Annotated in this window: 50 protein-coding genes and 5 pseudogenes (1 of these 55 cut by a window edge); 37 read left to right on the forward strand and 18 right to left on the reverse strand. The window is 63.0% G+C overall.

The features are described from left to right. On the forward strand, window positions 1–5 hold the 3' end of the coding sequence (locus ACK2SD_RS12640; RefSeq protein WP_412459889.1) for a hydroxymethylglutaryl-CoA lyase. It extends 919 nt beyond the left edge of the window; the window shows 5 of its 924 coding nt (coding positions 920–924); the start codon falls outside the window, past its left edge; it ends in the stop codon at window positions 3–5. Between the two features lie 33 nt (window positions 6–38). Beyond that, window positions 39–851, forward strand: coding sequence for a cupin domain-containing protein (locus ACK2SD_RS12645; RefSeq protein ID WP_412459890.1), 813 nt, complete (start codon window positions 39–41; stop codon window positions 849–851). Between the two features lie 132 nt (window positions 852–983). Here the strand turns inward: ACK2SD_RS12645 and ACK2SD_RS12650 are convergent, their stop codons facing one another. The 4 genes from ACK2SD_RS12650 to ACK2SD_RS12665 are packed head-to-tail and all read right to left on the reverse strand — an operon-like array spanning window position 984 to window position 4,939. Beyond that, window positions 984–1,826, reverse strand: a complete 843-nt coding sequence (locus ACK2SD_RS12650; RefSeq protein WP_412459891.1) for an ABC transporter permease — start codon at window positions 1,824–1,826, stop codon at window positions 984–986. Then, window positions 1,826–2,746 (reverse strand): ABC transporter permease, encoded by a 921-nt coding sequence (locus ACK2SD_RS12655; protein WP_412459892.1) that lies wholly within the window; start codon window positions 2,744–2,746, stop codon window positions 1,826–1,828. The genes ACK2SD_RS12650 and ACK2SD_RS12655 overlap by 1 nt, the downstream gene beginning before the upstream one ends. A 44-nt stretch (window positions 2,747–2,790) precedes the next feature. Beyond that, window positions 2,791–3,861 carry an ABC transporter ATP-binding protein gene (locus ACK2SD_RS12660; protein WP_412459893.1) on the reverse strand — a complete coding sequence of 357 codons (1,071 nt, stop codon included), beginning with the start codon at window positions 3,859–3,861 and terminating at the stop codon, window positions 2,791–2,793. Between the two features lie 25 nt (window positions 3,862–3,886). Continuing rightward, window positions 3,887–4,939, reverse strand: a complete 1,053-nt coding sequence (locus tag ACK2SD_RS12665) for an ABC transporter substrate-binding protein (RefSeq protein ID WP_412459894.1) — start codon at window positions 4,937–4,939, stop codon at window positions 3,887–3,889. 251 nt (window positions 4,940–5,190) lie between these two features. Here ACK2SD_RS12665 and ACK2SD_RS12670 point away from each other — a divergent pair, with 251 nt between their 5' ends. The 7 genes from ACK2SD_RS12670 (at window position 5,191) to ACK2SD_RS12700 (ending at window position 12,522) form a co-directional block, all read left to right on the forward strand. After that, window positions 5,191–6,570 carry an aspartate aminotransferase family protein gene (locus ACK2SD_RS12670; RefSeq protein WP_412459895.1) on the forward strand — a complete coding sequence of 460 codons (1,380 nt, stop codon included), beginning with the start codon at window positions 5,191–5,193 and terminating at the stop codon, window positions 6,568–6,570. Window positions 6,571–6,632: 62 nt separating this feature from the next. Then, entirely contained in the window at window positions 6,633–7,166 is a 534-nt protein-coding gene (locus ACK2SD_RS12675) for a MarR family winged helix-turn-helix transcriptional regulator (protein WP_412459896.1), read from the forward strand. A gap of 3 nt (window positions 7,167–7,169) precedes the next feature. Beyond that, window positions 7,170–8,135, forward strand: a complete 966-nt coding sequence (locus tag ACK2SD_RS12680; protein WP_412459897.1) for an NAD(P)H-dependent flavin oxidoreductase — start codon at window positions 7,170–7,172, stop codon at window positions 8,133–8,135. A gap of 13 nt (window positions 8,136–8,148) precedes the next feature. Further along, on the forward strand, window positions 8,149–8,892 hold the full coding sequence (locus tag ACK2SD_RS12685; RefSeq protein ID WP_412459898.1) for an enoyl-CoA hydratase/isomerase family protein: 744 nt from the start codon (window positions 8,149–8,151) through the stop codon (window positions 8,890–8,892). Continuing rightward, on the forward strand, window positions 8,889–10,130 hold the full coding sequence (locus tag ACK2SD_RS12690) for a CaiB/BaiF CoA transferase family protein (protein WP_412459899.1): 1,242 nt from the start codon (window positions 8,889–8,891) through the stop codon (window positions 10,128–10,130). The genes ACK2SD_RS12685 and ACK2SD_RS12690 overlap by 4 nt, the downstream gene beginning before the upstream one ends. 2 nt (window positions 10,131–10,132) lie before the next feature. After that, complete coding sequence (locus ACK2SD_RS12695) at window positions 10,133–10,882, forward strand: enoyl-CoA hydratase/isomerase family protein (protein ID WP_412459900.1); 750 nt, start codon at window positions 10,133–10,135, stop codon at window positions 10,880–10,882. An 11-nt stretch (window positions 10,883–10,893) separates the two neighbouring features. Then, window positions 10,894–12,522, forward strand: coding sequence for an AMP-binding protein (locus ACK2SD_RS12700; RefSeq protein ID WP_412459901.1), 1,629 nt, complete (start codon window positions 10,894–10,896; stop codon window positions 12,520–12,522). An 85-nt stretch (window positions 12,523–12,607) separates the two neighbouring features. Here the strand turns inward: ACK2SD_RS12700 and ACK2SD_RS12705 are convergent, their stop codons facing one another. Next, window positions 12,608–13,435: a helix-turn-helix transcriptional regulator gene (locus tag ACK2SD_RS12705; RefSeq protein ID WP_412459902.1), complete on the reverse strand. Its 828-nt coding sequence runs from the start codon at window positions 13,433–13,435 to the stop codon at window positions 12,608–12,610. 123 nt (window positions 13,436–13,558) lie between these two features. Here ACK2SD_RS12705 and ACK2SD_RS12710 point away from each other — a divergent pair, with 123 nt between their 5' ends. The 18 genes and pseudogenes from ACK2SD_RS12710 to ACK2SD_RS12795 all read left to right on the forward strand — a co-directional run bounded on the left by ACK2SD_RS12710 (window position 13,559) and on the right by ACK2SD_RS12795 (window position 31,837). Then, window positions 13,559–14,509: a PDR/VanB family oxidoreductase gene (locus ACK2SD_RS12710; protein ID WP_412459903.1), complete on the forward strand. Its 951-nt coding sequence runs from the start codon at window positions 13,559–13,561 to the stop codon at window positions 14,507–14,509. Between the two features lie 33 nt (window positions 14,510–14,542). Then, complete coding sequence (locus ACK2SD_RS12715) at window positions 14,543–15,652, forward strand: Rieske 2Fe-2S domain-containing protein (RefSeq protein ID WP_412459904.1); 1,110 nt, start codon at window positions 14,543–14,545, stop codon at window positions 15,650–15,652. 50 nt (window positions 15,653–15,702) lie between these two features. Beyond that, on the forward strand, window positions 15,703–16,947 hold the full coding sequence (locus ACK2SD_RS12720; protein ID WP_412459905.1) for an OprD family porin: 1,245 nt from the start codon (window positions 15,703–15,705) through the stop codon (window positions 16,945–16,947). Between the two features lie 41 nt (window positions 16,948–16,988). Then, the gene (locus ACK2SD_RS12725; protein WP_412459906.1) at window positions 16,989–18,290 is read left to right on the forward strand and encodes an MFS transporter; all 1,302 of its coding nucleotides are present in this window, start codon (window positions 16,989–16,991) and stop codon (window positions 18,288–18,290) included. A 280-nt stretch (window positions 18,291–18,570) separates the two neighbouring features. Further along, window positions 18,571–18,891 (forward strand): transposase, encoded by a 321-nt coding sequence (locus ACK2SD_RS12730; protein WP_412459907.1) that lies wholly within the window; start codon window positions 18,571–18,573, stop codon window positions 18,889–18,891. Between the two features lie 67 nt (window positions 18,892–18,958). Next, a pseudogene (locus tag ACK2SD_RS12735) lies at window positions 18,959–19,351 on the forward strand (hypothetical protein); the annotation flags it as partial. Between the two features lie 10 nt (window positions 19,352–19,361). Further along, a pseudogene (locus ACK2SD_RS12740) lies at window positions 19,362–21,755 on the forward strand (hypothetical protein). Window positions 21,756–21,846: 91 nt separating this feature from the next. Continuing rightward, window positions 21,847–22,906, forward strand: a pseudogene (locus tag ACK2SD_RS12745) (hypothetical protein). A 595-nt stretch (window positions 22,907–23,501) separates the two neighbouring features. Then, window positions 23,502–24,413: a methyl-accepting chemotaxis protein gene (locus tag ACK2SD_RS12750; protein WP_412462312.1), complete on the forward strand. Its 912-nt coding sequence runs from the start codon at window positions 23,502–23,504 to the stop codon at window positions 24,411–24,413. 10 nt (window positions 24,414–24,423) lie between these two features. Continuing rightward, window positions 24,424–24,792 carry a response regulator gene (locus tag ACK2SD_RS12755; RefSeq protein WP_029612024.1) on the forward strand — a complete coding sequence of 123 codons (369 nt, stop codon included), beginning with the start codon at window positions 24,424–24,426 and terminating at the stop codon, window positions 24,790–24,792. A 23-nt stretch (window positions 24,793–24,815) separates the two neighbouring features. Further along, on the forward strand, window positions 24,816–25,100 hold the full coding sequence (locus ACK2SD_RS12760; protein WP_412459908.1) for a lipid asymmetry maintenance protein MlaB: 285 nt from the start codon (window positions 24,816–24,818) through the stop codon (window positions 25,098–25,100). Window positions 25,101–25,142: 42 nt separating this feature from the next. Beyond that, window positions 25,143–25,866 (forward strand): annotated as a pseudogene (locus tag ACK2SD_RS12765) (Hpt domain-containing protein); the annotation flags it as partial. 185 nt (window positions 25,867–26,051) lie between these two features. Continuing rightward, window positions 26,052–27,182 (forward strand): annotated as a pseudogene (locus tag ACK2SD_RS12770) (chemotaxis protein CheA); the annotation flags it as partial. Between the two features lie 30 nt (window positions 27,183–27,212). After that, window positions 27,213–28,868, forward strand: a complete 1,656-nt coding sequence (locus ACK2SD_RS12775; protein WP_412459909.1) for a methyl-accepting chemotaxis protein — start codon at window positions 27,213–27,215, stop codon at window positions 28,866–28,868. A gap of 35 nt (window positions 28,869–28,903) precedes the next feature. Beyond that, window positions 28,904–29,443, forward strand: coding sequence for a chemotaxis protein CheW (locus ACK2SD_RS12780; RefSeq protein WP_412459910.1), 540 nt, complete (start codon window positions 28,904–28,906; stop codon window positions 29,441–29,443). A 9-nt stretch (window positions 29,444–29,452) separates the two neighbouring features. Beyond that, window positions 29,453–30,262 carry a CheR family methyltransferase gene (locus ACK2SD_RS12785; protein ID WP_304484215.1) on the forward strand — a complete coding sequence of 270 codons (810 nt, stop codon included), beginning with the start codon at window positions 29,453–29,455 and terminating at the stop codon, window positions 30,260–30,262. After that, window positions 30,259–30,792, forward strand: coding sequence for a chemoreceptor glutamine deamidase CheD (gene cheD, locus ACK2SD_RS12790; RefSeq protein WP_029612029.1), 534 nt, complete (start codon window positions 30,259–30,261; stop codon window positions 30,790–30,792). The genes ACK2SD_RS12785 and cheD overlap by 4 nt, the downstream gene beginning before the upstream one ends. Then, on the forward strand, window positions 30,755–31,837 hold the full coding sequence (locus tag ACK2SD_RS12795; protein ID WP_412459911.1) for a protein-glutamate methylesterase/protein-glutamine glutaminase: 1,083 nt from the start codon (window positions 30,755–30,757) through the stop codon (window positions 31,835–31,837). Before cheD ends, ACK2SD_RS12795 begins: the two co-directional genes overlap by 38 nt. Before the next feature lie 41 nt (window positions 31,838–31,878). On the opposite strand, the gene ACK2SD_RS12800 is transcribed toward ACK2SD_RS12795, so the two are convergent. Both ACK2SD_RS12800 and ACK2SD_RS12805 read right to left on the reverse strand, forming a co-directional pair. Then, window positions 31,879–32,835: an aliphatic sulfonate ABC transporter substrate-binding protein gene (locus ACK2SD_RS12800; protein WP_412459912.1), complete on the reverse strand. Its 957-nt coding sequence runs from the start codon at window positions 32,833–32,835 to the stop codon at window positions 31,879–31,881. Window positions 32,836–32,851: 16 nt separating this feature from the next. Then, window positions 32,852–33,817, reverse strand: a complete 966-nt coding sequence (locus ACK2SD_RS12805) for an ABC transporter substrate-binding protein (RefSeq protein WP_116888308.1) — start codon at window positions 33,815–33,817, stop codon at window positions 32,852–32,854. Between the two features lie 200 nt (window positions 33,818–34,017). Between ACK2SD_RS12805 and ACK2SD_RS12810 the strand changes: the two genes are divergently transcribed. The 8 genes from ACK2SD_RS12810 to ACK2SD_RS12845 all read left to right on the forward strand — a co-directional run bounded on the left by ACK2SD_RS12810 (window position 34,018) and on the right by ACK2SD_RS12845 (window position 43,363). After that, window positions 34,018–34,911: a LysR family transcriptional regulator gene (locus tag ACK2SD_RS12810; RefSeq protein ID WP_412459913.1), complete on the forward strand. Its 894-nt coding sequence runs from the start codon at window positions 34,018–34,020 to the stop codon at window positions 34,909–34,911. 136 nt (window positions 34,912–35,047) lie between these two features. Continuing rightward, entirely contained in the window at window positions 35,048–36,181 is a 1,134-nt protein-coding gene (locus tag ACK2SD_RS12815) for an acyl-CoA dehydrogenase family protein (protein WP_412459914.1), read from the forward strand. Window positions 36,182–36,238: 57 nt separating this feature from the next. Beyond that, a complete protein-coding gene (locus ACK2SD_RS12820; protein WP_412459915.1) occupies window positions 36,239–37,033 on the forward strand; it encodes a class II aldolase/adducin family protein in 795 nt (264 codons plus the stop codon). Between the two features lie 50 nt (window positions 37,034–37,083). Then, window positions 37,084–38,703: an ABC transporter substrate-binding protein gene (locus ACK2SD_RS12825; RefSeq protein WP_412459916.1), complete on the forward strand. Its 1,620-nt coding sequence runs from the start codon at window positions 37,084–37,086 to the stop codon at window positions 38,701–38,703. Next, the gene (locus ACK2SD_RS12830) at window positions 38,700–39,650 is read left to right on the forward strand and encodes an ABC transporter permease (RefSeq protein WP_412459917.1); all 951 of its coding nucleotides are present in this window, start codon (window positions 38,700–38,702) and stop codon (window positions 39,648–39,650) included. The genes ACK2SD_RS12825 and ACK2SD_RS12830 overlap by 4 nt, the downstream gene beginning before the upstream one ends. 1 nt (window position 39,651) lies before the next feature. After that, window positions 39,652–40,566 carry an ABC transporter permease gene (locus tag ACK2SD_RS12835; RefSeq protein WP_412459918.1) on the forward strand — a complete coding sequence of 305 codons (915 nt, stop codon included), beginning with the start codon at window positions 39,652–39,654 and terminating at the stop codon, window positions 40,564–40,566. Next, window positions 40,563–42,182, forward strand: coding sequence for a dipeptide ABC transporter ATP-binding protein (locus ACK2SD_RS12840; RefSeq protein ID WP_412459919.1), 1,620 nt, complete (start codon window positions 40,563–40,565; stop codon window positions 42,180–42,182). Before ACK2SD_RS12835 ends, ACK2SD_RS12840 begins: the two co-directional genes overlap by 4 nt. Before the next feature lie 80 nt (window positions 42,183–42,262). Beyond that, window positions 42,263–43,363, forward strand: coding sequence for an LLM class flavin-dependent oxidoreductase (locus ACK2SD_RS12845; protein WP_412459920.1), 1,101 nt, complete (start codon window positions 42,263–42,265; stop codon window positions 43,361–43,363). 72 nt (window positions 43,364–43,435) lie between these two features. Here ACK2SD_RS12845 and ACK2SD_RS12850 read toward each other — a convergent pair whose 3' ends face one another. Together ACK2SD_RS12850 and ACK2SD_RS12855 are read right to left on the reverse strand one after the other, a co-directional pair. Then, entirely contained in the window at window positions 43,436–44,755 is a 1,320-nt protein-coding gene (locus ACK2SD_RS12850; protein WP_412459921.1) for an LLM class flavin-dependent oxidoreductase, read from the reverse strand. An 11-nt stretch (window positions 44,756–44,766) separates the two neighbouring features. Further along, the gene (locus ACK2SD_RS12855; protein ID WP_412459922.1) at window positions 44,767–45,720 is read right to left on the reverse strand and encodes an ABC transporter substrate-binding protein; all 954 of its coding nucleotides are present in this window, start codon (window positions 45,718–45,720) and stop codon (window positions 44,767–44,769) included. Window positions 45,721–46,018: 298 nt separating this feature from the next. Here ACK2SD_RS12855 and ACK2SD_RS12860 point away from each other — a divergent pair, with 298 nt between their 5' ends. Both ACK2SD_RS12860 and ACK2SD_RS12865 read left to right on the forward strand, forming a co-directional pair. Continuing rightward, window positions 46,019–46,627 carry a cysteine dioxygenase gene (locus ACK2SD_RS12860; protein ID WP_116888302.1) on the forward strand — a complete coding sequence of 203 codons (609 nt, stop codon included), beginning with the start codon at window positions 46,019–46,021 and terminating at the stop codon, window positions 46,625–46,627. Further along, entirely contained in the window at window positions 46,624–48,207 is a 1,584-nt protein-coding gene (locus ACK2SD_RS12865) for a rhodanese-related sulfurtransferase (RefSeq protein ID WP_412459923.1), read from the forward strand. Before ACK2SD_RS12860 ends, ACK2SD_RS12865 begins: the two co-directional genes overlap by 4 nt. Window positions 48,208–48,252: 45 nt before the next feature. Here the strand turns inward: ACK2SD_RS12865 and ACK2SD_RS12870 are convergent, their stop codons facing one another. The 9 genes from ACK2SD_RS12870 to ACK2SD_RS12910 all read right to left on the reverse strand — a co-directional run bounded on the left by ACK2SD_RS12870 (window position 48,253) and on the right by ACK2SD_RS12910 (window position 56,142). Then, the gene (locus ACK2SD_RS12870) at window positions 48,253–49,437 is read right to left on the reverse strand and encodes a DUF2252 family protein (protein ID WP_304484250.1); all 1,185 of its coding nucleotides are present in this window, start codon (window positions 49,435–49,437) and stop codon (window positions 48,253–48,255) included. A 62-nt stretch (window positions 49,438–49,499) separates the two neighbouring features. Then, window positions 49,500–49,850 carry a hypothetical protein gene (locus tag ACK2SD_RS12875; RefSeq protein ID WP_412459924.1) on the reverse strand — a complete coding sequence of 117 codons (351 nt, stop codon included), beginning with the start codon at window positions 49,848–49,850 and terminating at the stop codon, window positions 49,500–49,502. Beyond that, entirely contained in the window at window positions 49,847–51,229 is a 1,383-nt protein-coding gene (locus tag ACK2SD_RS12880) for a sensor histidine kinase (RefSeq protein ID WP_412459925.1), read from the reverse strand. Before ACK2SD_RS12880 ends, ACK2SD_RS12875 begins: the two co-directional genes overlap by 4 nt. Then, window positions 51,226–51,888 carry a response regulator gene (locus tag ACK2SD_RS12885; RefSeq protein WP_412459926.1) on the reverse strand — a complete coding sequence of 221 codons (663 nt, stop codon included), beginning with the start codon at window positions 51,886–51,888 and terminating at the stop codon, window positions 51,226–51,228. Before ACK2SD_RS12885 ends, ACK2SD_RS12880 begins: the two co-directional genes overlap by 4 nt. Before the next feature lie 3 nt (window positions 51,889–51,891). Next, window positions 51,892–52,533 carry a tetratricopeptide repeat protein gene (locus ACK2SD_RS12890; RefSeq protein ID WP_295482057.1) on the reverse strand — a complete coding sequence of 214 codons (642 nt, stop codon included), beginning with the start codon at window positions 52,531–52,533 and terminating at the stop codon, window positions 51,892–51,894. Then, on the reverse strand, window positions 52,530–53,336 hold the full coding sequence (locus ACK2SD_RS12895) for an SDR family oxidoreductase (protein WP_412459927.1): 807 nt from the start codon (window positions 53,334–53,336) through the stop codon (window positions 52,530–52,532). The genes ACK2SD_RS12890 and ACK2SD_RS12895 overlap by 4 nt, the downstream gene beginning before the upstream one ends. After that, window positions 53,323–54,003 carry a TenA family transcriptional regulator gene (locus ACK2SD_RS12900; protein ID WP_039577794.1) on the reverse strand — a complete coding sequence of 227 codons (681 nt, stop codon included), beginning with the start codon at window positions 54,001–54,003 and terminating at the stop codon, window positions 53,323–53,325. Before ACK2SD_RS12900 ends, ACK2SD_RS12895 begins: the two co-directional genes overlap by 14 nt. Window positions 54,004–54,011: 8 nt before the next feature. Then, window positions 54,012–55,475, reverse strand: a complete 1,464-nt coding sequence (locus ACK2SD_RS12905; RefSeq protein ID WP_412459928.1) for an AMP-binding protein — start codon at window positions 55,473–55,475, stop codon at window positions 54,012–54,014. Then, a complete protein-coding gene (locus tag ACK2SD_RS12910; RefSeq protein ID WP_412459929.1) occupies window positions 55,465–56,142 on the reverse strand; it encodes a thermostable hemolysin in 678 nt (225 codons plus the stop codon). Before ACK2SD_RS12910 ends, ACK2SD_RS12905 begins: the two co-directional genes overlap by 11 nt. Window positions 56,143–56,180 lie beyond the last annotated feature (38 nt).

A 56,180-nucleotide genomic window follows, 5' to 3' on the forward strand; every position in this document is an offset into this window, starting at 1 on the left:
GCTGATCGCCTCACAACAACCACAACAGAGGAAGCAGCATGATCGGTAACTTCGCAAAAGCCACACCGCTAGCACTCATGTTCGGATTACTCGCAGGCGTAAACCAGGCACAAGCCGATGAACGCCTGTTGCTGGTCCATCGCAGCGAACTGTTGGGCAGCGCGCCCACGCAGGCACTTACGGGCCAGCAGATCCACGACATGCACCTGACCGCACTGTCGCGTACAAGCCTCGTGCGGCTTGACGGGGCCTCCCAAGCACTGTCCCACGCCGATGGCGAACGCACTTTGATCGTCCTGGAAGGGAATGTGACCTTCAGCTTCGCTGGCCAGCAGAAAACTCTGGGGGCCGGTGACTATGTCGCCATTCCGGCAGGCTTGGGTTATCAGATGACGCCCGCCAGTGGCGGACAAGCGTTGCTGCTGGGCTTCGACGTGCCACTGATCAACATGGCTGCCAGCCAGCAGGCCGACCTGAAGGGCCCTGCACAGGCAACAGTACCGGTGATCAAGTTGCAGCAAACCGTGATGGCCAGCGCGACAAGCTGGGATGATCCCAGCGATCGGGGCTGGACGTTGGCGAAGACCGCAGACAAGCGCGTCAACCTGGTCGAAATGCGCTCGGCGCTCAAGAACCATAGCCACCCTGACGCAGACCACTCATTGATCCTGCTAAAAGGTAGCGCTCGCGTGGTCACGCCCAGCGAGGATCGCGTGCTGAACCCGGGCGACTATGTATCCATCCCGCGCAACGTCGCCCACAAGTACTATGTCGAAGGCAATCTGCCTGCCTTGTTCATCAGCTTCGACGCCCCCGCCTACGACCCTGCCAGGACCGTCTATTTCGAGTAATCCACTCACCCGAGTAGTGCCCCGCCATGCCGTGCCACGACCGCGGTGTGGCGGGTTTTCTTATTCCGCTTCTTTGCGACACATAAAAAACCCCCGGAAATTGCTTTCCGGGGTTTGCTCTCGCGACGTTGCTTAGCCTTCTGACGATACTCGCTGGCGGCGCTTCTCCATACCTTTGATGTACTGCATCAACACCAGCAGCACAATTGACAGGAGTATCATCAGCGTCGAGACCGCAGCCACCGTCGGGTCGATCTGGTCGCGAATGTTGGCGAACATCCGGCGAGTCAAAGTCGAGCTGTCGCCGCCGACGATGAACAGCGCGATGACCACCTCATCGAAGGATGCGATGAAGGCGAACAACGCCCCCGAGATGATCGACAGCCGAATCTGCGGCAATGTCACCGTAAGGAACGCCCACGCTCGCGAGGCTCCAAGGCTGCGGGCAGCCATTTCCTGGTTCATGTCGAAGCCCTGCAATCCATTGCCCACGGCGATCAGCACGAATGGAATGGCGAGCACACTGTGAGCCAGCACCAACCCGATCACCGTGTTGTTAAGGCCGGTTCGGGAGTAGACGAAGAACACGCCAACGGCGACCAGAATGATCGGCACCAGCATCGGCAGCATCATCAAGCCGTTGGCTAACTTCGCCATCCCGCCGCGCGCCTGCGACAGACCGTAGGCCGCCATGGTGCCCAGTACCGTGGCGACCAACGTGGAGATGATCGCAACCTTGAACGACACCCAGGTCGCCAGCATCCATTCAGGCGAGGTGAGGTAGGCTTCGTACCAGCGCAAGCTCCATTCCCGAGGCGGGAACTCAAGGTACTGCGAGGCCGAAAACGACATGGGAATCACGATCAGGCACGGCACGATCAGGAACAACAGGATCCATGCAGCCAGGCCATACAGCCAGAGGCGATGCAGGTGCGTGATCTGGGTCGGCGTCACCGCCTGGTTGAGCTTAAGCATCAGCCGTTCCTCCGCGGGTCGTTGAGGCCGAAGAGCCGTCTCAACGTCAACAGGATCAGTACCGTCACCACCAGCAAGGCAACACCCAGCGCACTGGCCGCCCCCCAGTTACCGTACAGGGCGATGGTGTCGCTGATCTTCATCGACCACATCGCCACCCGACCACCGCCGAGCAAGGCTGGGGTCAGATAGAAGCCAAGGCAGAGTACGAATACCAGGGTGATGCCCGAGGCCAACCCTTGCAGTGACAGTGGCAAGAACACTTGCCGCCAAGCCTGGGACGGTGTTGCGCCGCAGTTTGCAGCGGCCGATAGCAACAGCGGATCGATGTTCTTCATCTTGTCGTAGAGCGGCAGGACGAGGAACGGCAGCATCACGTGGACCATGCCCACCACCGTCCCGAAGAAGTTGTGCACGAGCGCCAACGGCTCGTGAATCAAACCGATGTCCAATAGCCATGTATTGATGATGCCTTGACGCTGCAGCAGCACCAACCAGGCATAGGTACGTACGAGGATAGAGGTCCAGAACGGCAGCAACACGAAGGCCATGCAGATCTGGCTGGCCCGCTCCGGCAGTTGCGAAAGCAGGTACGCCAAGGGGTACCCCAGCAGCACGCAAACTGCCGTGACGCAGAACGCTACCTGAAAGGTAATGCTGAAGCTGCTCATGTAAACCGGCCGCAGCAGCCGCTCGTAGTTGGCTAACGTCAGGGCGCCGGAGTTATCGAACGCCGACATCCAGAACAACCACGCCAGCGGAACCGCTAGCACCGCGAAGACCAGCAGGAAACCCGGTAGCGTCAGCGAGAGCAAGCTCCAGCGCTCCTTGCACTCAGCTCTGGCCAGGATCGTTTCCATGGCCGGACCAGAAGCCCCGTCGGTGCCCATGGGCATACGCACGGTACTTGTCATTTTCATGTTCGAACCTCGTTGAAGCGCATGAGGGAGGTCGTCTTTCGAAGTCATGCCGACTCCGCCACCAACAACGTGTCTTCGGCATGCAGCCACAGATCTACCGTTGTGCCTGGTACGGGTACTGGCACGTCGCGGAAGCCTTTCTGGTGACGGGCAACGAGCTCCGTGCCGTCTGGAAGCACAAGGCCGACGTGGTAGCTGTCACCCTGATAGACCACATCCCGCGCGGTGCCCTGGATACGGTTCATGGCGGTGCCATCGATACCAGCCTGCCATTGCAGACGCTCCGGGCGAACCATCAGCCAGCGTTTGCGCGGATGGCGCACCGCCGTATCCTTGGGCAATTTCAACCCACGGCCTTGCAGCAGCACTGCACCGTCGCCCTCTTCCACTTCGAGGAAACAGCTTTCGCCGATGAATCCGGCGACGAAGCGATCGCTGGGTCGCTCATAGAGAGCGTCGGGCGTATCGAGTTGGGCCAACCGCCCCTTGTTCAAGACCGCAATGCGGTGCGACAGGGTCAGGGCTTCTTTCTGATCGTGGGTGACATAGATTGTGGTCATGCCCAGGCGCGCGTGCAGGCGCTTGAGCTCCAGTTGCATGTGCTCGCGCAGGTTCTTGTCCAACGCCGAAAGCGGTTCGTCCATCAGCAGGATCTTCGGTTCGAAGACCATGGCCCGTGCCAGCGCCACGCGCTGGCGTTGCCCACCGGACAACTGATGGATCCCGCGCTCGCCAAGATGGTCCATCTGCACCATCTCAAGCGCAGCCTTCACCCGCCGGGCACATTCGGCACCGGTCACTTTGCGCAAGCGCAACGGGTAGGCGACATTGTCGGCCACGCTCATGTGCGGGAACAGGGCATAGTTCTGGAACACCATGCCTACGTCACGCTTGTGCGGTGGCCGGGTGAGGAACTCCACGCCATCGACCTTGATACTGCCCGAGTCAGGCCGGATGAACCCGGCAAGCACGTTCAGCAGCGTAGTCTTCCCGGAACCCGAAGGCCCTAGCAGGGTGAGAAACTCGCCCGCCTTTACATCCAGGGACACATGATCGATAGCGGTGAATGACCCGTAGCCTTTGTAGACATCACGAATCGCGATATTGCCTTGCATGATTCAGACCTCCGACAATCCAGTACTATTTAGCGATCAGCTCTTTGTAATCTTCCTGAACCTCAGGAAGATGCTTGCCCCACCAGCTCGGGTCCATCATCGTTTGCTTGGCCCGGTTATCCGGTGACATGTTCGACTGTTCGAGCACCTGCGCCGGGAAATTGCCCTTCGTGAAGGCCTGGTCATTGGTCGGGCCGTAATAACCCATCATGGTCGGAATACGCGCCTGGATATCGGCGGAAACGGTGCTGGCGATGAGCTTCTGCGCCGCCGCCACGTTTTTCGCGCCCTTGAGGATGGCCATGCAGCCGTAGCCCAAAAGGCCGTCTTCATAGGTATAGGCGACCGGCGCCTTGTCTTTCACCACCGAATCGACACGGCTGCTCCAGATGGCGATCAGGTCCACTTCACCGTCCTTGATCAATTGCGAAGACTGCGCACCGGAGGTCCACCAGACGGCGACACTGGGCTTGATCTTCTCAAGCGACGCCAAGCCGCGCTCGATGTCCAGCGGGTAGAGCTTGTCGCGAGGCACACCATCGGCGAGCAGCGCCACTTCGAGCATTTCATCCGGCGCTACCGACAGCGCCCGACGGCCCGGGAATTTTTTGGTGTCCCAGAACTCCTGCCAGTTCTTCGGGACTTCCTTGAACTTGTCGGTGCGCCAGCCCATCACCACCGAATAGCTGTTGGTAGCTACCCAGTCCTTGCCGCGCGCCACGCTGGGAATGCCATCGGCGTTGATCACCGAATAATCCAACGGCTCGAACAACCCCTGTTCGGAGAGCGCTGCGCAGTCGTTAGCGCCTATGTGGATCGCATCCCAGGCGGGTTTACCCGACTGCACCTGCAGCCGGACCGAGGGTTGGCCATCGTGGGACTCGGTACGCAGGGTTACCCCCGCCTGCTCGGCGGCGGGTTTCCAGAGCGTCTGGATCAGGGCGTCCTGAAGGTTGCCGCCATAACCTGTGACGGTCACGGTCGGGGTGTCTGCGGCCATCCCCGGCGCAGCCAAGCCGGCGATCGCCAAGCTCAGGAGCAGCCGCAGCGCCTTGGTTGAGGGGAAGTTATCGATCATTTTCCGGCTCCTATTTTTAACGCCGTTAGCGGCGCGGGCTTTGTTCTTAGGCAGCGGTAAATCTCAAAGCTACAACCTGACCAGACAGCGTGTGGGTCTTGGATGCCCGCTTTCACCTGCCATCCCGAGATGCCAATGGCCATCGAGATGGTTGACAAAATGAACCACATGATTCACATTGTCAACCATGTTGGATAACCAGGGTCTCCCTGAAATCAACCCGAAAGCAGGTCCGAACTGGAGCCAGTGTCATGTCAAATTCGTTACACGCAGCTGATATCGCTTTCCATATCCATAGCCAGACCAACCTCTCCGTGCACGAACAGGTTGGGCCAACCGTGATGGTGCGCGGTGAAGGCATCTACACCTGGGACGACAAGGGCAAGCGCTACCTCGATGCCATGTCCGGCATGTGGAGCGCAGCGCTGGGCTACAGTGAAGAGCGCTTGACCCAGGCCGCCCTGCGCCAGATGCAAGAGCTGCCTTACCACCAGAACTTTGCACATCGCTCCACCGAGCCTGCGATCCAGTTGGCCGAACGTCTGATCCAGCTGGCCCCGGTACCGATGTCCAAGGTCCTGTTCGCCTGCTCCGGGTCCGAAGCCAACGACACGGCGATCAAACTGGCCTGGTACTACTGGAGTGCAGTTGGCCAACCGCAAAGACGCAAGATCATCAGCCGTAACCGCGCTTACCATGGCACCACCGTGGCCAGCGCCAGCCTCACCGGCTTGCCGCACCTGCATCAGGACTTCGGCTTGCCGCTGCCAGGTTTCCTCCACGTGACCTGCCCGCACTACTACCGCGAAGGCTTGCCGGGCGAGAGCGAAGAAGCGTTTTCCACCCGACTGGCAGATGAACTGGAAGCCATGATCCTGCGCGAAGGCGCAGAAACCATCGCGGCCTTCTTTGCCGAGCCTCTGATGGGCACCGGTGGGGTTATCACGCCACCCGCGGGCTACTTCGAGAAGATTCAAAAGGTGCTCAAGCGCCACAGCATTCTGCTGGTTGCCGACGAAGTGATCTGTGGTTTCGGCCGCACGGGGAACTGGTGGGGCTCGCAAACCTACGGCCTGAAACCGGACATGCTCACCTGCGCCAAGGCATTGTCGGCTTCGTACCTGCCAATCTCGGCGCTGATGATTTCCGAGAGCATCTACCAGGCCATGCGCAGCCAAAGCGAGAAAATTGGCGTATTCGGCCACGGCTACACCTATGGCGGGCACCCGGTACCGGCAGCGGTGGCGCTCGAATGCCTGAACATCTACCTGGAGCGCAGGCTGCCTGAACATGCGCAACACGTTGGCGCACGCCTGGGCGCCGGTCTGCGCAAGCTGGCTGATCACCCGCTGGTAGGTGAAGTACGTGGCGAGGGCCTGATGTGGGGTGTGGAGTTGGTAGCCGACAAGGCCAACAAGACCGCGTTTCCACGTGAATGGAAGGTTGGCCTGGCGGTATCGCAGCAGACCGAAGCCAACGGAGTCACCGCACGTTCGCTGAACGACTCTGTAGTATTCGCGCCGCCATTGATCATTACCGAGGCCGAAGTTGATCTGGTGCTGGAAGCTTTCAGCAAGGGCCTGGACGCCACTTTGGACAAATTGGTCGCGCAATCGCGATTCAATCGTTGAGCCTGGCCGGCCCCTCCAGAACAATGAGGCACTGATGACAGCTTTCCTTCATAGGTGACCCCATGAAAAAACACGTTACTGCTGCGAAAACCGATCTCGACCAGTCCACCGACATGCGCGATCTGTTTTCCGTGCAACTGCAACGCCTGGCGGGGCTTTCCAGCCGCATCGCAGCGCTGGTGATCCCCCAGCACTTTTCGATCACCGTGCTCGAATGGCGGACTCTGGCGATTCTCGATTACCTCGGTGAGGCCCCTCTTGTCCGGGTAGCCAAACACGCCGGGGTACTCAAGAGCCAGATGAGCCGGCTGGTGACCAACCTGAGCAAACGCGAGCTGATCGAACGCCAGCCCAATCCGGAAGACGGGCGCAGCGCATTGCTGTGCCTGAGCCCCTCCGGCAAGGAACTTGTGCGACGCATCCTCGAAGACTCGCAAGCCCGTAACGAAGCCATGCTCGACGGCCTGTCGGACCAGGAGCGCGAGCAACTCAAGGCACTGATGAAGCGGGTTTACGCCAACAGCCTGAGCTACTTCAGCGAGCTGAAGAAGCACATCCCATACGACCAGCTTGAAGATGAAGACATTGAGGATTGACCAATGCCAATCGATACCCGTCTGACCCGTTTGCTGGGTATCTCTTATCCAATTGTCCAGGCCGGCATGAGCTGGGCATCGAGTTGTGCAGCATTGCCCGCTGCAGTTTCCAATGCCGGAGGGCTGGGCGTGATCGCCGCCGGCCCAATGCGCCTGGCTGACTTGCGCCAGACCCTCCACGAAATCAGGGAACTCACCGACAAGCCATTTGCAGTGAACATGCCCCTGTACCGCAAGGGCGCCGATGAAATTCTCGACTTGCTGGTGGCCGAGCGCGTTCCCGTGATCATCGCCAGCCAGGGATCGCCCAAGCAACACCTGGCACGCTTCAAGGACTATGGCGCCACCTGGTTGCATGTGGTCGCCTTCGTCGAACACGCAATCAAGGCCAGCGCCTGCGGCGTGGATGGCCTGGTGGTCGTCGGCACCGAGGCTGGCGGCCATCCGCCGGCGAACGAGGTCAGCACGCTGGTCAATGTGCGCCGGGTACTTCAGGAAGTTTCCATCCCAGTGGTAGCGGGTGGTGGGGTCGCCGATGGTCATGGCATCGCCGCACTGCTGGCCCTCGGCGCCGATGCGGTGCAACTGGGGACACGCTTCATGCTCAGCGAAGAGGCCAACCTGCACCCGGCCTACAAACAGAAAGTGCTGGAAGCGCGCATCGACGACACCGTGCTGGTGGGACGCGGAAAGCTGCCTGTGCGCAGCCTGCGCAATGCCTTCACCGAACGGGTCGCCGCAGCCGAACGCGAACACCTGCACGAACGCGATCCAGCCGCATACGAAGCACTGCTGGCCTCGGCCAGCCTCAAGCAGGCGTCATTCGACGGCGATGTAGGGAACGGCAAGGTGGAGGCCGGGCAGTGCGCAGGCCTGATCCACGAGCTGCTACCGGCCAGCGCCATCATGCAGTCGCTGATAGAAGAACTTGAACACGCGCTGAGCCGCCTGCGCGCCATGCAATCCTGAGGGGACCCGCACCATGACCGAAGCTTCCGTCGTACTGACCCACACCGCTGACGGCGTCCAGACCATCACCCTGAACCGTCCCGACAAACTCAATGCCCTGAACTTCGCCCTCACTGAAGGCCTGGTAGCAGCACTGAAAGCCGCCGATGCCGATGACAGCGTGCGTGCGGTCATCGTCACCGGAGCCGGCCGCGGCTTTTGTGCCGGCGCCGACACACGCGAATTCGCCGTCCTTACACCCGACAATCAGGCGCTGGTAGACCGTCGTGCCGCGTTGACTACTGAACTGCAGGGTCTGGTCAAGCAGATGGGCAAGCCAGTCATCGCGGCCGTCAATGGCTATGCCATGGGCGGTGGCAGTGGCCTGGCGATTTCCTGTGACCTGACCCTGGCGGGTGAGTCGGCCCGTTTCGGCTACCCAGAAGTCAAGCACGGTATCGTCGCAGCCATCGTCATGGCCGGACTGGTGGAGCATGTCGGACGCAAAGCGGCTTTCGAACTGGTAGCAACCGGGCGCACCGTAGCAGCGGCCGAAGCCGTGCAACTTGGTCTGGCAAACCGTGTGGTCGCCGATGACGCGCTGCTCGACGAAGCGCGCGCATTGGCAGCGGCCTTGGCAGCCCATCCAGTGGTCGCCATGAGTGCGACCAAGCGTATCTTCCACCAGGTGGCAGAGCTGCCCTTCAGCGAGGGCCTGCAATTGGGCCGTCAACTGAACGCGCGCATGCGTGCCTTCCGCCAGGAGCAGCCCGTATGAAACCGCTCGCCGGCATTACCGTGATTGAGCTGGCCCGGGTTCTGGCCTGCCCGTTCGCCGGGATGATCCTGGCCGAACTGGGGGCCCGCGTCATCAAGGTGGAGCAGCCTAACAGTGGCGACGAAACCCGCGGCTATGAGCCCTTCGTCGGCCAGGACCAGCTGGCCCGCGACCACATGGACGAAGATGACCTGGCAGCGGCCCTCGGTCATGAGCGTAGCGCCTACTTTTACGCCTTCAACCGCAGCAAAGAGTCGATCACGGTCAACCTTCGCAGCGCTGAAGGCCAACAAGTGGTACGCGAACTGGTCAGCAACGCAGATGTAGTGCTGGAGAATTTCCCAGTCGGTACGCTCAAGCGCTACGGCCTCGATTGGCCGAGCCTGAAGGCCATCAACTCGCGGCTGATCTATGTGTCCTGTACAGGCTTCGGCCAGACCGGCCCGTACGCGAAGAAAAAAGGCTATGACACGGTTTTCCAAGCGATGAGCGGCATCATGAGCCTGACCGGCGAAAAAGACGGTGGCCCAGTCAAGCCCGGCATCCCGGTCTCGGACATGAGTTCTGGTTTGTGGATTGCCTTGGGCGTCGTTTCGATGCTGCAAGGCCGATCGCGCGAGGGTGAAGGTTCATACCTCGACTTCTCCATGCTCGATGGACAAATCAGCCTGTTGGCCCTCGCCGCAGCACGCTATTTCGCTCTCGATGAAGTTCCGGAGCGCCTCGGCACCGAGCATCCAGGGCGGGTGCCTTCTGCGAGTTTCCGTTGCGCAGATGGCGGCTACGTGCATATCACCGGCGCCGACCAGCATTGGAAACCGCTATGTCAGTTGCTTGGCCTCGACGCGATGGCACATGACCCGCGCCTACAGGCCAACAGTGGCCGGGTGATGCACCGCGACGAAGTCATGGCTGCGCTCAGTGATGCCACTCAACGCCTGACTCGCGACGAGCTCTGTGCTGCCTGCGACGCCGCTGGCGTGCCCGCTGGGCCGCTCAAGCACCTGGACGAGGTGGTAGACGACCCACACTTGAATGCCCGCGGCGTGTTTGGTGCATTCGACCACCCAGAGGGAGGTCGCTTCCCGGCGATCCGCCTGCCGTTCCAATTCGACGGGCTTGATAGCCCTGCACCTGGCCGCCCGCCTCTCCTGGGCGAACACACCGATGAGGTCCTATCTGAGCTGGGCTATGACAGCCAGCGTATTCAGGCCCTGCGTACAGAAGGAGCGATTTGACGATGCACGCCCTGCAGCTGGACAGCGTGACGCTGTCTCTCGAAAACCATGTTGCAACCCTCACCCTGAACCGCCCCCAGGCGCGCAATGCCTTGAATACACAGTTGTGCCAGGACCTGCACACTGCGATCCGAGAAGTCCGCGCCCGCGACGATGTCCACGTGCTGCTCATCCGCGCCAACGGTCCAGTGTTCTGCGCCGGTGCCGATCTGAAAGAACGCAAGGAAATGAATGAAGACCAGATCCGCGCTCGGCGCATCAAGGCTTTCGCGGTGTATGCCGCCATCGAGGAACTACCGATGCCGGTAGTGGCCGTCGTCGAAGGCCCTGCGGTGGGCTCAGGCTGCGAAATCGCCAGCGCGTGCGACTTCATCGTGGCCAGCGAGTCTGCAAGCTTCCGCTACCCGGAAGCACGGTGGGGCACCGTGGGTGCCACACAGCGCCTGCCACGCATCGTCGGTCGTCGCATTGCCAAAGAGCTGATGTTCACCGGGCGTGAAGTCCCTGCTCATGAAGCGCTGGCCATCGGCCTGGTCAACCAAGTCAGGCCGGTGGAAGCGTTCGAGGCGTTCGTGCAGGAGTTGGCCGCCAGCATTGCCGAAGCCCCAGCCGCAGCCATGCGCAGTGCCAAGCGAACCATCGATCGTGGCGTGGATGACAGCCGCTTTGGCGCCTTGGCTCACGAAATCCTGGCGATCGAAGAAAACCTTGCCCAAGGTACCTGGCGTGCCGGCATGAGCTCGTTTTCCTGAGGACAGATCAAATGACTGCATACGTTTCCCCGCTCCCCGGTCCACTTTGGTCCGTCCTCAGCGACATCGCCAGCCGCTATCCGGAACACGATGCACTGGTGGCCGACGATGGTCGCATCAGCTATCGAGAGCTGCAGTCGCAGGTGGAAGTCACCGCCCGATCCATGCTCGCACTCGGCCTGCAACGCGGTGATCACATCGGCGTACTGATGGGTAACTCCGTCCAGTGGGCGGTGATCTGGTACGCGGCAGCGTCCATCGGCTTGGTGTGCGTACCCTTCAACACGCGCTTTCGGACCGAAGAGCTGGCTTACGGCCTGAACCATGAGGACGTGCGCGCGATGTTCTGCGTTGATCGCTTCCTCGGCAAAATCGACTTCATGGCCATGCTCCGCGAGCTGGAGCCTGCCCTCGACCAGGCGCTACCTGGCAGCGCCCTGCCTATGTTGCGTCACGTCGTGGTGTTCGGCGAACAGGTGCCTGCTGGGGCACTCGCCGCAGAAGGCTTCTTCGATCAGGGCAACAGAATTGCCATGGCCGAGCTGGACGTCGCCCGCGCGGAGGTCGCAGCCGACGATACTCTGCTTATTCAATTCACCTCCGGTACGACTGCTTTCCCCAAAGGCGTGATGCTTAGCCACGCCTCGATGCTGGGCGTCGCTAAATCGGTGGCCGAACGCATGGGTGTGCAGGCCGACGACCGCTACTTCAGCCCGCGTCCGTTCTACCATGTCGCCGGCAGCACCATGTCGCTGCTGGTAGCGCTGGTGAATGGCGCGACCTTGGTCACCGCCGCCACCTTCGACCCGGCTCAGGCCCTGGCAATCATTAGCCGTGAGCGCTGCACTCTCACCTCCGGCAACGACACCATGTTCCTGATGATGCTCGCTGACCCAACCTTCGCCAGCACCACACTTTACCTGCGTGGTGGCTGGGCCGCTGCGAGCCCGCAAATTCTCGCGGATGTGGTGGAGAAAATGGGCGCGGCGCAGATCTGCAATGCCTACGGCCTCTCGGAAGCATCACCCAACATCGTTATTTCCGATTACCGCGAGCCTTTGGAGTACCGCCTAGACGGCTCGATGAAACCACATGCCGGCCTACGTGTAGAAATCCGCGACCCTGCCACCGGGCAAGCGCTGCCGGCTGGCCAGCCGGGAGAAATCTGCGCCAGCGGTTGGAGCCTGATGAAGGGCTACTACAAGCTGCCAGAGCAGACGGCGTCCGCCCTGCGTAAAGGCTGGCTGCACACCGGCGACATCGGCGTACTCTCGGAAGATGGACGTCTGCGCTTCGTCGGTCGTGTAAAAGACATGTTCCGCGTAGGCGGCGAAAACGTCTCACCACTGGAAGTAGAGCAAGTTTTGCTCAAGCACCCGGCGGTGGAGTTGGCACAGGTCATCGGTGTACCAGACGCTCGGCTCGGTGAGGTTCCTGCGGCATACGTCACGCTTCGTCAAGGTGAACAGGCTGGCGTCGATGAGCTGATCGGCTTCTGCAAGGAACGCTGTGCCAACTTCAAGGTACCGCGCTTCCTGGCAATCGTGGAGGACTTCGAAAGCATTGGCATGACTGGCTCCAACAAGGTACAAAAGAACCGTCTGCGTGAACATGCACTCAAGCGGTTCGGCCTCGCCTGAGGTTTCATCCTGGCCCTGCGAGCCGGTAAACGGTCACCGACTTGCAGGGCCCGGCAAGAACCTGAAACTATAAGCGACGATCCGCCTATCCACTGCGGGAGAACATCGCAAACAACTGGCTGCGAAAGTGAATTCCAAGGCGCTCGAACGCACGATTACGATACGTCTTGACCGTGCTTTCCTTGATGTTTAGATCGGCAGCGATTCCAGCATGTGTCATCCCTCGGAGCAACCGACTGCAGATATTCAATTCCTGGGCAGTCAAATCTGGAAAACGCTCCAGCAATTGCTGCTCATGCGTATCGCTGCGGTGCAAGCTGCCCAGCGCCAGATGCCCGCGCAGCAGTTGTAGCAACGCAGGGCTGAGCGCTTCGCAAAGCTGCAGTTCACGATCGCTGAAAAAACCTTGGTCATGGTGACGATAGAGATTAAAAAGCACAGGACGCTGCAGTTCGTCGAGATACAGGGTAGAGACTCGCTCGATCATGTTGTTGGTTCTATAGATCGCTTCACGATACGGAACGAAACGAATGTCTTGCGCCAACAAGTGCCCGATCTTGCCCGGCGCCGCGCGCAATGGCTCATACAGCGGGTCATGTTGATAGTAATGATCGATATAGGCCTGACCACACCGCAACACCAGGTTCTTATCAGCATGGCGCGTACCCGCTGCTAACAACTGCGGCCGCACACCGTCCATGCGTAATACGGAGAAGTGCTGACAAGCCGCCCATTGGCCTAGGCAATCGAGCAATGCCCCGGGAAAAGCGCTGGTACCTAACAAACAAGCCAGATCGCTGAAGTGACGCATATCAGGCGGCAAGACCGAAGGCTGCGGTGTGCTCAAGCTAATCATAGATAAGAATGGGTTATTTATTGTTGTTTTCTGACCCTGCACACGCTGCACGGCCATATAGTTAACTTGTTAATCATCAGTTTGTACCTGAATCCAGGTTTTGTCCACCTCTGGGTGGACAGCGTCGGGTTGCCAGCCGTCTTAAGCTCCGACCAACAACGATAAAAACTGGAACTGCCCATGGATCTTCATCCCTTGAACCTGCGTGTGACCTGCCTCGCCGCCGAAGCCAAGGACATCGTGCTGATCGAACTGCGAGCCCTCGACAATCGAACTTTGCCACCGTTCACCGCCGGTGCGCATCTTGAGGTCGTGGTACCTGGCGACATGCCCCGCCACTATTCACTGCTCAACGCGCCCGGTGACCAAGACCGCTACCTGATCGCGGTGGGTCTCGCGCCCGAGAGTCGCGGTGGATCGAGCTACCTGCATCAGCAATTGCGTGTGGGCGATACTTTGACGTGCAGCCTGCCGCGTAATCATTTCCCGCTGGACGAGAGCCTGTCGCGTTACTGCCTGGTGGCCGGCGGTATCGGGATCACCCCGATCCTGGCGATGCTGCGCTGGTGCCAAGCCAACGACAAGGACTGGCGTCTGGTTTACAGCGCCCGCAACCGCCAGCGCGCCGCGTTCTACGAAACCCTCAGCGCACTGGACACGAAGCGGGTGCTGATGCATTTCGACGACGAGGCCGGCGGCCATCTCGATAGCGCTGGCCTGCTCGGCTCGCTGCGTGACGGCGAACATGTGTACGCCTGCGGGCCAGCTCCAATGCTGGATGCCTTGCAAGCGGCAGCCGGGCCACGTGCCGAACGCCTGCACGTCGAGCGCTTCAACGCCGCTCCGGCCGGCAACACCAGTGACACCGGCTTCACCGTGCATCTGCAACGCAGTAACCGCAGCCTCTGGGTGGGTGCCGAGCAAAGCATCCTCGAAGCCCTTGAGGCCCACGACGTCCAACTGCCCTTTTCGTGCCGCGCAGGCATCTGCGGCAGTTGTGAAACCACCCTCTGCGACGGGGTTGCAGACCACCGCGACCTCATCCTCTCGGACGCCGACAGGGCCGAAGGCCGTAGCCTGATGATCTGCGTATCGCGTGCCTTGAGCGACAGCTTGGTGCTTGATCTCTGATTCGCCCCGATTTCCCCCTGAAGGAACCTTTAGATGTCACTGCCAAACAGCAACCTCATCGCCCATGCGCGCAAGGCCAGTGAGCCCATGGCCAACCGCGAGACCCCATTCATCTACAACGAGTGGTACGTCGCCGCCTTCGACGACGAGGTAGGGCGCCACCTGCTGGCCCGCCGCCTGCTGGATCGCAGGGTGGTCATGTACCGCACCGAAGCTGGCGAGCCAATAGCCCTTGAGGACCGTTGTGCACATCGGTCCTTTCCGCTCTCACGAAGCCATTTGGACGGCGACACCATCGTTTGTGGCTACCATGGTTTCCGCTACGACTCGTCCGGCGACCTGACTCAAGTACCTTCCCAGAAAAGCTGCCCCCGCGGCATCGGCGTTCGCCGTTATCCGCTGGTTCGTCAAGGACCGTTGCTATGGATCTGGCTGGGTGAAGAAACCCTCGCAGATAAGACGCGCATTCCTCATCAATCATGGATCGAGGACCCTGCCTGGGCCTGCACCTCTGGATATTTCCATCACCCTGGCAACTACGTCAGCCTGCACGAAAACCTCATGGATCTCACGCACCTGAGTTTCCTCCATGCGAACACCATCGGCACCCCGGATTACGCCAGTGCGCCGTACAAGCTCGACCTGAAAGAGGGCCACTACACCTTGACCCGCGAAGTGGTGCCCACCACCCTGGCGCCGGTCTGGGGCAAGACCACGGGTCTGGACGGATGCCCTAGCGCGGCGCGAATAGCGACTTCGGAATTTCTTTCACCAGGGCTACACCGGGTCAGCGTGACGTTCTACGACAGCGCGCAACCGGTCGAGCAGCGCAAGCAGTTCCACATCCGCACAGCGCACATTCTCACGCCAGAAACCGCCAACAGCCTGCATTATTTCATTGTCCACGGTCGCGACTTCGCACAACAGGATGAGGCTCTCGGCGATTTCATGCACGAGCAGTTGTTCGCCGCGTTCAACGAAGATGTAGAGGGGCTCGGAGCACTAGAGCACGCGCTTGACGATCGCGACGAGCATCACTACGAGATATCCGTGGCCAGTGACGCTCCGGCGGTCGCAACACGCATTTACCTGAAGAAGCGTGCCGACGCCGAACGCCAGCAACACGCCCGTAAGGTCGGCTGACAGCAGCTGCGGCCACCGTCCATAACAACAAAAAAGGACATCACCTGATCATGCCTAATCCGGCTATCACTTGCCTGCGCCTTGCGCTGGCAGCAGGCCTGACCATGCCCCTGCTGGCACGCGCCGACTTCTTGGACGACAGCCAGGGCAGTCTTGAACTACGCAACTTCTACCAAAACCGGGATTTTCGCCAGAGCGGCGCCGCCAAATCCCGGGTCGGCAATTGGTCGCAATCCTTCATGCTGCGTATGCAGTCGGGCTTCACCGACGGGCCAGTCGGTTTCGGTCTCGACTACCTGGGCCTGCTTGGCGTCAAACTCGATTCTGGTCGCGGTCGCAGCGGCGACGGCACCCTGCCCTTCGGCACCCAATCGGGCCGGCCAGTGGATGACTTCAGCCACATGGGCGTCACCGGCAAGGTGCGGATTTCGAAGACTCGCCTGGATGTCGGCATCCTGACCCCGACCCTGCCTGTGGTATTTCGCGATGACATGCGCCTGATGCCACAGACATTCGACGGGGCACTGGTCGAGTCGCGCGAGATCGACCGGCTGACCCTGACTGCCGGCCAGCTTTGGCGCTCGCGAACCCGTGAGTCCGCAGGCAGCGACCGTATGTACCTGGCCGGGCGTAGCGCCGACTTCGACAGTGGCGCCTTCGATGTGCTCGGCGCCAGCTATGAGATCGGCCATGGTTTGGTCGCTAGCGTGTTTCGTGGCGAGCTGCATGATGTCTATCGGCAGAACTACTACGGCCTGGTGCACACCTTGCCATTGGCTACGGGAATGTCGCTGCTCACCGACGTGCGCTACTTCGACAGCAGCAGCGCTGGCACCGCGAAGGCTGGCAGCGTCGACAACCGCAACTTCAACATGATGAGCACCCTGAACGTCGGCGCGCACAAGTTTGGCATTGGTTACCAGCGCATGTACGGCAACGATGCCTTCCCTACCCTGAACGGCTATACCCCGCCGTACACCGTCAACCTGGTCACCATCGGCACCTTCACAAGCACTGAGGAAGTTTCTTGGCAGGCCCGATACGACTACAACTTTGCGGCCCTCGGCCTGCCGGGCTTGACCTTCATGACACGCTACTTGCGCGGCGATGACATTCGCATCAGCTCCGGCAGCGGCCATGAATGGGAGCGTGATACCGACCTCGCTTATGTCATCCAGAGTGGCTACTTCCAAGGCATGGCCTTGCGCTGGCGTAACGCTGCCTACCGTTCGAGCCATTCCAGCGACATGGACGAAAACCGCCTGATCCTCAGTTACACCCTGAAACTCTGGTGACACTTCACTCCTGCGCCTTTCATATGCCCTGAGGTATACCCATGAGCCAGATCCAAGCGTCTGCACAGTTCGCGCAGACCGATGACAATACCTATCGCCACATCACGTGGCGGCTGATGCCACTGTTGTTGATCAGCTACATTTTCGCCCACCTGGACCGCATCAACATTGGCTTCGCCAAATTGCAGATGAGCACCGATCTGCAATTCTCCGACACCGTCTATGGCCTTGGCGCCGGCCTGTTCTTCATTGCCTACGCGATGTTCGGCGTACCGGCCAATCTCATCCTCGACAAGCTCGGTCCACGTCGCTGGATCTCGTTGATGATGGTGACTTGGGGGTTACTGTCCACCGGTATGCTGCTTATCGACAGCGCCAATGGCTTCTACGCCCTGCGCTTCGGCCTGGGCGTTGCCGAAGCAGGATTTTTCCCAGGCATCCTGGTCTATCTCTTCCGCTGGTTTCCAGCAGGTCGCAGGGCGTCGATCACCGCGCTGTTTACCATCGCAGTGCCTATGGCTGGCGTGATCGGTGGACCGGTGTCGGGTTGGATTCTCGAACACATGCAAGGTACCGCAGGGCTAAAAGGCTGGCAGTGGATGTTCCTCCTCGAAGGCTTGCCGGTAGTGGCGTTGGGGTTGGTGATAATGGCACGCTTGGATGACAGGATCGAGGATGCCCGCTGGCTCAGTGACGCACAGAAACAGGCGATAACGCAGGCGTTGGCGGGTGAAGAAGCGCGAAAGCAGATTAGTTCGTGGCGTGGCATCTTTAGCAATGGACAAGTGTGGCTGCTGGTGGCGGTGTACTTCGCGGTCATGCTGGCGGTCAATACCCTGGCATTTTGGATGCCTGCGCTAATCCATAGCTCTGGGATTGCCCGCGACAGCCAGGTTGGGCTGCTTACGGCCATACCTTACCTGGCAGGGTGCTTCTTCATGATCGCCGTGGGCCGCTCTTCCGATCACCTTAAGGAGCGCCGCTGGCACTTGTGTGTTCCGATTCTGATGTGTGCGCTGGGCTTGACCCTGACGGGCTTGCAGCCGCAATCGCCATTGCTGGTGATGGTTGGGCTGGTGATTGCCGGGATGGGCGCCAGCACTGCGTTGCCGATGTTTTGGCAGCTACCGCCGGCATACCTCAACAGCGCTATCCTCGCTCCGGGTATTGCCTTGATCAGTTCCTTGGGCAGCGTTGCCGCTTTCGTCGCACCCTACCTGATCGGCTGGATGCGTGATAATACCAACAGCGCAAGCCTTGCCCTTTATCTACTGTCCTTGATGATCACGTTGGGCGCACTTCTGGTGCTGCGCACACCAAGTACGGTAGTCAATCCACGTTAGTGTTGGTTCGCCAGCATCCCTGATCTTCACTTCAATCCGCAGGTCACATTGTCCTGGGGCCGATGTCCTTGTAAATAAAATACTCATAGTCATGGCTGCACGCTCCAGGTGCTCAATTCCAGGGAGCCACTGTGCGTAGTTAATGCCTCACTAGGAACTCCAGGCACCTCAACGCGAATGGTAAGCGACCGGCGAACTCACCTTCCGAACTCCAGCTTTAAGGGCGATGGTGTCCGCGTATTATTAAGCGGACGCGATCGCCCTTATTGCCAGGATTTCCATGCGCCAACGAAGCTCTCATCCGAAACTATTCAAAGTTCAAGTCGGTCGGGAATGCCTGCAACCTGGCTCAACGGTGTTCAATGTCGCCATCAGCCACGGCATCAATGCCAACGTCATCCGCAAATGGCTGCCGCTCTATCGAAATCAGCCCGCAGCGGCTCCACTACCGCCATTCGTCCCGTTAAAAGCCGCGCCTAAATGGCCAGTCGAAGCGTCAGTGATCATCGAATTGCCCATGGACGGGCAAGTGATCACGATGAAATGGCCAACCTCAGATCCTGAGGGCTGCGCGCACTTTATCCGGGCTGTCGCTCAATGACCCGCATTGATGCGATCTGGCTGGCCACCGAGCTTATGGACATGCGCGCTTGTACCGAAACCGCATTAGCCGAGTGATCGTGACCAACGACATCCCGCCCAAGCCGATGACCAACAGCACCGGACTGACCCCGGCGGCACTGGTCAACACTGCATTCCAGGCCGCTTACAAGGACCTGTCGCGCTACGAGCTGATCGGCACCCAATTGCAGACCAGCCCCAAGCTGCTGGCCAACTCGCAACTGGAGTCGGCCTTCCAGAGCCAGTCGTCGTGCTTTGCCTGCCACGGTACGGCGGCCTATTCGAAGGATGACGGCTACTTCAATTTCGCCCTCGGTGGCGATGCGGGCCAGGGGGGCATCGTCTATCCGACCGACCCAGTGCCGGCGTCCGATTTCAAGGGCTACCACAAACTCGACTTCGTCTGGTCGCTCAAGCGCGCCCAGTGGCAGCGTCCGTGAGGAAGATGACATGAGCGTATTGAATTTCCCTCGTATCTATCTGAAAGGCCACATGTTCTGGAACCCGCCAACCGGGAACAACAACGACATGTTCCCGCTCTACGACGCGGTGAACATGCAGATGAACTGGCCGTTCCTCCAGCACTACAACATCAACCCAGCCAATGCCGGCGATCTGTTGGCCAATTGGATGATCACCCCTCAGGCACTGGACGACGCACCGGACCATGTCCGCCAAGCGCCGCCCAATGCGCCCTCGCCGCAAAACCCCCACCCGATCATGATGCCCGCCGAGCGGGATCTGTTCGGCGACAACGGTTGCGGTACGGTGACTTACAAGGACACCACGTCCACCGTCATCGGCGGCGAACTGCCCACTGGCGGCTACGTCGACAATGACCCGTTGATCACCCTGCCCTACAACCTGTATGGCAACCCGTTCGGCAGCACCAACCCGAGCCCGGCGCGCTTCGTCGACGTCAGCCCCTGGCAGAACACCTTCACGGCGCTGTACTTCGACAGGCTGGTGCTGGGCAACGACACCTGCGGCCTGACGGCCAAGCGCCAATTCCGCATGCTCGATCGCTTCCTCAACTTCAACTGGGGCGCTCTCGGCGGACTGAACTACGTCACCACCACGTGGCAGACCTGCTTCCCGAAAGACAACCTGAGCTGGGTGGTGGGCAACTCGGCGCTGCTCCAGACCCTCAAGGCGCAGTTGGACCAGCCGGGTGTCCAGGGCCTGATGTTCCGTTTCTGCACCTACCTGACCTTCTACGACATGAACGGCGTATTCAATGACCAGCCGCCGATCGATGCCAAGTCCCAGAACAAGGTGGACATGGACAGGGTTCATGAGCTGTACCAGAAAGGCCTGAGCAACCCTGCGGACATCTTCTTCAACCCGGCCTACAGCTGCACCTCCGGCGTTCTCGGCCTGTGGCTCGACGGCGAGTACCCGACCGCTCCGGCCGGAGTACGTTTGGTGCCCGACGTCGCGATTGCCGTGCCTGCGTAGTACAAGCTGCGGCCCCCGACGATACAGTTGGGCGTCGCCTCGGCGCAGGTTCACGACAACACCCTGTCACTGGACCTGATGAATACCCTTCCGTTCATGCCCGCGACACCGCCAGCAGGTCAGGATCCCGCTGTTCCAATTGCGCAGAAACTGGATGTGGGTGCGTTCGACGTGGGCATCGATCAGAACGGCACCTTCGTGCCGGTCACGCATTTCAGTTACGCCGAATACCAGCAGGACCAGTTCGAGCAGCGCGCTGGCATTATCGATCTGCCCCTCACCCCGGCCCAGCAGACGCAATTGACCAGCGGCGCGCCGCTGGCGCTGCAACAGCAGACTACTGGAGTCCATGCATCGAAACAGGTGGCCTGGACCGCCGAGGTGATCCAGAGCGGCAGCTTCATCGACGTGGGCGAGACCAGAACCCTGCAGATCATGGTGCAGAAAAACGGCGTTGCGGCGAAAAACACCCACCTGCTGGTGGCGGAATACAACAACCCTTATCTGCTGGGTACCTCCAGCTATTACCTGGGCTTCAGTAACACGCCGAACTTCACCCTGTTCCAGGACTTCCCGGCCAACCGCGGGCAGAACATCGAAGTCTTGCCGCAGTTCGTCGGGACCGCCGAGGTCGAGGCCTTGGTGACGATCGGCGCGGGTCGCAATCTGGTGGGCTTGTGCACCGACGCCTCGGCCACTGGCGGTACGGACGTCATGTACCAGGATTACAGCAAGACCCCGGCCGGCATCTCGCTCAACGCGTGCTTGTCCTTGCAGAACGCCAAGACGGCCACCCGCTCGCTGCAGGACCCGGCCAACGAACAGGTGAACTACAACTACGTGCAGATCACCACCGACGGCAACGGCATCGCCAGCGTGACCGTCACCGGCCAGCGCCCAGGCTTCCCGACCTTGCGTTTCTACCCCAACGAGGACGGCCAGGCCGACATCGTCTTCAGCTTCGACTATCTCAACGCCTATGTGGACTTCCTCGCCCCCCTGCGGGTGCTGCCGCTGGAGCCGGAGCTGCAGCAGGCGTTCGTCGACCAATGGAACCAGGTGTACCAGAAGAGCGATGCGGGACAGCTCATCTGGGACAGCTTCATCTACCCGAGGATTTTCGAGCCCTACTACTATCTCTATCCGATCATGGGCAAGTACATGCCGCTCAACGATCTGTCGCGTATCGAGGGCGCTGTGGACCAGTTGATCCGCCTGATCAGCAAGCCGTACCAGGAAGAAAGCACCGTGGCGATGCCAATCACTCGGGACATGCCGCAAAGTCGTCGCTCGGTGCTGGAGCTGTGGGCGCAGAAGCTGGTGCAGCAGAAGTATCCGCCGCAGCCGTTGAGCATGGATGACTACAACCATCTGAAGGTCAACTGACCTCGGGGCGCAGGGGACAGTGATGTCCCCTGCGCTTTGCCGGGTCAACGAACAGACTTCAAGCAGCCCTGCCTCAAGGGGATACAGGCCAATGACGATCCATATCCCGCAGCACCCTGATCAAACCCTACGCCCCACTTCGATCATCGCCGAAGGCCTGCGCAACCCTCGCGGGGTTCTTGCCGAGGCCGACGGCAGCCTGTTGCTGGTCGAAGCCGGCACTGGCCTGCCCGGTGATCCGTTCACCGGTCGCATCAGCCGCCTGGCTGTCGACCCGCATGACCCCGGCGGCTATTTGCCGCGTGAAATCCTGGCCGAAGGCTTCCGGGCCATGAACATGCAGGCGCGCATGCTGCGACGAGATCATGGGTTTGTCGGATCTCGCCTGTGGCGAGGGCCGCTGCCTGGTCAGTCAGACCGACTACGTTGCCGGCTCGAAACTCCTCGATCTCCGCTTCAGCCCGCCCGAGCCGGTATGTCACAGCCAGGGCAACCTCAATGCATTGTGCTATCACCCCGGCCTGCATCGCTGGCTGGCGGTCAAGCCCGATACCAACGAGCTGGTCGCGCTGCGTCCCGGCGAGCAGGAGCGGGTACTGGTGAATCTGCCGGACCTGGACCGGGGCCAGGAGGCCGTGCCAGTCACCCTGGTATACGAACCGGCAACGACTGCAGTGCTGATCAGTCTGTTCTCCGGCGAATTGCACAGCGACCCGGCGCGCAAGGGCGTGGACTTCGCCGACAAAGCCGGCCAGGTGATCCGGGTCTGGCCCGACAGCGGGCACATCGAGGTGTTGATCGATGGTCTGCGATTGCCCACCGGCCTGGCCGTCGATGCGCAGGGCAACGTGCTGGTCCTGGAGCTCTGCGCCAGCTTGCAGCAACCGTTGGCTGCCGACTGGAGCGGCGAAGCCGTGCATGGCGGCTTCACCCGTTTCAGCGGACGCCTGCTGCAGTGCGACCTGCACAGCGGCGCGGTGAGCGTGCTGGCCCGCGAACTGGATACCCCGTCGAATCTGTGCCTGGTGCAAGGTGCAGTGCTGGTCAGCGAGGGCATGGGCCTGTCCGGCCGGCCGCTGCCTCCGCCAGCGGGTGGCGTGGTCGCCCTGGATGGCCGGTTGCGTAAGGTCTCACTGCAAGCGCTCCCCTGACACAGCACACGCCTGCCGCCGCTGGCCTACCTGCCGCCGCCGCAAATGAGGCACCCACGCACCTCCCCCGTCACTCGGCCTCACCGCCTCATGAGCTTCAGCGCAGATTGCGAAGCGCAAATCCTGCGCTGAAGCTCATGAGGCAACGGCTGTTCGCCTTTCCCATTCAGTGCGTGCGTCAGAAATACCTCTGTCAAGAACCCGACGGAAGGCACCTCCAAAACCTCAAGTCCAGGGGCACAGGGCAGATAACCCCTCTATCGTTAAATCCGAAACATCTTCCAAGGACGGAACCATGACCCAGCGTCACTCCACCCTCCTCCCCGCTCCCGCCCAGCCGCGTTTTCTCTGGTTCGCCCTGATCCCTGTGCTGCCCGCAGTGGTGTGGCTGCTCACGCAATCCATCTCCACGGCCAACCTGCTGGCCTGTACGGTGCTCGTGCTGATCGGCCTGGGCGTCGGCGTCTTGAGCGCGAAATCCCAGGCCGAAGCGATTCGCCGTGCACAGGCATTCGCGCTGGATCACGTCACGGCGCAGGCAACGCAGGCCAACACGGCTTCGCGTGCCCAGCTCGACGAGGTGCTGCTCGGCGCGATGCCGATCTGGGCCAAGCAGGTGGAAAGCTCGCGTCAGCAGACCGAAGAAGCGATCGTCTCCCTGGCCAACCGCTTTACCGGCATCGCCCAGCGCCTGCAAGACACCGTGCAGGCCTCGCAGCACGCCGCCGGCGAACTGGATGGGCAAAGCGCCGAAGGCGCGCTCAAGGTGCTGGCGCGCAGCGACAGCGAACTGAGCCAGGTCATCGACTCGCTCAAGGCCACGCAGACCAGCCGCGACCAGACCCTGTCCCAGGTCCGCAGCCTTACCGCCTACACCGGTGAACTGCGCACCATGGCCGCCGATGTGGCCGCGATCGCGGCGCAAACCAACCTGCTAGCCCTTAATGCAGCCATCGAAGCCGCGCGTGCCGGCGAGGCCGGGCGCGGCTTCGCGGTGGTGGCCGATGCCGTGCGCAGCCTGTCGAGCAAGTCCAGCGAAACCGGTCAGCAGATGTCGGCCAAGGTCGACATCATCAACAACGCTATCACCCAGCTCGTTCAGGCCGCGTCCAACAGCGCCGAGCAGGACGGTCTCTCGGTGAGCGAATCCGAGCACAGTATCCAGCAAGTGCTCGAACGCTTTCAGAGCATCACCGGGCGCCTGGCCGACTCGGCCGACCTGCTCAAGCAGGAAAGCTACGGCATCCGCGACGAGATGACCGAGGTGCTGGTCAACCTGCAGTTCCAGGACCGTGTCAGCCAGATCCTCAGTCATGTGCGCGACAACATGCACGATTTGCACGAACACCTGCAGCAAGCCAGCCAGGCGCCGGACCAGGCCGTGGCGGTCGATGCCCGCCAGTGGTTGGCGCGCATGGAGGCGACCTACGCCACCGACGAGCAACGCCGCAACCACCATGGCAGCGCGGCCGAACAGCAGCATTCCCAAGACATCACCTTCTTTTAGGAAGTACACCATGGCGAAGAACGTATTAGTGGTCGACGACTCCAGCAGCGTACGGCAGGTGGTGGGCATTGCCCTGAAGAGCGCCGGTTACGAGGTAATCGAAGCCCGCGATGGCCAGGACGCCTTGAGCAAGCTCACCGGACAGAAAGTGCACTTGATCATCAGCGACGTGAACATGCCGAACATGGATGGCATCACCTTCGTCAAGGAGGTGAAGAAGCTGGCCAGCTACAAGTTCACGCCCATCATCATGCTGACCACCGAGTCCCAGGAATCGAAAAAGGCCGAGGGCCAGGCCGCCGGGGCCAAGGCCTGGGTGGTCAAGCCGTTCCAGCCGGCGCAGATGCTGGCGGCGGTGTCCAAGCTGATCCTGCCCTGAGCGTCGTGGACCAGGAGTTCTGCATGCCTATCACTCGCGAAACGCTCGACGGCACCGTCCACCTGGTCATCGACGGTGAGCTGACGATCTACACCGTGGCCGAGCTGGCCGCTGCGCTGCTGCACGAGATGGGCGCAACAGCGCGTGTGCAGCTCGATCTGTCCCAGGTCACGGAAATGGACGGCGCCGGCGTGCAACTGCTGGCGGTCGTCCAGCGCGAAGCCAGCGCTGCCGGTACGGTCTTGACGCTGACCGACCAGAGCCAGGCGGTCAAACAGGCGTTGCAACTGTGTCGTTGCCTCGTCTAGCCCTCGCCACACGCTGTTCAATCATCGACAAGGACCGTTCAGGTGAGCATCAATCTCGATCAGGCACTGCAAACCTTCATCGTCGAGGCGCGCGAACTGTTGCAGGCCATGGAGCAATCCTTGCTGCAACTGGAAAGCGAGCCGGGCGACGAGGATGCGATCGGCGCGGTGTTTCGTGCCGCCCACACCATCAAGGGCTCTGCCGGGCTGTTCGGGCTGACGCCGATCGTCACGTTCACGCACATCGTCGAAGATGTACTCGACCGCCTGCGTGACGGACTGATAGCGGTCGATGCCGCGCTGATCGCCGTACTGCTCAAATCCGGCGACCACATGCTGGAGCTGATCGAGGTGGTTGCCAGCCGGGGCGAAGCGCTCTCGCCCGCCGCCGTTGAGCGCGAAGACGCGTTACGCCAAGCGTTGAATGCCTATCGGCACGTGGATGCCCCGGTGACTGGACTCGAAACCGAGCCCCCCGCTGCAAGTGAAGAAGGCCAGGTGCTCTGGCATATCTCGCTGCGTTTCGGCGAGGACGTGTTTCGCAACGGCATGGATCCGCTGTCCTTCCTGCGCTATCTCGAAACCCTGGGGCAGATCGTGCAGTTGCGCACCCTCACCGAATGCGTTCCAGACCTGAGCCGTTGGGATCCTGAAAGCTGCTACCTGGGCTTCGAGCTCGATCTGAATTCCACCGCCGGCTACGCCAGCCTCAACGAAGTCTTCGACTTCGTGCGTGAAGACTGTGACGTACACATCAGCCGCATCGATGAGGCGAGCGAAAGCGCTCCAGTCTCCGGCACCGAGCTGGTCGTCCAGGCCGAGGTCGCGCCTCTGGCGGGCACGCCCCAGCGCGTGACGGCGCCTGCCGAAGGCAAACCCCGCGACGGTAACTATGTGCGGGTCAACGCCGACAAGCTCGACGAACTGATCAACCTAGTGGGCGAGTTGGTCATCGCCAGCGCCGGCGCGAGCCTGCTGGCCCGTTCGTGCGACAACGACCCGTTGCAGGAAGCCACCTCCAGCGTGTCGGGCCTGGTCGAGGAAATCCTCGACAGCGCCCTGCACCTGCGCATGATCCCCATCGGCGACACCTTCAATCGCTTCCGTCGGGTGGTGCGCGATGTCAGTCAGGAACTGGGCAAGGACATCGAGTTGATCATCAGCGGTGCTGAAACCGAGCTGGACAAAACGGTGGTCGAAAAGATCGGCGATCCGTTGATGCATCTGCTGCGCAACGCCATGGACCATGGCATCGAGAATGCCCAGGCGCGGCAGGCGGCGGGCAAACCGAGCAAGGGCCACCTGAGGCTCAATGCCTATCACGACTCCGGCAGCATCGTCATCGAAATCGCCGACGACGGCGCTGGCCTCAACCGTGAGCGCATTCTGCACAAGGCGCAGGAGCGCGGCCTGGTCGCCAGCGGCGCGACACTGACCGACCAGGAGATCTACAACCTGATCTTCGAGCCGGGCTTCTCCACTGCCGAAGCGGTGACCGACCTCTCCGGACGCGGCGTGGGCATGGATGTGGTCAAGCGCAATATCACCCTGTTGCGCGGCACCGTCGATCTGGACAGCCGTCACGGCCAGGGCACGCTGGTGCGCATTCGCCTGCCGCTGACCTTGGCCATCATCAATGGCTTCCTGGTCGGGATCGATCAGTCCACCTATGTGATCCCGCTGGACATGGTCCAGGAATGCATCGAGCTCGACGAACACCAGCCGGTGTCGACGCGCGACCAGGGCTACCTGGATTTGCGTGGCGAGGTACTGCCGCTGGTGGACCTACGCGAGCACTTCAACCACGAGGGTGCGCCTGCGCGGCGCCAGAACGTCGTGGTGGTGCGCTATGCCGAGCACAAGGCCGGACTGGTGGTGGACGAGCTGCTCGGTGAGTTCCAGACCGTCATCAAACCCCTGGGCAAGCTGTTCGGGGCACTGCGCGGCATCAGTGGCTCGACCATCCTGGGCAGCGGCGCGGTCGCGCTGATCCTGGACGTCCCTGCCCTGCTCAATCAAATCGTACAACTGGAAGCCCGCCCGGCTCCGGCGTCCCAGGCCCTGTCGGGCACCACGCGTTGACGTTATTGCACTTCCATGGAGGTTTCCCCGATGAAATGGTTCTATGACCTGAAAATATCCACCAAGTTGATCAGCGCGTTCCTGCTGGTCTTGGCGCTCACCGCGGTGATGGGGGGCTTCGCCATCGTCCAGTTGGGTGCCGTCAACCAGGCGGCGCAGGACATCAAGAGCAACTGGATGCCGTCGATGCGTGCGGCGGCAGGCATGCGCTTTTTTGCCGCCAACTATCGCCTGAAGGAAAACCGCAGTCTCGGCACTGACATCGCCGAACAGAAAGCCCAGGCCGAGCTGGAAGCGGCCGATGCACGCAAGGAATTCGAGACTCGGCTGGAAACCTACGAAGGCCTGATCGTCAACGATGAGGATCGGCAACTGCTGTCGAACGTGAAAAGCGCATGGGCCGAGTACCTCAAGGCCAGTGCGCGACTGTTCGAGCTGTCCCGCCAGAACCAGGAAGCCGAGGCCCGCAGCCTGATCAGGGGCGAGTCCAAGACCCATTTCGACGAGGTCACCGGCCACTTGCAGAAGATGGTCGAACTCAACGACGCCGGTGCCACCGCCGCCGGTGACAAGGGCACCGCCCTGTATGAAAGCTCGCGCTGGTCGATCATCGCCGTCTTGATCGCGGCGCTGCTGATCGGCCTGGGCCTGGCCTTGTTCATCGCCCGGATCATCGCCCGCCCGTTGCGCCAGGCTGCCACGGCAGCCGAGCAACTGGCCGAAGGCAACCTCAGTGCCCATATCGAGCCCGGCGCGAAGGACGAAACCGGCATGGTGCTCAATGCCATGCGCAATATGGTCGGCAAGCTGGCGCATATCATCGGCGAAGTGCGCAATGCCGCCGACAACCTGGCCAGCGCCTCGGAGCAGGTCAGCGCCACTGCGCAGTCGATGAGCCAGGCCACCAGCGAACAGGCGGCCAGCGTCGAGGAAACCAGTGCATCGGTGGAGCAGATGAGCGCCAGCATCAACCAGAACACCGAGAACGCCAAGGTCACCGATGGCATGGCCAGCAAGGCGGCCAAGGAAGCCACCGACGGCGGCGACTCGGTACAGCAGACGGTAGTGGCGATGAAGAAGATCGCCCAGCGCATCAGCATCATCGACGACATCGCTTACCAGACCAACCTGCTTGCCCTCAACGCCGCGATCGAGGCCGCGCGGGCCGGCGAGCACGGCAAGGGCTTCGCGGTGGTGGCCGCCGAGGTGCGTAAGCTCGCCGAGCGCAGCCAAGTGGCCGCCCAGGAAATCGGCGAGCTGTCTTCGAGCAGCGTCGAGATGGCCGAGAAAGCCGGCAAGCTGCTGGACGAGATGGTGCCGTCGATCAACAAGACCTCCGACTTGGTGCAGGAAATCAGCGCGGCGTCCGAGGAGCAGGCCGCAGGGGTCGCGCAGATCAACACCGCGATGACCCAGCTCAACCAAGTCACCCAGCAGAACGCGTCGAGCAGCGAAGAGCTGGCCGCCACCGCCGAGGAAATGAGCAGCCAGGCCGAGCAGTTGCAACAGGCCATGAGTTTCTTCGTGCTGGATTCGACCACCAAGGCCGTGGCGCAGGGCAACAATGCCGACAGCAGCGGCAAGCTCACCCGCCCCACGCCACGCCCGGTCCAGCAGGCACCGCGCAAGGCCTTCGCCTACAGCATGGCCGGTGCGCCGGACGAGTCGGAGTTCACCCGTTTCTGATCAGGGAATTGGCACGGGCCAACCAGGAGAATCATATGGGCGCAGTCATCGCCACCCGTCAGCCCCCCAGTGCGGCGGACGAGGATGGGCAGTACCTGACCTTTATGCTCGGGGGCGAGATGTTCGCCATCGGCATTCTGGGCATCAAGGAGATCATCGAATACGGCAGCCTGACCGTAGTGCCGATGATGCCCGCCTTCGTGCGCGGCGTGATCAACCTGCGCGGCGCGGTGGTGCCGGTGGTGGACCTGTCGGCGCGTTTTGGCCGGCCCAACTCCACCATCACCCGGCGCTCCTGCGTGATCATCATCGAGGCCAGCACCCAGGAGGGGCAGCCCCAGGACCTCGGGCTGCTGGTCGATACCGTCTCGGCCGTGCAGGAAGTACCGGCTGCGCAGATCGAACCGCCACCCAGCTTCGGCGCGCGGATTCGCGCCGACTTCATCAGCGGCATGGCCAAGGTCGATGGCAAGTTCGTCATCGTCCTGGCCGTGGACAAGGTGCTGTCCATCGATGAGATGTCCAGCCTGGCCGAGGCCGGCCAGTTGCCGGCGCTTGAAGCCGAGGGCCGGTGAGGCGCGACCATGACCGACACTTCATCACTCGACGACCGGGAGTTCGGTCAATTCCAGGCTTGGCTACACCGCGCAGCCGGCATCAACCTGTCGCCGGCAAAAAAGGCACTGGTGGCCGGGCGCCTGTTCAAGCGCCTCAAGCACTATGAGCTGGACAGCTATGGGGACTACTTCAAGCTGATCATGGGCGATCAGCGCAAGGGCGAGCTGCAGGTGGCCCTGGATTTGCTGACCACCAACGAAACCTATTTTTTCCGTGAGCCCAAGCACTTCGACTTCCTGCGCCAGCAGGTGCTGCCCAAGGCAGCGCCAGGCAAGGTGTTTCGGGTGTGGAGCGCGGCGAGCTCCTCCGGCGAAGAGCCCTACAGCCTGGCGATGACCCTGGCCGAAGGCTTGAACACCACGCCTTGGGAGGTGATCGGTTCGGACATCAGCACCCAGGTGCTGGCCAAGGCGCGCAGCGGGCATTACGCCATGGAGCGTGCCAGTACCCTGCCCCAGCCGCTGCTGAGCAAGTACTGCCTGAAAGGCATTGGCCGCCAGGAAGGTACATTCCTGATCGACAAGTCGCTGCGCAACCGGGTCAATTTCATCCAGGTCAACCTCAACGAGCCGCTGCCTGGGCTGGGCGAGTTCGACGTGATCTTCCTGCGCAACGTGATGATCTACTTCGATCAACCCACCAAGCGCCAGGTGGTCGCGCGTTTGCTGCCCCAGCTCAAGCCCGGCGGCTACTTCATCATCAGCCACTCGGAAAGCCTGCACGGCGTGAACGACACGTTGAAGCTGGTGGCGCCGTCGATCTATCGCAAACCATGAAAACAGCCACGAAAACCACCGAACTGATCCTGGCGCCCGGTCAAGTCAGCTTCGCCACGCGCCCCCTGCGGCTGCGGACCCTGCTCGGCTCCTGCGTGGCGTTCACCCTGTGGCACCCGCAACGCCTGATCGGCGGGATGTGCCATTTCATGCTGCCGGCCCGTACCCGCCGCGACCAGCCGCTGGACGGCAAGTACGCCGACGAGGCCCTCGAGCTGCTGCTGCGCCACGCCAGGGCCCACGGCACGCGGGCGCGTGACTATCAGGTGAAAGTGTTCGGCGGTGGCGAGATGTTCCCTGAGCAGCATCGCCACCTGCCCGATCAGGACGTGGCCAGCCTGAACATCCGTGCAGCCTTGGCCTTGGCCGAACGTCATCACCTGCACCTGGCCGCCCAGGACATGGGCAGCACCGGCTACCGCACCATCCTCTTCGACCTGTGGACCGGCAATGTCTGGGTCCGGCACCAACCAATGGGAACCCTGCGTAAAGATGCCTACCAAAAAAATCAGCGTACTGCTGGTCGATGATTCGGCCGTAGTGCGCCAGGTGTTGCTGGCGATTCTCAACGAAACGCCGGACATCCGCGTGATGGGCGCCGCTTCCGATCCGATCTTCGCCATGGACAAACTGGCGCGCGAGTGGCCGGACGTGATCGTGCTGGATGTGGAAATGCCGCGCATGGACGGCATCACCTTTCTCAGGAAAATCATGAGCGAGCGGCCCACGCCGGTGGTGATCTGCTCGTCGCTGACGCAAAAAGGCGCGGAAACCTCCTTGCAGGCGCTCTCGGCCGGCGCGGTGGAGATCATCACCAAACCCACCACGGGGCTGAAGAGCTTTCTGATGGAGTCCGCCGCTGAGTTGGTTGGGGCGATACGTGCAGCGGCGAACTCCAATGTCAAGAACCTGGGCAAGCGCGTGGTGCGCCCTGCGCCGATGGCTGCGCCCGCGAGCAAGCTCAGCGCGGACGCTATCCTGCCCGCCGCGGGCGGCCAGGCCATGGCCCAGACCACCGAACGCATCGTCGCCATCGGCACGTCCACCGGCGGCACCCAGGCACTGGAAACGGTGCTCACCGCGCTACCGAGGGTGTGCCCGGGCTTGGTGATCGTGCAGCACATGCCGGAGAAGTTCACTGCGTCCTTTGCCGAAAGGCTCAACAGCCTCTGCCAGATCGAAGTGCGTGAGGCGCGCAACAATGACCGGGTGTTGCCTGGCCTGGCGCTGATCGCGCCGGGGGGCAAGCACCTGATGGTGACCCGCAGCGGCGCCTACTATCACGCCCAGGTGGTCGAAGGCCCACTGGTGAACCGCCATCGGCCGTCGGTCGACGTATTGTTTCGCTCCGTGGCCCGCTTCGCCGGCAAGAACGCGACCGGCATCATCATGACCGGCATGGGCGACGACGGTGCACGCGGCCTGAAAGAGATGCTCGACGCCGGTGCCGCCACCGTCGCTCAGGACGAAGCCAGCTGCGTGGTATTCGGCATGCCCAAGGAAGCCATCAAGCTCAACGCCGCCCAACGCATCATGGCGCTGGGCGACATTCATCAGGCGATCGTGCATAAGTGAGTGGCAAGGCCAGGGTGATTGGGCTGTCGACTGAACGACGTTCAAGGCGTGCTCGGCACGAACACGCTGACGTCCCGCGCATCGACAGCCTTGGGCAACAACCCCTCATGCAGGAACGCGTCGGCGATGCGCTGTTGCTCCTCCAGGTTTTCCGGTTTCACCGGCTGTACGTCGTAGCTGCGCCGGGCATTGGCCTGTAGCACGGTGGTGCTATCCAGGTTGCCCCACAATGGCCCCAGGATGCGCGCCGCCGCTGCCGGATTGGCCTGGGTCCACTCGCCGGTTTCGCGTAAGGCGAGGTACACCTGTTGCAGGACCTCAGGGTGAGCTTGGGCATAGTCGCTGCTCGCCAGGTAGTAACGCTGGTAGCTGGCAAGCCCTTCACCATCGGCCAGGATGCGCGCGTTCTGCTGCCGCTGGGCGCTGGCCACGAAGGGATCCCAGGTTACCCAGGCGTCGACCTTGTGGTTCTCGAAAGCGGCGCGGCCGTCGGCGGGGATCAGGTAGGCCGGGGTGATGTCCTTGAACGTCAGGCCGGCCTTGGCCAGCGCCTGGATCAGCAGGTAATGACTGCCGGCAGCCTTGGTCACCGCCACGCGCTTGCCCTTCAGATCGGCCAGGGTTCGAAGCGGCGAATCCGCTGGCACCAGTATCGCCTGTGCCTTCGGCGACGGCGTCTCGCGGGCGAAGTAGGTCAGCCTGGCGCCTGCGGCCTGGGTGAATACCGGTACGGTGTCGGCGACATCGGCAGACACATCGACATTGCCCAGGTTCAGGGCTTCCAACAGGGGCAGCCCACTGGGAAATTCATGCCATGTAATGCGGATGCCTTGGGCGCGCAATCGGTCCTCGAGGCCGCCTCGGGCCTTGAGCAGCGTCAACAGGGTCGAGGACTTCTGGTAACCGATACGCAGGATCTGCTCGGCGCTGGCAATGCCAGGGAGCAATACGCTGGCCAGCACTGCCAGGCCAAGCTGGCGTAGATAGCGGATGGGCATTTCGAGGTCTCCCCAATCAAGGCTGTGCGGTGGACGTGGCGCGCTCGGCAAGCGTGAAGCCGGTGGCGAAGGTCGGGGTCACGTCCAGGCGCTGGTTCATCAGGCCATGGGCGTGGTAGAAGTCGGCGGTGTCCTGCTGCTCGGCCACGGTCTGTGCATCGATCACCTGCCAGCGCAATTTCCGGCGCTCGAATTGCAGGCGCGCGGCCTGCTCGGGGAAACCGATGATTGCGGCCAAGGTTTTCGAGTAGCTGTCCAAGTGCTGATTGGCCCAGACCTGCGCATCGGCCAGACGGGTGAGGTAGTCCTGCAGCGCCGCACGCTTCGACGCCTCGCCCAAGGCGTGGTCGGTCGCCGCAAGAAAACTGTTGCCACTGGACAGGCCGCGACCATTGACCAGCACCCTGCCCTGCCCGCTGACCTCGGCCAGGGCGGTATAGGGCTCCCATGTGGACCAGGCGTCCACCGAACCATTGGCCAGCGCGATCTTGGCATCGACAGGTCCCAGGAACCTGAACGCCACGTCTTTTTCGCTCAGTCCGGCGTGATCCAGCGCCTTGAGGGCCAGATGATGACCAATCGACCCGCGCCCTGTGGCAATGCGCTTGCCTTTGAGGTCGGTAACGCTGTGCAGCGGCGCCTCGGGAAGTACCAGCAAGGCCGTACCGTAGGGATCGGATTTGTCCACCGCGATCGCCTTGACCGGTGCCCCCGAAGCCAGCACGAACAGCAGCGGTGCGTCGCCGATGATGCCGGCGTCGATGGCACCGGCATTGAGCGCCTCGGCCAGCGGCGCGGCGGCGGGGAATTCTGCCCAGTGAATGTCGTAGGGCAGGTCACGCAGGGCGTCAGCCGCTTCCAATTGGGCGCGCATATTGCCCTTTTGATCGCCAATGCGCAGGGTCAGTCGCTCGGCGGCTCCTGCCTGGCTGGCCAGCAAGGTGGCTACGGCGAGGGCCAGCAGCGTGGATCGAATGGACATGGACTTCCTCGGGGGCTGGGTGGACGGCATCATGCCGTCCAGGCCAAGCGACTCTAACGAAGTACGTTAAATAAACTAAATTGATTTTAGGAATAACCTAATATGCATTATTTGCTTTAACTTGCCGTGAGGGATGGCATTGTTCAACCCAATGATTATGCTGATGCGTTATTTCTCCACTCGATCATGTGAGCGCGATCATGAAAATCGATGACATGGACGCGTTCGTCGCGGTCATCCGGTGCCAGTCCACCAACCTCGCCGCCGAGGCCCTGCAGATCACCCAACCGGCGATCACTCGCCGCGTGCAGAACTTCGAGCAAGACCTCGGCGCCAGCCTGCTCGACCGGACGACCAAGCCGCTCAAGCCGACCCCCATGGGCTTGCGCGTCTATGCGCAGTGCAAAGCGATCCTGCGCGAGATCGACTCGCTGCGCGAGCTGGTGGCCAGCGACGGTGCGCCATCAGGCACGTTGCGCCTGGGCATACCGCAGACGCTGGGCGATGTCGTGTTGCTCGATGCCCTGGGTCGGATCAGAGAGGCCTATCCGCAGTTGCGGACCCAAGTCACCAGTGGCTGGGGTAGCAGCCTGATTGCGCGCATGGAAAACGGCGAACTGGATGCCGCAGCCGCACTGTTTCCGCCAGGCAAGATTTTCCCGGAAGGTATCGCCAGTCGATCGATCGCGCGCATGCCGCTGAAAGTGGTGGTAGCCAAGAGCAATGCCGCTAAGCGCAACTGCAAGCTCAGGGACTGCTACGCCCCTGGCTGGGTCCTCAACCCCGATGGCTGCGGCTTCCGGGCCGGTTTGCAGCGGGCATTGAGCGAGTTGGGGTTGAACCTGAAGATTAATCTGGAAACCTTCGGCACCGAGCTGCAGTTGGGGCTGGTTGCCAGCGGCCAGGGCCTGGGGCTCGTGCCTGAGCCGCTGTTGCGCATGAGCAGCCACCGTGACGCGCTCGATGTGCTGAACATCACCGACTTCAAGCCGCACGTGGATCTCTGGCTGTTCCACCCTCGCTACCTCGGGAACTTTCAAGAGCCGGTGGAACTGTTCGGTGAGATCGCGGGGCGTCGGCTAGCCGATCAATAAATGCGTTTAGGACATAATGTGATATCGAATAAATTCTTTATTTAAATAATTAGCATAGAACTAAAAAGACTTTTACAGCGATCATTCATACGAATACGGTCTTAGCATCGCCACCGTATTTCAGGGATGAGAGCCCATGAGTCACCCCTCCGACAGCGTCCTGGCCGAGCTGACCCCGGCGCTGGCTGCGAACGCTGAGCGCTATGACCGAAGCGCCCTTTTCCCTGAAGACAACATCGCTCTGTTGCAGCGCCACGGCCTGCTCGCCCTCACCGTACCCCGCACCCTCGGCGGCGCAGGCGCAGACCTGGCGTGCGCACGCCGTGTGATTTCAGCCGTCGCCCAGGGCGACCCGGCGACCGCGCTGATCCTGGTCATGCAGTACCTGCAACACGCCCGGCTGCAGGACGACATGCGCTGGCCACGCCATCTGCGTGAGCGCGTGGCCCGTGAGGCCGTGCAACAGGGTGCGCTGATCAACGCCCTGCGCGTCGAGCCTGAGCTGGGAACGCCGGCCAGAGGCGGTCTTCCGGCCACCGTCGCACGGCGCACCGCCGAAGGTTGGCGCCTGAATGGAGGCAAAATCTATTCCACCGGTAGTCACGGCCTCAGCTGGCTGCTGGTGTGGGCCCGCAGCGACGACGCCGATCCACTGGTCGGTGGCTTCCTGGTCCATCGCGACTCGCCCGGCATCACCATCCTCGACGACTGGGATCACCTGGGCATGCGCGCCACCTGCAGCCATCAGGTGCGGTTCGACGAGGTGTTGATTCCCCTGGACCACGCCGTCAGCGTCAGCCCGGCCAGTGCGCCGAAAACCGAACTCGATGGACAGGGCCTGTTGTGGATGGCCGTGTTGCTACCGACGGTCTACGACGGCGTTGCCCGCGCTGCGCGTGACTGGCTGGCGAACTTTTTCAAGCAACGCATCCCTTCCCATTTGGGTGCGCCGCTGGCCAGCCTGCCGCGCTTTCAGGACGTGCTCGGTCGTATCGACACGCTGTTGTTCGCCAGCCACACCCTGCTCGAATCGGCCGCCGCTGGACAGGTCGATCAGGCCCACGCCGGGCAGCTCAAGCACCTGGTCAGCAGCAACGCCATCAACGCGGTCGAGCTGGCCATCGAGGCCGCGGGCAATCCTGGCTTGTCACGGCGCAATGCCCTGGAGCGGCACTACCGTGATGTGCTCTGCAGCCGGATCCACACCCCCCAGGACGACACGGTGTTCGGCCAGGTCGGTCGCGCGGCGCTCATACCCGAGCCACCCTGAGCCGTTCGAACGCATTGCGCCCCACCACTCAATACGCCTGATTACCGGAGAACCTTCATGAGCTCATTGTCTGCCGTTTCCGCCCGCCTGGAACCTGTACGAGATCGAGTCAGCGCCCAGGAGTGGGAGGTGCGGGTCAAGCTGGCTGCTGCCTACCGCCTGGCCGCCCTGTTTCGCTGGACCGATCACATCTACACGCATTTCTCCGCCCGGGTGCCCGGGCCGCACGAGCATTTCCTGATCAATCCTTTCGGACTGCTGTTCGACGAGATCACCGCCTCGAACCTGGTCAAGGTCGATGTGGACGGTACGCTCATCGACGACCCATCGGGCCTGGGCATCAACCAGGCAGGCTATGTGATCCACAGCGCCATCCACCGCGCCCGCCCAGACCTCGCCGCCGTGCTGCACACCCATACCCGCGATGGAGCCGCGGTTTCGGCCCAGCGTGACGGTCTTTTGCCGATCTCCCAGCACGCCCTGGCCTACTACAGCCGCGTGGCCTACCACGACTACGAAGGCGTGGCCCTGGATCTGGACGAGCAACAGCGGCTGGTCGCCAATCTGGGCCACAGCAACATCCTTATCCTGCGCAACCATGGTCTGCTCACCGGCGGCATCAGCGTCGAGCACGCGTTTCGTGAACTGCATGGCCTGGAGCGGGCCTGCGCTATCCAGATCGCGGCCCAGGCCGGCGGCAACGATCAGCTCCTGCATGCCTCGCCTGCGGCCATCGCCAAGGTGCACGAGCAATCCAAGCGCTTTTCCGATGGCAAGGGCGAAAGCATCCAGCGGCATTGGGAAGCGCTCATTCGCCAGTTGGACCGCGAAGGCCTCGATTACCAGGACTGATCGATCGCAACCGCCTTCTGCCGCCCCGACTCTCTATCAAGGACCGCTCCATGCCTTCATTCCTTCGCCTGCTGGCCAGCAGCGCCCTGGCCATGACGCTTGCCGCCTGCTCACCGACCGACGACAGCGCGGCCAGCAAGACGTTGAGCATCGCCTTCTGGGGCGACAACACCACATTGGTCAGCCTCGATCCTTTCCAGGTCTACTGGCTGGAGCACCGGGTGCTGCTGCGCAACGTCGTCGAGTCGCTGACCGACCAGGATCCGCAGACAGGTCGCATCATTCCCTGGCTGGCCAAACGCTGGGAGATCAGCAGCGACGCCTTGAAGTACACCTTCCATCTGCGTCAGGACGTCAGCTTCAGCAACGGTGAGCGTTTCGACGCCCAGGCGGTGAAAACCGCCTTCGACAGCAACAAGGCCTTTGCCGCGCAGTTGCCCGCTACTTTCGGCGCGACGTATCTGGCTGGCTACGACCATGCCGAAGTGATCGACGACTTCACCGTTCGCCTGACCCTGGCAAGGCCCAATGCCGGTTTCCTGCAAGCCACCTCCACCACCAACCTCTCGATTCTCGCGCCGGCCAGCTACCGGTTGAGTGCCCAGCAGCGCTCCTCAGGCAAGATCATCGGCACCGGCCCTTTCATCCTTGAGCAGTACACCCCGGAGGTCGGCGCGCGCCTGGTCAGACGTGCCGACTATGCCTGGCCATCGGCCAACGCGCGCAATCCGGGGCCTGCGTATATGGAGGCGGTGCAAATCAGCTACATCCCCGAGGAAAGCGTACGCAACGGCCTGTTCCTACAGGGCAAGGTCGACATCCTGTGGCCGCGCAATCCGTTTTCGGAAGTCGACCTGACCTTGCTTCAGTCCAAGGGCGCCACCATTCAAAGCCGATCACTGCCGGGCCCTGCGCTGAATCTTTATCCCAATACGCGCAACGGTCGTCTGCTGGGTGACCGCCAACTACGCCTGGCCGTGCAGAAAGCCATCGACCGCACCGGCTACGCCCACACCGTGTTCAACGCCCGCTTCCCAGTGGTGAGCGGGGTGTACGACGTCACCACGCCCTACTTCAAACCGCAAAGCGACAAGCTTGCCCATGACCCCCGAGGCGCTGAGCAACTGCTCGAGTCTGCTGGCTGGCACACGGGGCCCGATGGTTACCGTTACAAGAACGGCCAACGCCTGACCCTGCGCTACAACCTGACGCCGGCCGAAAGCGCGGGTGACGTGCTGGTACAGGACCAACTGCGCAAGGTCGGCATCGACCTCAAGCTCAACGTGCTCACGCGTGCCGAGTGGGTCGCGGGCAACGCGTCCGGCAACTACGACTTGACGTCGACCTACATGACCCGCGCCGACCCGATCATCCTGCAGACCATTCTCGATCCACGTGCGGCCAACAGCGCCACATTGGCCACCAACCTCTACGAACCCACCGTTTTGACCCAGGCCCAGACCCTGTTCGACAACGGCATGACCGCGACCCAGGACGCGCAACGCGCCCACGCCTACGGCCAGTTGCAGGACCTGCTGATCGACCAGGCCTCGGCGTTTCCACTGTACGAACGCGTGTGGCAGGCTGCGACCGCCCCCCGGATCAAGGATTTTCGCTGGACGGCAGAAGGCTTCGCGCTGTTGGGCGACATCCAGGTGGGGCAGCCATGACACGCTACCTCATCGGCCGTATCGGCCAGGCCCTGCTGGTGCTCTGGGGCGCCTACACCGCCACCTACTTCATTCTCTACCTGCTGCCGGGCGATACCTTGGCGATCATGCTCAGCGCATCAGGCATGGAAGCCGATGGTTTGTCGCCGCAAGACCTGGCCAAGGCTCGGGCTTATTACGGGCTGGATAAGGGGTTGTTCGCGCAATATGCCGATCTGCTCTGGCGCGCCGTGCACGGCGACCTGGGGCAGTCGTTGTCGCTGGGCCGTCCTGTCAGCGGGCTGCTGGCCGAGCGGCTGCCTCAGACCCTGGCCCTGGCCGGTAGCGCCATCGTCCTGTCGCTGGTAGCCGGCATCGGGCTGGCCTATCTGACCGCCTACGTGCAGTACCGGCCGCTGAAAACCGCACTGGCGCGCCTGCCGTCGCTGGGTTTCTCGATCCCGGTGTTCTGGATGGGGTTGCTGCTGATCCAGGTGTTCGCCTTCGCCCTGGACTGGTTTCCGGCCACCGGCAGCCAGGGGTTTGCCAGCCTGGTGCTGCCTGCGATTACCTTGGCGATCCCCAGCGCGGCCCTGTATGCCCAAGTGCTGCAGCGAGGTTTTCAAGGTGTATGGCAGGAACCCTACATCGTCACCGCGTTCGCCAAAGGGCTGAGCCGTGCTCAGGTACAGGCTCGCCATGGCCTGCGCAACGCAGCCTTGCCGCTGCTGACGCTGGTAGGCCTTCAGGTCGGTAACACGGTGTCCGGTGCAGTGCTGGTGGAGACCATCTATTCGCGTAACGGCGTCGGGCGCCTGGCCCAGGAGGCGGTGCTGCGCCAGGACATTCCCGTGGTGCTGGCTATCGTCGCGGTAGCGGCCGCTGCCTTCGTGGCGGTGAATCTGATCGTCGACCTGCTCTACCCCTGGCTCGACCCACGCATCAGCCCTACGGCCAAGGTGAGCTGAAATGACCATTGACCTATCGCATCCTCGGCTCGACGCCAGGCATGCCGTTGATTCCGATCGCGCTTGCCACCTCTGGAAGCGCCGCACGCGCCTGCAGCGGACACGACAGGCCATGATCGCGCTGCTGCGCAGGCCCAGTGTCAGCCTGGCGCTGCTGATCGTGCTGTTTGCCTTGCTCGCGGCACTGGTCCCGCAATGGCTGAGCAGCTTCGACCCCTACGCCACCTCGCCAGCCGACAAGCTCAGCGCGCCCAGCATGGTTCACTGGTTCGGGACCGACGAGTTGGGCCGTGACCTGTATGCGCGAGTGATCTACGGTTCGCGCCTGTCGGTGCTGGCGGCACTGTTGGCGGTGACGATTGCGTTGGTCGGCGGCTTGGGCCTGGGCGCGCTGGCAGGCTTTGCCGGCGCACGCCTCGATGCCGCGCTGATGCGCGTGATCGATGTGTTGCTGGCGTTGCCTGGCCTGCTGCTGGCGCTGGCGATCGTCACCGCCATCGGTTTCGGTACGGTGCCCGTGGCAATCGCCGTGGGCATCGGCATCGTTCCGGGTTTTGCGCGTACCACGCGGGCCGAAGTACTGCGCATCAAAACCCTGCCCTATGTGGAGGCCGCCCGGCTGGGTGGCGCCAGTTGGCTGCGCACGTTGCTGCGCCATGTGCTACCCAATGCCTGGGGCCCAGTGGCAGTGCTTGCGACACTGGATTTCGGTGCCGCGATCCTGGCCACCGCCGGACTGAGTTTCCTTGGCTTTGGCGCCGCACCGCCCGCAGCGGAATGGGGCACGCTCATTGCCAATGGCCGTCATTTCCTGATCACCGCGCCCTGGGTGTCGCTGTTGCCGGGCCTGTTCGTGGTGGTCGTGGTGTTCAGCCTCAATCACTTGGCGCGTAGCGCCGAGGAGCATGCCCGATGAGTACGCAAGCCTTGATCGACGTACACGAACTGGATATCAGCTACACCGTCGCCGGGCAGCGCACGCACGCCGTACGCCGGCTGTCGTTCAGCCTTGACCAGGGCGAAACGCTGGCCATCGTCGGGGAGTCCGGCTGCGGTAAGTCGACCCTGGCCAACGCCTTGCTCGGACTGCTGCCGGGCACTGCCAGCATCGACCACGGACAACTGCGGATCGACGGCATCGACAGGGCCCAGGCCCGCGAGCGTACCTGGCAGCAGTTACGCGGACGCGCCATCGGCCTGGTGCCGCAGGACCCGATGGTGAGCCTCAATCCCACGCTACGCGTGGGTCGGCAGATCGCCGAAGCCCTGCTCCTGGCCCGTGGCCGGCGCTACCCGGGTCTGGAGGCCGACGTGCTCGCGCTGCTGACCCAGGTCGGCCTCGACGAGCCCTCAGTGCGCGCTCGCCAGTACCCCCACGAACTGTCTGGCGGGATGCGTCAACGGGTGTTGATCGCCATCGCCCTGGCCGGCGAGCCGCGGCTGATCATCGCCGACGAGCCCACCAGCGCACTGGACGTGACGGTGCAGCGCCGCATTCTGGACCACCTGCAACAACTGGTCGCCGAGCGCGGCATCTCGCTGCTGATCATCACCCATGACCTGGGGATGGCCTGTGATCGCGCCGACCGGCTGTTGGTGATGCGCCAAGGCCAATGTGTCGAGCAGGGTACGCCCCAACAGATATTGTGGGGTGCACAGCAGCCCTACACCCGCAGTCTGCTCGACGCAGCGCCTGCTTTCGTGCCGCGTCACAGGCCACAACAGGTCACCTCACAGCGCCCAATGCTGCGTCTGGACGCGGTGGGCAAACGCTTCGCGTTGCCAGGGCAGGATACGCCCTTCACCGCCTTGCATGGGCTGAGCCTGGAGGTCCACGCCGGGCAGACGCTGGCCATCGTCGGCGAATCGGGTTCAGGCAAGAGCACTGCGCTGCGCATTGCGCTGGGTCTGGAAAGGCCTGATCAGGGACGCGTCGAGTGGTTTGGCCAGGATGTCAGCGACTACAGCTGGCGCCAGCTCCGCCCGCTGCGTCGACGCATTCAACTGGTACAGCAGAATCCCTTCGCCGCGCTCGATCCACGCTTCACCGTGTTCGACAGCCTCGTCGAGCCGCTGGTGTCGTTCGGGCTGCTCAGGGGCCAGGCCCTGGAACTCAAGGCCCGCGAACTCATCGCGCGCGTGCACCTGCCCGTGGCGTTTCTCGATCGCCTGCCCCGGGAATTGTCAGGCGGGCAACGCCAACGGGTCGCCATCGCTCGCGCCTTGGCGCTGGAGCCTGAGGTGCTGCTGCTCGACGAGCCGGTCAGCGCGCTGGACGTTTCGGTACAGGCGCAGATTCTCGCCCTGCTCGATGAACTGCAGCGCGATCTGGGCATGGCCTATGTGCTGGTGTCCCACGACCTGTCGGTGGTGGCGAGCGTGGCCGACCAGGTCCTGGTGCTGCAGCGCGGGCACGTGGTCGAGCAAGGGCCGGCGGCGCAGGTGTTCAGCCGCCCCTCCAGCGACTACACACGGGCATTGATCGAGGCGATACCAGGACACTCGCGCAGCGTATTGCCTATAGCGGTCTGACCGCTACGCCGAGTACTGCGGGCAAGCGATAGCGCGCGCCCTTGACCCAAGACCCTTTTCGACAACAGGAGCACTACGGTATGAGCCTCGAATTCATCGGCCTCATCGGCCCCCAGGAAAGCAGCGAATCGCAGGCCCCACGCGGCCCGCTAGTCGACCTCGAGTTCATCAAGGCGTTCGCCCAGGCCCAGGAATACGCCGGTTTCGACAAGGCGTTGCTGGCAGTCAACACCAGCGCGCCAGACTCGATGATCCTCGCCACCTACGTGGCGGCATTGACCGAACGCATCGGCCTGTTGGTCGCGCACCGCCCCGGCTTCCAGGCGCCGACTTTCGCCGCGCGCCAGTTCGCCACCCTTGACCAGCTCAGCCGTGGCCGCGCTTCGATCAACGTGATCACCGGGGGCGACAGCGGCGACCTGCAACGCGACGGCGACTTCCTCGACAAGGATGCTCGCTATGCCCGTACCGACGAGTATCTGGAGGTTCTGCGCAACACCTGGACCCAGACCGCGCCGTTCGATCACCACGGCCCGCACTACCGCGTGCAGGACAACCTCACCTTGGTCAAGCCGGTGGCCAGGCTGCCGGTGTACTTCTCCGGCGCCTCGGACGCTGCAGTGGACGTCGCGGCCAAGCACGCCGACGTGTACATGATGTGGGGCGAGCCACTGGCACAGGTCCGCGAACGCATCGCCCAGGTCCGCCAGGCCGCAGCCCGCTATGGCCGCGAGCAGCACATCCGCTTCAGCCTTTCTTTGCGACCGATCCTCGGCGCCACCGAAGACGAAGCCTGGGCCCGCGCCGAGCGCATTCTGGCCGACGCCAGGCAGCGCATCGGCATCCGCCAGGGCAACCGCCGCGAAAAGAACTTCGGCAAGAGCAACGTGGGCTCCGAGCGCCTGGTGCAACTTGCCGGCCAACGCACAGTGCACGACACCCGTTTGTGGACCGAGATCGCCGCCCTGGGCGGTGGCGCCGGTAACTCCACCTCGCTGGTGGGTACGCCCGAGCAGGTCGCCGAGGCGGCGCTGGCGTACTACGAACTGGGTGTGAGCACGTTCCTGTTCCGGGGTTTCGAGCAACTGCGCGATGCCGTGGAATACGGCCAGGACTTGATCCCGCGGATCCGTGACAAGGTTGCGCAGTACGAGAAGGGCCGCAGCGCTCGCAGCGCCTGAAGGATGTGCCCATGAGCCCGCCGGGACTTCCCAGCGGGCTCATGGGCACAGGGTCGCTTGGCGGCCCGGCTTCTATCGGCTGAAGCGCGGTATCGGCAGGCCCAGGCTTTCGCGCAAGGTCGTCCCTTCATAGGCCGTGCGATAGACACCTCGCTCCTGCAGCAAGGGCACTACCTGCTCGGTGAATCGGCGGAACTGCCCGGGATGACCGATGTAGATATTGAATCCGTCCACTGCCCGCGCTTCGAACCAGTCGGCCATCTTCGCCGCCACGGTCTGGGCCGAGCCGACGAAGGCACCCGGGCGCAACTGACGGCCGAACTCCACCGCCTGGCGCAGGCTGAACCCCCGTTCACGGGCCTGATCGGCAATGCGCTTGGCATTGGTGAAGAAACTGCTGCGCGCAGCCTCCAGGCTTTGCTGGGGAAACGGGGCGTCCAGGTCGTACTGACTGAAGTCATGCCAGCCGAAGTTACGCCCGAATTCTTTGAGCGCCAGTTCGAAGCTGTGATCGGCCTGATGATAGTGACGCTCGATCTCACGGGCCTGCTCGTCCGTATCGCCCACGTAGATCTCTGCGCCGGGCAGCACCAACAGGTGCTCTGGGTCGCGTCCCAGGCGTGCCGCGCGCGCCTTGATATCGCGATAGAACGCCTGACCCTGCTCGAGAGTGGCGGCGTGGGTGAACACCACATCGGCCCTGGCGGCACCCAGTTCGCGCCCCTGCTCGGAGTCGCCCGCCTGGAAGATCACCGGCTGCCCCTGGGGCGAGCGCTGGATGTTCAGCGGACCGACCACCGAGAAGTGAGCACCCTGGTGATTCAAGGCGTGCAGCTTCGCCGGGTCGAGGAACCGACCCTGGCTGCGGTCCCGAGGAAACGCATCCTCCTCATACGAATGCCACAGCCCCTGCACCACCTGCACATGCTCCTGGGCACGCGCATACCGAGTGTCATAGTCGTAGTGCTCGTCCAACCCATAATTGCCGGCCGTGCCGGCGTCGCCGCTGGTGACGACGTTCCAGCCGGCACGGCCTTTGCTGATCAGGTCCAGCGAGGCGAGCCGGCGAGCAACGTTGAACGGTGCGTTGTAGGAGGTGGTGAGCGTGCCGACCAACCCCAGGCGGCGGGTACTGACCGCCAGGGCAGAGAGCAAGGTCAACGGCTCCAGGCGATTGAGGTAATGCGACGGTGAGCCGGGGGTGATGAACTGGCTGTCGACGATGAAGATCAGGTCGAACAGCGCAGCTTCTGCCTGCCGGGCGATGTCGATGTACCAGTCGATGTTGACGCTGGCGTCGGCGGGCAGCTCCGGGTCGAGCCACAAGTTGTGTCGACCTGGGCCGCCGCAGCCCATGGTCAGGGCGCCGAGTTTGATCTGTCGTGTGCTCATGGGACGTCCTTTCACTGGCCCTTCGCAGCGGGCGCCTGCAAGGCGGCTGCAAAGGAGGTGTCGAACAGGCTCGCTGCTGGATAGGCCTTGATCAGGCCGAGGCCGGCGAAGAAATCCACGGTCTTCTGCGCATCGGCAATGACCTGCGGGTTCAGCGGTGCCAGGTCGGTGCGTGCGCGGGCAAACCAGGTCCGGGCGATATCGCGATCGGCGCGAGTGCGCTGGGCCCAGGCATCGGCATAGGCCTCGGTGTGGGCCGGCTCGCTCAGGGCCCAGTCACGGGCCTTCCTCAGGCGCTGCAGGAAGTCGGCAATCTGTGCGCGCTTGTGGTCCACGGCCTTGCTGTTGGCCACGACGAAGCTCTGCGCAGGGATCACGCCTTCGGCCGTGGCCAACACGCGAGCCCCTTGGCGCTCCTGCTGGGTGACATAGGGCTCCCAGGTGGCAATCACGTCCACCGAGCCGCCGTCCAGGGCATGGGAGGCGTCCAGGGCGCTGAGGTAGCGCAATTCCACGGCATCGCGCGGGACGCCCGCCTTGTCCAGGGCACTGAACAGCAGTTGCTGGCTCCACGAGCCCTTCCAGATCGCTGCACGCTTGCCGCGCAGGTCTTGCAGGCTGTGAATCGGCGAATCCTTGCGCGCCAGGATGGCCACGCCTTCGAGGTTCTGCCGACTGACCGCAATGACCTTGATCGGCGCGCCCAGTGCGCCAAGGAACAACGGCGGGGCGTCACCCAGCAGGCCGATGTCGAGGCTGCCGACATTGAGCGCCTCAGCCACTGGCGAACCTGCGGTGAACTGCTTCCATTCCAGGCTATAAGGGAGGTTTTCCAGAACGCCAGCCGCTTCCATTACCGCGCGGGCGTTATAGCTCTGATCGCCGACCACCAGCGTTTGGGCGCTGGCGGCCAGACTGAAGGTGGTGGCCAGCAGCGTTGCAGCCAAGTGTTTGATATAGCGCACGGTCGTCTCCGAATACCAGTGAAGGCAGTGAGGCGATCCGCGCGTGCGGTCTACGCCAGGTTTTATAGCGTTAGGGTATAGGCTTGGTGTTTCTTATAAGTTAAATCAGCATTTGCGGGCTGTGAAATGCACGCTTGGCATAAGCTCATACCCTTGTGTTTAAGCCATTTCAAAACAGGACAGAGGTATCTGTAAATGCATTATTTTCATATTAGCTTATGATTATTCTGCATTTTGAGAATAGCTGGGCATTTTGCTAGGGTCGTGCTCATCCCTCATTTGAAGTCGAATCTCAACCATGACCCAGCCTGTGCGTACGGAGCGCTTGCGCCACTTCATTGAGAACCTGGCCGAGTTGATCGATCGACGGCCTGATGAGGCGGATTTGCTCGACCGTGGCCAACGCCTGCTGGCCGACTTGGTCGCCCATGACGACTGGCTGCCTGACGAACTCGCCCAGCCCGATCCCGAGCGCTATCGGCAGTACCTGTTGCACTGCGATTCGCGCCAGCGCTTCTGCGTGGTGAGCTTCGTCTGGGGGCCTGGGCAGCGCACACCGATCCACGACCACCGCGTGTGGGGGCTGATCGGCATGTTGCGCGGCGCGGAATGGGCGCAGGGCTTCGTGCGAGATGCCCAGGGCGCGCTACAGCCCCATGGCGCCGCAGTGCGTCTGCTGCCGGGCCAAGTGGAAGCCGTCTCGCCGCGAATTGGTGACATCCATCGGGTCAGCAACGCTTACGACGACCGGGTCTCGATCAGCATCCATGTCTATGGCGGCAACATTGGCGCCGTCAAGCGCGCGGTATACAGCGACGATGGCAGCGAAAAAACCTTCATTTCCGGCTACTCCAACACTCACCTTCCCAACCTCTGGGACCTGTCCAAAGAGAACCCTGCCCCATGAGCACCCTCGCCACCCGCCACCCCCATGACATTCGCCGCGCGCTGCTGGCTCGCGAAGAACTGGCGCTGCTCGACGTCCGCGAGGAAGACCCGTTCGCGCAGAGCCACCCGCTGTTCGCCGCCAACATCCCCCTGTCGAAACTGGAGATTGAGGTGTTCGCTCGCGTGCCGCGTCTGGACACACCCATCACGGTCTACGACAACGGTGAAGGACTGGCTGGCGTCGCTGCGCAGCGGCTGTTGGCCCTTGGCTACCGCGATGTCGCGCTGCTCGACGGTGGCCTTGAGGGCTGGCGCGCCGCCGCAGGCGAGCTGTTCCGTGACGTCAACGTGCCGAGCAAGGCTTTCGGCGAACTGGTCGAGCAGGTGCGCCATACCCCATCGCTGGCGGCCGAGCACGTCCAGGCGTTGCTTGAGGCACGAGCCGATGTGGTGGTGCTCGATGCGCGGCGGTTCGACGAGTACCAGACCATGAGCATCCCCGGCGGCATCAGCGTACCCGGCGCCGAACTGGTATTGCGCGTGGCGGAACTGGCACCCGATCCGTCCACCCAGGTGATCGTCAACTGCGCCGGACGCACGCGCAGCATCATTGGTACCCAGTCACTGATCAACGCCGGCATTGCCAATCCGGTCGCAGCCCTGCGCAACGGAACCATCGGCTGGACGTTGGCGGGACAGGCACTGGCCCATGGTCAGGCACGTCGCTTCGCCGAAGTCGGTGACGATACGCGCCTCGACGCCGCCCGACGGGCACGTGCCCTGGCCGAGCGTGCAGGCGTGCAGCGACTCAATCGCAGCCTGCTGGCGCGATGGCAGAGCGACGAAACGCGCACTACCTACCTGTTCGATGTGCGCACGCCCGAAGAGTACGAGTCCGGTCACTTCCCCGGCAGCCGCTCGGTGCCCGGCGGGCAACTGGTGCAGGAAACCGACCATGTCGCCAGCGTCCGTGGCGCGAGGGTCGTACTGGTGGATGACGACGGTGTGCGCGCGAACATGAGCGCTTCATGGCTAGCACAGATGGGCTGGCAGGTCGCAGTGCTCGACGGCTTGACCCGCGCAGACTTCAGCGCCACCGGTCCCTGGCAGCCACCGCTGCCCCAGCGGCCTGCCGTCCATTCGATCGACGTCGAGCAACTGGCCGACTGGCTGCAGGAGGATGGCACCGTCGTCCTGGACTTCACCACCAGCGCCAACTACGTCAACCGCCACATACCCGGCGCACACTGGGTGATCCGCGCTCAATTGGTCGAAGCCCTGGAAAGGCTGCCACAGGCGCGCCGCTATGTACTGACGTGCGGCAGCAGCCTGCTGGCCCGTTTTGCCGCAGCCGACCTGCAAGCCCTGACCCGCATCCCGGTGCATGTGCTCGAAGGCGGCACCGCACAGTGGATCGCAGTTGGACAACCGCTGCAGAGCGGCGAAACACACTTGGCGGTAGCGCGCAGCGACCGTTACCAGCGGCCCTATGAAGGGACGGACAATCCACGTGCAGCCATGCAGGGCTATCTGGACTGGGAATTCGGCTTGATCGCCCAACTCGAACGCGACGCCACCCATCATTTCAAGGTGCTCTGAGCAAGCCCCCTCAATGGGTAATCAAGGGGCGAGAGTAGCTACCCATCAATGCTCCAACGCGTACCGCCTGCAATGCGCCAGATACCCTTGCTCGTGACTGCCCACCAACTGAATCACGTTGCTCCACAACCACGACGGCGCATCCAGCGTTTCGGAACGGTGCAGTTGCAACTCCTCGATCCAGGCGGCGCGCGTGCTCAGGTCCATTTGCCGGGCATGGGCATGACCTACCACACGGGCCAGATACCCTGCGGCCCGGCGTGCTTCCTGCTCGCTGAGCTCATCGAGTTCCAGTTTCATGTCCTGGGGCAGCAACTCACGGACGAAGAAGCCGTGATCGAGCATGCGCACCGCCACCATACGGTTGCCCAGGCCCGGCGAAAGATGCCGAGCACCTTCGACCACGCGCCGGGCATTGTCGCGCGGCATCGAGGCGCGGGCGGTACGGGGGGCGGCGGCGGCGATGGCTTCCTTGACGTCCAACAGGCAGAACTCCTGGTCGTCGCCCTCCCCAACCGCCATCAGCACGGCGTAGCGCAGCAGGCCTAGTGAGCTGCAGCCCTTGACCCAGTAGGCCGAGTCCAGCAGTTCCACGCGGTCCTCCGGGCTACGGCCCTTGAGCGAGGTCACCAGGGTGTGGATGTCGTCCGAGGCGCAGAGCTTGCGCACCGCCGTCTTTTCCTCGCGCGACAGCGGCCAGAAATGCTTGCCCAGCGGAATGCTCGGACGCACCCGCTCGATGCGCTCGCGGGCCAGATGTTTCCAGGTGCGGCGCACGGCGGTGCGCATGCCAGCCTTGACCTGCGCCGGCCGCTCGGGCTCCTCGTCGTCGTTCTGTTCGAAGGCCTGGGCGTAGCCCTGCATCATTTCCTCGAGCATGCGCGCAGTGACCACGCCCGGCAGGTCCGAGCTGCGGGCGGCAGTGGCCAGCGACAGGCCCAGTCGCACCAAGTCATGGGCTGGATTGCCGATCACGGTCTGGTCGAGATCGCGGATGTGGATGTCGATACGGCCCTTCAGATCCCCGGTCGGACCCAGGTTACCGGCGTGACAGTCACCGCAGATCCACACCGCCGGCCCGCTGGGCAGGCGGCGCCCGGATTGACTGTGCAGCCAGTCGTAGAACTGCACGGTGCTGCCACGCACATAGGCATGCGCCGACCGGGCCATCTTGAGGTTGCGCAATTGCGTGAGGGTGTCGATACGGTCTGAAGGGCGCGGTAGTTTCATGGACATCTCGGATCAGGCGATATCAAATTGACTTCAATCTGACACAGTTGTTCCGAAATGTTTCAAGAGGTCTTCAGGCGTGCCCATCGCGTCAGCACTTCGTCCCAGCATCGCGAGATTTCGGCGCCGATCCGTCCTCTGGCTGGCATACCCGGCGAATAAGGGCGCACCACCAGGTGGGCTTGGAGAAACGCGTCCGTCCATCCGGCCCACTCGCCCGCCATGGACTGCAGATTGCTGTGCAGGACCGGATAAACCTCGTTCCACAAGATGCTCTGCACCTGGTCAGGCGTGTAGCCAGTCTGAGCCAGACGCTGCGCGACCCCGTCGAAACTGAGGTCGACATCGGTGTCCAGAAAGAACTCCGACAACGCTTGCCACACCCGCAGTCGATCCGCGTCAACGGTGCTCATGAGGCTCCCCCTGCGCTCGCCAGCGGAATCGACAGGATGGCGGCCAGCCCGCCCTCGGCTCGATTTTCCAGGCGTACCTGACCGCCCAGGCGCTCGACGATGGCCGCGACGATGGACAGTCCCAGCCCTGCCCCGTTCGGGCTGTTGCGGCTGTAGAAACGTTCGAACACGCGCGTCAGGCTGGCCTCTTCGATACCGGGGCCTTCATCTTCCACACTGAGTTCGAGCTGCCCACCGCGTTGCTGCAGCGAGACGCAGATACGGCCACCCGGTGGCGAGTGCTCCACGGCATTGGCCACCAGATTCTGCAAGGCGATGCCCAGCACGCCGGCATCGACCGTGGCCAGGTGATCGCCCTCATCGAGTTGCAACGACGGTTCCTGGCCACGCTCCAGAATCCAGGGCGTCAATTCGGCCAAGGTCTCGGTGACCACCTCGCCCAGGTCGATCGGCATGTCCACGCGCTGGCCCAGGCGCGGTTCCAGGCGCGCCAGGGTCAACAGTTGGTTGACCACCCGCGTGAGGCGATCCACGGCACCGATCAGGAAGCCCAGGGCTTTTTGCCGTTCGGCCTCGCTGGTGGCGGCTTCGGCGTTCTGCGCGTGAAGACGCAGAATGGCCAGCGGCGTACGCATTTCATGGGCCGCATCGGCGATGAAGCGGTGTTCGCGGCGCAGCAAATCGTCGATCTGCGCCAGCAAGCGGTTGATCGCCGCCTGCATCGGCTCCAGCTCCGAGGGCAGCGGCACCAGTTGCAGCGGCTCCAGCGATTGCGCATGCCGTGCGCGAATCACATTGGCCATGTTCTGCAGCGGTTGCAGACCCCAGCCGATGGCGGCCCAGACCAACAGCGCCAGGGCCAGGCTGCCGATCAGGAACGGGAACAAGGTATGGCGCACGATGCGGTCGATCAGGTCGAAGCGCACATCCTCGCGCTCGCCGACCCAGATCACCCAGTGACGCTCCGGCACCGGTAGCACAAAGCCGCGCCAGCACTGGCCATCGACCACGATCTCGGAGAAGCCTGGGGTCACCGGCAGCGGTGTCAGCACCGGTGCACTCGGGGTGTTGACCAGGCGTGTGCCGGCGTCATCCCAGACCTGGAACGCCAGCTTGCTTTCATAGGGATGGCCCACCCGGTGCCGGCCGGCCTGGCTCAGGGCGTCGTTGAAGGCCTGGTACAGCGAGGCCCGGCTGCCCTCCTCCACCGGCAGGCTCATCACGCCCTGCAGAAGCCGCGCGTTCTGCGCCAGGTGGGCGTCGTAGATTTCGGTGATCTCATGGCGGCTGTCATGGTAGTTGTACAACGCCAACAGGCTGGTACCGACCACCAGCAGCAGCATCACCCGCCACAGCGTGCGCTGGCGCAGCGAACTCATGCCTTGCCCTCGACCAGGTAGCCGATGCCGCGCACGGTGCGGATCAAACCGTTGAACAGCTTCTTGCGTAGCTGGTAGACGTTGACTTCCAGGGTGTTGCTCTCCGGTTCCTCGTCCCAGCCGTAGAGCAACTGGGTGAGCCGCTCGCGGGTGAAGACCTTGCCCGGCTGCGCCAGCAACTCGTGCAGCAGGCGGTACTCCTTGGGCGTCAGCACCACCGGCCGGCCCTCGTAGTGCACCTGCTGGGTGGCCGGGTCGAGGCTCACTCCTGCGTGTTCGATCAGCACCCGTGCTCGCCCGGCACTGCGGCGCAGCAACGCGCGCAGGCGGGCCTTGAGCTCGTTGAGGTCGAAGGGTTTGACCAGATAGTCGTCGGCACCGGCATCCAGCCCAGTGATACGGTCGTCGGTGGCGTCACGGGCGGTGAGCACCAGCACCGGCAGGTTGGCACCGCCCGCCCTCACCCGCCGCAGCACCTCGATGCCATCCAGGCGCGGCAGCCCCAGGTCGAGAATGGCCAGGTCGAAGGTCTCGTGCTGCAGGGCGTGCAGGCCGCTGGCGCCATCGCGCAGCCAGTCGAGGGTATAGCCTTCCTGGCGCAAGCCATCGCAGATGCCTTCCCCCAGCGCCGTATCGTCCTCCACCAGCAGCAGCCGCATAGATCAGTCCTGTTTGTCCTTGAGGGTCTTGAGTAACGCGGCGATATCGCTGCGCCGGCCCTGATCGGCCAGCTCGCGCCCCGGACGTGGCGGTGCCTGCAGCGCCTTGTTCAGCGCCGCGCGGGCCTCGTCGTAGCGTTTGCGCCGAACCAGATGATCGGCCCAGAAGTAGTTGCTGTCGATACCGTTGGGGTTGATTTGCAGTGCCTGGCGCAACAAGGTTTCGGCCTTGTCGCTGTCGCCAAAGCCGATCGGCCAGCCCGGCACCTGGTCGTAGAGCGTGCCCAGGCTGGTATAGGCCGAGCCCTGCAAGGCCCCGGCGTCCAGGGCGATGGCCTGCTCCAGGCTGGCCCGCGCCGCCTTCACTTTGCTCAGCGCGCCCAGCCCGCCGGTCGCGCCGGCCCAACTGCTGTTGACGATGCCGTTCCAGATCAGCGGTTCGGCCGCGCCCGGATACTGCCGGACGAAGGTTGCGGCGTCGCCGGCCAGCTTCTCGAAGGCCTCGCTGCGCTGCTCCTTGGGGGTCTGGTACTGGATCTGCGCCCAGCGCTGCTGCAAGTCGGCCAGCCGCTGCGCGCCGCCTGGGTCCAGCGCCCAGGTAGAGGATGAGAACGCCAGCAGCGTGGCGAGCAACAGACGCTTCATTTCAACGACTCCTTCGCGTGTCCGTCGACGTGGCGACGGATCATGGGTAATTGCTTGCGCAGCGCACGGTCGACCACCCCTGGCAGCAGGCTGTTGAGGCGCACGAACAGCTTCTCCGGCCAGCCCAGGTACAGCTCGCTGCGTTCGCTCTGCACGGCGTCGAGCACGGCCCGTGCGACATCGACGGGGTCGTCCATGCCGACCTTGAGCGCATGATTGAGCGCCATGGCGGCGCTGCTGTTCATCGGTGTACGGGTGGCCCTTGGCGCGGCGTACAGCACGTTCACCGAGGTGTCGGCCAGTTCCCGGCGCAGCGCCTCGGAGAAGCCGCGCAGGGCGAACTTGCTGGCACAGTAGGTGGCATAGCCCGGATAGCCGATCGAGCCGTAGGTCGAGCCGACATTCACCACCAGCGCCCTGGACTGGGCGCGCAACAGCGGCAGGCAGGCACGGGTCAGGTGCAGCGGCGCCTTGAGGTTGATGTCCAGCAACTCGTCCAGGGCTTGTTCGTCGAGTTGGTCGAGCAAGGCGAAGCGATTGACCCCGGCGGCATTGATCAGCACGTTGACACCGCCCAGTGCTCGCGCCTGTTGCACCACCTGGTCGCGACCGCTGGGGTTGCGCAGGTCGGCGCTGTGCCAGGTGAGGTGCTGCGGGTAGCGCTTGAGCACCACGGCCAAATCGCCCATCTGTCGACTGACCGCCAGGACCCGAGCCCCCGCCGCGCACAACTGCTCGGCCAGGGCCAGGCCGATCCCGCCACTGGCACCGGTCAGGATCACCACACAGTCAGGCAGGCGCATGCTGTACGCCCTGCGATTCGCTGAGTGGCAGGCCGCGGAACATTTCGGTGTAGAGGTGATACACGACCTTGGCCGCATCGAGCACGGCCTGCTGGTCCTCGGGCTGCTCCAGACGGTTCATCAGCGTGCGGTAGGTGACCATGTGCTCCTGATCCAGGGCACCGTGCGAGCTCAGGTAGCTGAATGCCCTGTCGGGCAGTTCCAGGCTGCGCTGCAAGGTACCGGCCGCCTGGGTCGCCAAGGCGATGCTGGTGCCCTCGAGCACGTTGACCATGCCGAACAACCCCACCGGATTGCCGCGTGCGATGAGGTCGTAGAGATAGGCGACCATCAGCTCGATGGGCAATGCCGGTCGGCCATCTCGCACAGCCTCCCAGTCGCCGCCACAGGCCTTGATGTCATCGAGAATCCACTGTTCGTGGCCGTATTCTTCCTCGATGTACTCGCACACCGCGCCGCGCAACCATTCAAGGCGCCGTGGCAGCCGGGCACCGCACGCCATCATCAGCGGTACGGTATGGCGCACGTGGTAGTACGCCTGGGTCAGGAAGGCGATGTAGCTGTGGCGGCTGGCCTGCCCAGCCAGTGCCTGGCGGATGACCGGAACGGCGAACAGCGCCTCGCGTTGCGTGGCGGTCTGTAACTGCAGGGTGTCGAAAAAAGCCATGGCGAACCTCACGACGCAATGTCGGATAGCAAGCGGTGGTAGCGCGCCAGAATCGCCTCGCGACGCGGGCGACCGTTGGCGGTCAGGGTGTGCTGGTGGCTGTCGAGCGGCTCGGGCAGGCGGCGCCAGTGATGAACACGGGCATAGTCCGGCAGGCGCGCATTGCCCTGCCGCACGGCCTGCTCGATATCGGCATCGCTGCTGGCAGGGTCTCGCGGCCAGAGCAAGGCGACGTTGCGCGGCAAACCCTCGCCGTGCACGAACACTTGGGCAAGGGCGCCGCACTGGGTCAGTTCGGCCTCGACCCACTCGGGGCTGACGTTGCGTCCGAAGCTGGTGATGAACTGGTGCTTCTTGCGCCCGTTCAAGTACAGGTAGCCCTGCGCGTCCAGGTAACCGAGGTCGCCGGTGGCCCACCATGACGCGTGCAGCGGTGGCTCGCCCAAATAACCCAGCAGCGTGGAACCTGCGACCAACACTTCGCCGTCCTCGGCGATGCGCACCTGCACGTGCGGCAAGGGCTTGCCGACGCTGCCCAAGCGGTACGCGCCGGGCCTGTTCAGAGCCACCACCGACGCGCACTCAGAAAGGCCATAGCCTTCATACACCGGCAGGCCAATCGCCTCGGCGCGCTCCAGTAACGCCTGGGACACCCGCGCGCCGCCCACCGCCACGAACCGCAGCGCGCCCACTGGCATCAACCCGCGCTCGATGGCGGTGACCAGGCCCAACAACAACTGCGGCACCAGGATCAGGCTGTGTGCACCGCTCAGGGCTATCGCGCCGAGCAGTCGTTTGAAGTCGACCTGGGTGGCGCCGCTGATGCCCAATTGCGCCAGCGGGTACAACTGCACACACGCACCGGCCATGAGCGCGGCATACACGCCCAAATTCTCCAGTAACACCCCCAGCGGCAGCACCGCCAGGTAACGCTGGGCCGAGGCGCTGCGGCTGGCCTCTTCCAGGGTCCGGGCGACGCACAGCATCGCCTCGGCACTCAAGCACACGCCCTTGGGTTGGCCGGTGCTGCCGGAGGTGTAGGTAATCTTCGCGGTGCCTTGGGGCAAGGTCACCGGCCTGGGTGCTGAGCGATGCCAGAACGCAGCGGTACGGCTGAAACCGGCGCTGAGTAGCTGAGCGGTCCACACCTCATCGACCAACGCCAATGTCGCACCGCTCTGCTGCACGCAATGCGCGAACTGCTGGGGGCTGAAGAACGTTGGAATGACAACGCACGGGCAGCCGGCGAACAGCGCTGCCAAGTCCCAGAGCAACGCCTGCGGGCCGTTGTCCAAGGCCAGGATCAGTGCGGCTGGCGCCTGACGCTCCAGCTCGCCTGCACGGCGCTCCACCTCATCGCGCAATTGCGCCCAGGTGACCCGCTCGTCGGCCCCCTGCACAGCCACCTCGTGCGGGCGGTCACGGGCTTGCACGCTCAACCTGTGCCAGAAACGCTCGCGTTCATGCGGCATGCCCGGACTCCTCGACCACCTGCGGCAGTCCCAGGCGTTGGAACAGCCCGCTGCGCGCCAGCGCGGCGAAACCTTGGCCAATGTTGCCCACCATCACCTGGGGCCGCTGGTTGTAGTAGCGGCCCCACTGGACGTGTTCCTCACCCAGGCGTCGCGGATCGGCCACGCCGAGCACGCTGGGTTGCAGCCCCAGGCGGCGGAAGCTGTTGACCAGTGACGCCGCCCCGGTGAACGTCACCCACTGCAGCCCGCGCACGGCCAGCAGCCAGGTGATGAGGATGATCATCAGCCGGGCGCTGCCGGCGTCGACTGAGGCCAGGTTGCCCACCTCGACCCATTGCCCGCGCTCCACCACAGCGCCCTGCACATCCGCCAGTGCCAGGTGGACAGGCAGGTCCAGGTAGCGCTCGACAAACAGTGCACCGCTGCTTGCTGGACGCACCCCGGCAGCGGCGACCAGGCGCCCGGACGCATCGCGCAGGGCCAGCAACTCGGGCAGGTAGTGCTGCACATCGGCCTGATGACGGTCGGCGAAGCACTGATGGATGAACTGTTCCAGCTCACTGCGCCCGGCGTCGGCGGCCAGGTGCAGGGTCAGCTGAGCAGAGGCGGCGGCGGGGCCGCCTACAGACAACGGGAGCAAGGTGCTCCATGGCAGATGTGACATGCGACTCCCCCTAGGATCGGCGTGTGGGGGAAGTATCG

The sequence above is a fragment of the Pseudomonas sp. SC11 genome, from assembly GCF_047039205.1.
Taxonomy (GTDB): Bacteria; Pseudomonadota; Gammaproteobacteria; order Pseudomonadales; family Pseudomonadaceae; genus Aquipseudomonas; species Aquipseudomonas boreofloridensis.

Excerpts from the sequence above, each read along its gene's own strand:
- ACK2SD_RS12645 (WP_412459890.1), top strand. The coding sequence starts at position 39 with ATGATCGGTAACTTCGCAAAAGCCACACCGCTAGCACTCATGTTCGGA.
- ACK2SD_RS12650 (WP_412459891.1), bottom strand. The coding sequence starts at position 1,826 with ATGCTTAAGCTCAACCAGGCGGTGACGCCGACCCAGATCACGCACCTG.
- ACK2SD_RS12655 (WP_412459892.1), bottom strand. The coding sequence starts at position 2,746 with ATGAAAATGACAAGTACCGTGCGTATGCCCATGGGCACCGACGGGGCT.
- ACK2SD_RS12660 (WP_412459893.1), bottom strand. The coding sequence starts at position 3,861 with ATGCAAGGCAATATCGCGATTCGTGATGTCTACAAAGGCTACGGGTCA.
- ACK2SD_RS12665 (WP_412459894.1), bottom strand. The coding sequence starts at position 4,939 with ATGATCGATAACTTCCCCTCAACCAAGGCGCTGCGGCTGCTCCTGAGC.
- ACK2SD_RS12670 (WP_412459895.1), top strand. The coding sequence starts at position 5,191 with ATGTCAAATTCGTTACACGCAGCTGATATCGCTTTCCATATCCATAGC.
- ACK2SD_RS12675 (WP_412459896.1), top strand. The coding sequence starts at position 6,633 with ATGAAAAAACACGTTACTGCTGCGAAAACCGATCTCGACCAGTCCACC.
- ACK2SD_RS12680 (WP_412459897.1), top strand. The coding sequence starts at position 7,170 with ATGCCAATCGATACCCGTCTGACCCGTTTGCTGGGTATCTCTTATCCA.
- ACK2SD_RS12685 (WP_412459898.1), top strand. The coding sequence starts at position 8,149 with ATGACCGAAGCTTCCGTCGTACTGACCCACACCGCTGACGGCGTCCAG.
- ACK2SD_RS12690 (WP_412459899.1), top strand. The coding sequence starts at position 8,889 with ATGAAACCGCTCGCCGGCATTACCGTGATTGAGCTGGCCCGGGTTCTG.
- ACK2SD_RS12695 (WP_412459900.1), top strand. The coding sequence starts at position 10,133 with ATGCACGCCCTGCAGCTGGACAGCGTGACGCTGTCTCTCGAAAACCAT.
- ACK2SD_RS12700 (WP_412459901.1), top strand. The coding sequence starts at position 10,894 with ATGACTGCATACGTTTCCCCGCTCCCCGGTCCACTTTGGTCCGTCCTC.
- ACK2SD_RS12705 (WP_412459902.1), bottom strand. The coding sequence starts at position 13,435 with ATGGCCGTGCAGCGTGTGCAGGGTCAGAAAACAACAATAAATAACCCA.
- ACK2SD_RS12710 (WP_412459903.1), top strand. The coding sequence starts at position 13,559 with ATGGATCTTCATCCCTTGAACCTGCGTGTGACCTGCCTCGCCGCCGAA.
- ACK2SD_RS12715 (WP_412459904.1), top strand. The coding sequence starts at position 14,543 with ATGTCACTGCCAAACAGCAACCTCATCGCCCATGCGCGCAAGGCCAGT.
- ACK2SD_RS12720 (WP_412459905.1), top strand. The coding sequence starts at position 15,703 with ATGCCTAATCCGGCTATCACTTGCCTGCGCCTTGCGCTGGCAGCAGGC.
- ACK2SD_RS12725 (WP_412459906.1), top strand. The coding sequence starts at position 16,989 with ATGAGCCAGATCCAAGCGTCTGCACAGTTCGCGCAGACCGATGACAAT.
- ACK2SD_RS12730 (WP_412459907.1), top strand. The coding sequence starts at position 18,571 with ATGCGCCAACGAAGCTCTCATCCGAAACTATTCAAAGTTCAAGTCGGT.
- ACK2SD_RS12750 (WP_412462312.1), top strand. The coding sequence starts at position 23,502 with ATGCCGATCTGGGCCAAGCAGGTGGAAAGCTCGCGTCAGCAGACCGAA.
- ACK2SD_RS12755 (WP_029612024.1), top strand. The coding sequence starts at position 24,424 with ATGGCGAAGAACGTATTAGTGGTCGACGACTCCAGCAGCGTACGGCAG.
- ACK2SD_RS12760 (WP_412459908.1), top strand. The coding sequence starts at position 24,816 with ATGCCTATCACTCGCGAAACGCTCGACGGCACCGTCCACCTGGTCATC.
- ACK2SD_RS12775 (WP_412459909.1), top strand. The coding sequence starts at position 27,213 with ATGAAATGGTTCTATGACCTGAAAATATCCACCAAGTTGATCAGCGCG.
- ACK2SD_RS12780 (WP_412459910.1), top strand. The coding sequence starts at position 28,904 with ATGGGCGCAGTCATCGCCACCCGTCAGCCCCCCAGTGCGGCGGACGAG.
- ACK2SD_RS12785 (WP_304484215.1), top strand. The coding sequence starts at position 29,453 with ATGACCGACACTTCATCACTCGACGACCGGGAGTTCGGTCAATTCCAG.
- cheD (WP_029612029.1), top strand. The coding sequence starts at position 30,259 with ATGAAAACAGCCACGAAAACCACCGAACTGATCCTGGCGCCCGGTCAA.
- ACK2SD_RS12795 (WP_412459911.1), top strand. The coding sequence starts at position 30,755 with ATGCCTACCAAAAAAATCAGCGTACTGCTGGTCGATGATTCGGCCGTA.
- ACK2SD_RS12800 (WP_412459912.1), bottom strand. The coding sequence starts at position 32,835 with ATGCCCATCCGCTATCTACGCCAGCTTGGCCTGGCAGTGCTGGCCAGC.
- ACK2SD_RS12805 (WP_116888308.1), bottom strand. The coding sequence starts at position 33,817 with ATGTCCATTCGATCCACGCTGCTGGCCCTCGCCGTAGCCACCTTGCTG.
- ACK2SD_RS12810 (WP_412459913.1), top strand. The coding sequence starts at position 34,018 with ATGAAAATCGATGACATGGACGCGTTCGTCGCGGTCATCCGGTGCCAG.
- ACK2SD_RS12815 (WP_412459914.1), top strand. The coding sequence starts at position 35,048 with ATGAGTCACCCCTCCGACAGCGTCCTGGCCGAGCTGACCCCGGCGCTG.
- ACK2SD_RS12820 (WP_412459915.1), top strand. The coding sequence starts at position 36,239 with ATGAGCTCATTGTCTGCCGTTTCCGCCCGCCTGGAACCTGTACGAGAT.
- ACK2SD_RS12825 (WP_412459916.1), top strand. The coding sequence starts at position 37,084 with ATGCCTTCATTCCTTCGCCTGCTGGCCAGCAGCGCCCTGGCCATGACG.
- ACK2SD_RS12830 (WP_412459917.1), top strand. The coding sequence starts at position 38,700 with ATGACACGCTACCTCATCGGCCGTATCGGCCAGGCCCTGCTGGTGCTC.
- ACK2SD_RS12835 (WP_412459918.1), top strand. The coding sequence starts at position 39,652 with ATGACCATTGACCTATCGCATCCTCGGCTCGACGCCAGGCATGCCGTT.
- ACK2SD_RS12840 (WP_412459919.1), top strand. The coding sequence starts at position 40,563 with ATGAGTACGCAAGCCTTGATCGACGTACACGAACTGGATATCAGCTAC.
- ACK2SD_RS12845 (WP_412459920.1), top strand. The coding sequence starts at position 42,263 with ATGAGCCTCGAATTCATCGGCCTCATCGGCCCCCAGGAAAGCAGCGAA.
- ACK2SD_RS12850 (WP_412459921.1), bottom strand. The coding sequence starts at position 44,755 with ATGAGCACACGACAGATCAAACTCGGCGCCCTGACCATGGGCTGCGGC.
- ACK2SD_RS12860 (WP_116888302.1), top strand. The coding sequence starts at position 46,019 with ATGACCCAGCCTGTGCGTACGGAGCGCTTGCGCCACTTCATTGAGAAC.
- ACK2SD_RS12865 (WP_412459923.1), top strand. The coding sequence starts at position 46,624 with ATGAGCACCCTCGCCACCCGCCACCCCCATGACATTCGCCGCGCGCTG.
- ACK2SD_RS12870 (WP_304484250.1), bottom strand. The coding sequence starts at position 49,437 with ATGAAACTACCGCGCCCTTCAGACCGTATCGACACCCTCACGCAATTG.
- ACK2SD_RS12875 (WP_412459924.1), bottom strand. The coding sequence starts at position 49,850 with ATGAGCACCGTTGACGCGGATCGACTGCGGGTGTGGCAAGCGTTGTCG.
- ACK2SD_RS12880 (WP_412459925.1), bottom strand. The coding sequence starts at position 51,229 with ATGAGTTCGCTGCGCCAGCGCACGCTGTGGCGGGTGATGCTGCTGCTG.
- ACK2SD_RS12885 (WP_412459926.1), bottom strand. The coding sequence starts at position 51,888 with ATGCGGCTGCTGCTGGTGGAGGACGATACGGCGCTGGGGGAAGGCATC.
- ACK2SD_RS12890 (WP_295482057.1), bottom strand. The coding sequence starts at position 52,533 with ATGAAGCGTCTGTTGCTCGCCACGCTGCTGGCGTTCTCATCCTCTACC.
- ACK2SD_RS12895 (WP_412459927.1), bottom strand. The coding sequence starts at position 53,336 with ATGCGCCTGCCTGACTGTGTGGTGATCCTGACCGGTGCCAGTGGCGGG.
- ACK2SD_RS12900 (WP_039577794.1), bottom strand. The coding sequence starts at position 54,003 with ATGGCTTTTTTCGACACCCTGCAGTTACAGACCGCCACGCAACGCGAG.
- ACK2SD_RS12905 (WP_412459928.1), bottom strand. The coding sequence starts at position 55,475 with ATGCCGCATGAACGCGAGCGTTTCTGGCACAGGTTGAGCGTGCAAGCC.
- ACK2SD_RS12910 (WP_412459929.1), bottom strand. The coding sequence starts at position 56,142 with ATGTCACATCTGCCATGGAGCACCTTGCTCCCGTTGTCTGTAGGCGGC.